Source organism: Pantoea sp. JGM49 (assembly GCF_018257655.1).
GTDB lineage: Bacteria > Pseudomonadota > Gammaproteobacteria > Enterobacterales > Enterobacteriaceae > Pantoea > Pantoea communis.
In genome coordinates this window covers 1-57,671 of record NZ_JAERJM010000009.1, presented here as the reverse complement: position 1 = coordinate 57,671, position 57,671 = coordinate 1, and the positions used below count along the sequence as shown (strand labels likewise).

Sequence of the window (57,671 nt, the reverse complement as noted above, 5' to 3'; positions counted from 1 at the left end):
GAGCCAGCCGTGGTTAGCGTGACCGCGTTCTTCTGCTTTGCGTAAGTAGATCATGTTCAATTCTCCTCAATGTTTTTTACAGTGTGTGCCTGAGAGAGATTGATTGATAGCTGAAAAACTTCACGCCTCTGTTCAAAAATGCTGAACGTTTTGGTGGTGATCGGACAATGAGGATGAAAGAGGCAAATAGCAGGCAAAAAAAAAGCCAGCACCCGAGCTGGCTAAGAAACACTGGAAGCAATGTGAGCAATGTCGTGCTTACCCGGTAGTCAGGAGACGTTCCCGGTCCGCATGACAATAATAATCATTATCATTCGCGTCTGTAAACCCCTTTTGAGAATTATTTTCGATTGACGACTTGCGAGAATTCCTTGATGTTAAAGGGGATTTTATTCACTTTGCACAAGGAGTCGCTTTATGAGTCAGATCGTCATTCGCCACGTAATCCCAGAAGATGCTGCTGCACTAACACGTCTCTACAGCCAACCGGAGACGCAGGCGAATACATTGCAACTGCCACACCAGTCACCCACGCTATGGCAGGAACGCCTTAGCAATCCACGTCCGGGTGTGCATATGCTAGTGGCAATGATTGACGATCAACTGGCTGGGCAAATCACGCTAGAAGTGCAATCTGTCGCACGACGTCGCCATGCCGCTACCTTTGGCATGGGCGTTGATCCCGCCTTTCACCGTCGCGGCGTAGGCTCGGCGCTGATGGCCGCGATGATTGACCTGTGTGACAACTGGCTACAAGTGACACGAATCGAGTTAACCGTGTTCGCTGATAACCATAAAGCGATGGGTCTTTATCAGAAGTTTGGCTTTGAGATCGAAGGGACGGCGAAGCGTTTTGCCATGCGCGACGGCGAGATGATTGATACGCATTACATGGCGCGATTGAAATAACTTGCGCAATGAATCGCGCCGCTACAACTCGTACTGAGGCGGTAGCGGCGCACTTTATTACGCTAAATTAATACCCGGCACTCAAATCATCCACCGAGCGCGGATCCGAAGCACCATAGCGCATGCCATCCGGCCCAATCATAATGCTCTGCGTGCTGCCCATTGCGGGCATCACTTTCACATGCTGACCTTTAGCTTCCAGCAAACGCAGCGTATCCGGGCTAAAGCCTTTCTCCACGCGTAGCTGATCCGGCAACCATTGATGGTGGAAACGCGGCGCATTGGTCGCTTCCGCTACGTTCATACCGAAATCGATACTGTTCACCACCATTTGCAACACAGTGGTGATAATACGGCTGCCGCCTGGGCTACCCGTTACCAGCCAGGTTTTGCCGTCTTTGGCGATGATGGTCGGTGACATCGACGACAATGGGCGCTTAGCCGGTTGCACCGCATTCGCTTCGCCACCCACCAAACCATACACGTTCGGCGTACCCGGTTTGGCGGAGAAGTCATCCATCTCGTTGTTCATCAGGATACCGCTCTGCCCGGCGACAATGCCGCTACCGAAATAGGTGTTCAGCGTGTAGGTCACGGCGACCGCATTACCGTCTTTATCCACCACCGAGAAGTGCGTAGTCTGGTTGCTTTCGTATGGCTCAAGCTTACCCGGTTTGATTTCGCTGGAAGGACGCGCTTTGTTGACGTCAATCTGCTGCGCCAGGGTTTTGGCGTAAGCTTTGCTGGTCAACGCCTGCTGCGGCACTTTGACGAAATCCGGATCGCCAAGGTATTCCGAACGATCGGCATAGGCGTATTTTTCCGCTTCCGCCATCACCTGCATAGCGTCCGCACTGCCAAAGCCCCACTTCGCCAGATCAAAGTTTTCGAGGATATTCAGGATCTGCACGATGTGAATCCCGCCCGATGATGGAGGCGGCATTGAGAACACCTCATAACCACGATAGGTGCCGCTGACCGGTTTACGCTCTACCGCACGATAGGCGGCCAGATCCGGTTTGCCAATCAATCCGCCATGCTGTGCCATTTCTCCAGCGATCTCATCGGCAATTTTGCCTTTGTAGAACGCATCCGGCCCTTGTTGAGCAATCAGTTGCAGGCTGTGCGCGAGGTTTTTCTGCACCAGACGCTCACCTTTTTGATACGGCTTGCCGTCTGCCTTGTAGAAAATCGCCCGGCTGTTGTCGTGATTGATCAACGTCTCTTTGCCGTAGGTCGCCAAATCGTCCGCCAGCGCATCGTTAACGATGATGCCCTCACGCGCTAGCTTAATCGCCGGAGCCAGCAGTTTACTCAGCGGCAGCGTACCGTATTTTTGTGCCGCCAGCGCAAAACCAGCAACAGTGCCCGGTGTGCCCGAGGCTAAATGGGACGTGAGCGACAGTTTAGGGTCAGCATTACCCTGCTTATTGAGGAACATATCGCGTGAAGCACGCGCCGGCGCCATTTCACGAAAATCGATCGCCGTGGTGCGTCCCGAGGCGGTACGCAGCATCATAAAGCCACCACCGCCGAGATTACCGGCTTGTGGATGAGTGACGGCTAATGCGAAGCCCACTGCAACGGCCGCATCCACGGCATTACCGCCCTGCTTCAGAATATCGACGCCCACCTGGGTGGCTATCGCATCCACCGACGCCACCATACCGTGCTGCGCCTTCACCGGATGGAAGGTGTCACTGTCCACGCCGTATGACACCGGTGGCGCGCTAGCGGGCGCGGAAAACGCCCCCTGTACCACGGTAAAACTCATCAATAATGCCCAGCCAACCAGACGCACGCTGCCCTTTAGTCTCATTTGCGATCTTCCTTTGCGATTATTTACATTTGTTATTTTTTGATGCAAGTGTTTGCAAACACGATAAAAAGCGTAGCAGTAAGCCAAATTCGGCGCACTCCTGGTTCAGGACTTTGTGACATCGCATAAACTTATGACAGCAGCCTTGGTTGCCATATTGATGGCGACAGCACACAGCAGGCTGCATTAATGGAGGAAGACCATGAAAAAATGGCTAATCGTTATCGCTGCGTTGCTGCCGTTAAGCAGCATGGCAAATATGCTGAACAGCACAAATGACCCGAACAAGCCTGGCTATAACCCGAGCCAGCAGCGCATGCAGTCGCAAATGCAGACTCAGCAGCAACAACAACAGTTGAAGCTGAAACAGGATCAGCAGCAGCAGAATCAGGAGTTACAGCGGAAAATGCAGGAGCGAAGGGATAGCGCCCAGCAGCGCGTGATTCAGCAACAGCCGGGCCAGCAGCAAAACCAGAATTAACGGAAGTCGGGACCGATAATGTCGATGCGGTCAGTACAGATGGCATCGACGCCCCAACTCAATAGCTCGCGCGCCCGCGCGGGCTGATTCACCGTGTACACCAGAATATGCAATCCGGCGGCTTTCAGCTGCGCGGTGCGTTCGGCATCCAGCAGTTTGTGATTGAGATGGATGGAGACGCAACCCAGTGCACTCGTCAGCGCCTGCCAGTCATCGTGCCACTCATCCAGCAATAATCCGCGTGGCAATTCAGGCGCCGCCTGCATCGCTGCTTCCAATGCTTCATAAGAGAAGGAAGAGAGTAGCGGCGCCGTTTGCCCCTGCCACAGTTCGCGCGCGGCCAACGCCACATCGCGTCCGGTTTCCACCTCTTTGCCGGTGGTCGGCTTGATCTCAACGTTCGCCATCATCTGATGCTGGCGGCAGCGATCGGCCACGTCACGCAGCAGTGCCAGCGGCTCGCCTTCATACTCACGGCTGTACCAACTGCCCGCATCCAGCTGCGATAGCTTACTCCATGAGAGATCGCCCGCCACACCCCAGCCGTTGCTGGTGCGATCCAGCGTATCGTCATGCAGCAGGAACACCTGTTTATCATCCGACAGCTTGGCATCAAACTCGATCATGGTATGACCGTACTGCGCACCGACATCTATCGCCGCCAGCGTATTTTCCGGTGCCAGTTTACCGCCGCCGCGATGGGCGACGATCTGTGGGTATGGCCAATTTTCTACACTCATTCCAGACGCTTTCCATGGGTTGAATCGAAGAAGTGTAACGCATCTGGCGGCAGTTGCAGCCATAAGGTGCTGCCCGATTGCGGACGTTCACTGTGCGGCAAACGCACCACCAGACGGGTATTACCGATGCGGCCGTGCGCGAGATTATCCGCACCCAACATCTCCAGCGTATCGACCACTAATGGAATGCCGCCCGCTGCTTGCGAGCTGAGCACCAGATGCTCAGGACGGATGCCCAACGTAAGGGGACGATTCGCCCACTTCGCTTTGCTCTCGCCCAATGGCAAGCTATTAAGCGCATCGAGCGTAAAGCGCGTGCCGTCGCTGTTGATCTGGCCTGGCAGCAGGTTCATTGCCGGCGCACCGATAAACGACGCCACAAACTGGCTCGCCGGACGCTCATACACTTCCACCGGCGTGCCGACTTGCTCGACTACACCTTTGTTCATCACCATCACGCGCTGGGCCAACGTCATGGCTTCTACCTGATCGTGCGTCACATACAGACTGGTGGTTTTAAGGCGACGGTGCAGTTGTTGCAGCTCAAGACGCATCTGCACACGCAGGCGCGCATCCAGGTTCGACAATGGCTCATCGAACAGGAACACCGCTGGTTCACGCACGATGGCGCGGCCCATTGCCACACGCTGGCGCTGTCCACCGGAAAGCTCACGCGGACGACGTGACAGCAGGTGATCCAGCTCCAGACTGCGCGCCGCTTCCATTACGCGTTGATCGATCTGCTCTTTACCCATGCCGCGAATTTTCAGGCCATAGGCCATATTCTCACCCACGGTCATGTGCGGATAAAGCGCATAGTTCTGGAACACCATGGCGATGCCACGATCTTTCGGTTCCATGTTAGTGACGCGTTTGTCGTCGATGTAGATATCGCCGGAAGTCACACGTTCAAGGCCAGCCACCATGCGCAGCAGCGTCGACTTGCCGCAGCCGGAAGGGCCCACCATCACCATAAATTCGCCATCGTTGATGGTGATATTCAGTGGCTGAATGATCTGATTTTTGCCGTCATACGATTTGGTGACGGTCTGAAGGGTTACGCCTGCCATTTATTTATCACTCTCCACCAGGCCACGCACAAAGGCACGTTGCATCACGAGTACCACCACCACCGGTGGGATCAGGGTTAATAACATTGCCGCCATCACTTCGTTCCACTGCGTCGGCCCACCGCTGGTGTTGATCATACTTTTCACCCCGGCGACCGCCGTGCTGAGACTGGGATCGTTGATGATCAACAGCGGCCACAGATACTGGTTCCAGCCGTAGATAAAGGTGATCACGAACAGCGCCGCGAGGTTGGTCTTTGACAGCGGTAAAACGATATCCCAGAAGAAGCGCATCGGGCTTGCACCATCAATACGCGCCGCTTCAATCAGCTCATCGGGCAGCGACATAAAGAACTGGCGGAACAGGAAAGTCGCCGTTGCTGAAGCCATGAGCGGCAGGGTTAAGCCACTGTAGCTGTCGAGCATGTGCAGGTTTGAAATCACTTCTACCGTCGGGAAGATACGCACTTCCACCGGCAGCATCAGGGTGATGAAGATCAGCCAGAAGAACAGCGAGCGCAACGGGAAACGGAACCACACCAGCGCAAACGCGGAGAGCATCGACACCGCGATTTTACCCACCGTGATGCCGAGCGCCATGATCAGGCTGTTGAGCATCATCATGCCAAAGGCCGGACCGCTGCCGTTGACGCCCTGGGTCCAGATGCGCGAAATGTTGTCCCACAAATGTGTGCCGGGCACTAAGGTCATTGGCACCTGATACACCGCTTCGTTATCCAGCGTGGCGGCGACTATCGCCACGTACAGTGGGAACAGAATGGTCAGGACACCGAGCACCAGCAGGGTATGGCTGAAGATGTCCAGCCCGCGTCGATTCTCAATCATTGGTATTGCACCTTACGCTCGACAAAGCGGAATTGCAGGATCGTCAGGCCAATCACCAGCAGCATCAGCACCACGGATTGCGCGGCAGAGGACGAGAGATCCAGACCGGTAAAGCCTTCGCGATAAATTTTGTAGATCAGCGTGGTGGTGGCCTGCACCGGCCCACCGCCAGTCGCGGCATCGATCACCGGGAAGGTGTCGAAGAAGGCATACACCAGGTTGACCACCAGCAGGAAGAAACTCACCGGGGTGATCAGCGGCAGTGACAGATTGAAGAAGCGACGCACCGGTCCAGCACCGTCTATCGCCGCCGCTTCCACCAGCGATTTGGGGATCGACTGCAGTGCGGCAAAGAAGAACAGGAAGTTGTAGCTCATCTGCTGCCAGATGGATGCCAGCACGATCAGGAACATCGCCTGACCGCTGTTTTGCGCGTAGTTCCAGTTATAGCCAATCTGGTTCAGCAGATGGCTGAACAGGCCGAGGCCAGGGTTGAACAGGAACATCCACAGCACGGCAGCGACCACCGGTGCAACGGCGTAAGGCAGCAGCAATAGCGTTTGGTACAGTTTTTTCAGACGCACCACGTAGTCGACCAGAGCCGCCAGCAGCAGCGAGAAGGTCATGCCGCACACCGTAACCAGTGCGCTGAATTCGATGGTGGTCCAGAAAGAGTCGAGGTAATAGCTGTCGCTGAACAGGCGTTTGAAGTTATCCAGCCCGACGAAGGTGCTGGAAATACCAAAGGGATCGATGCTTTGCAGCGAATACCACAGCGCTTCACCGGCCGGCCACAGGAAGAAAATAGCGGTAATCACCAGTTGTGGTGCCACCAGCAAATAGGGCAAAAAACGGGAGCGAAAAACAGGGCGTGATGAGGACATAGCAGACTCGCCAAAAGAGAAATCGGGGCTGACGCCATGCGCCAGCCCCGAGACAACGGAATTACTTCACTTGCTGTTCAAAACGACGCAGCAGTTCGTTTCCGCGCTTCACAGCGTTATCCAGTGCAGCTTGTGGCGCCTGTTCGCCCGTCCACACGCCTTCCAGCTCTTCGTCCACAATGGTACGAATCTGTGGCATGTTGCCCAGACGCATGCCTTTGGTGAACGGCAGTGGATCTTTGTTCAGCATCTGACGTGTGGCGATGTCTGCGCCTGGGTTCTTGTCATAGAAGCCCTGTTGCTTGGTCAGCTCATATGCAGCAGTGGTGATTGGCAGGTAACCGGTCTTCTGGTGCCATTCTGCGGCGATTTCTGGCTGAGCCAGGAACTTCATGAACTCGGCTACGCCCTTGTAGGTGTCGGCATCTTTGCCTTTCATCACCCACAGGCTCGCGCCGCCGATGATGGCGTTCTGCGGTGCGTTAGGCACAGTTGAGTCATAAGGCATCATGCCGACGCCGAAGTTGAATTTCGCGTAATGCTTGATATCCGCCAGAGAGCCGGAAGAAGCCGTGGTGATGCCGCAATCGCCGTTGTAGAACTTCGCGGTGGATTCATCTTTACGACCGAAGTAGGTGAAATCACCCTTCTTGTTCATGTCTTCCAGCATCTGGATGTGGCGCACCTGAACCGGCTTGTTAAATTCCAATACCGCATCGGTACCGTCAAAGCCGTTGTTTTTGGTGGCAACCGGCAGTGCATGCCAGGCGCTGAAGTTTTCGATTTGAATCCAACCCTGCCAGCCGCTGGCGTAACCACAAGTCATGCCCGCTTTACGCAGTGCGTCGGCGTCTTTTGCCAGTTCCTGCCAGGTTTTAGGCGGCTGGTCTGGGTTCAGACCGGCTTTCTTGAACGCATCTTTGTTGTAGTACAGCACTGGGGTTGAGCTGTTGAACGGCTGAGAGATCAGCTGGCCATTGCTGTCGCTGTAATAACCTGCAACCGCTGGCACGAACTGTTTTGGATCCATCTGCACGCCCGCGTCTTTAAACACGTCATGCACAGGCACGATAGCTTTTGAAGCCATCATGGTCGCCGTACCCACTTCGTAAACCTGCAGAATCGCCGGTGCTTTACCGGTACGCACAGCAGCGATACCCGCTGCCAGGCTCTGCTCGTAGTTACCTTTGTAAGTCGGTACGATTTTGTATTCTGGGTGAGCCTGGTTAAAACGTTGTGCCAGAGAATCGACTTCTTTGCCTAACTCGCCTTCCATTGAGTGCCAGAAAGGAATGTCAGTGGCAGCCAGCGCGTTACCACTGAGCGCCAGACCAAGCAAAACACTCATCAGGCGGGGACGAAGCGTAAAAGCGGACATAAGTTTTTTCCTGTGCTGTTAGGTACGCGCGATATCACGCATTTTTTTGTTCGCGAAGTAACATGACACGGGGAAATGACGGATTAATAACAGGTTTATGACGGGAATGTGACGGAGATTGCGCGTATTAGAAAGTTTAAAGTGGCACAAGTTATCTCAAACTTGAGCCACTGTTTAGACCGCCAGCGTTGCAGTCAGACCGCACCTTCTATCAGACCGTCGGCGGCGCAGCCAGATTGCGGGCGGACAGCGCGCAGCCACCGGAACGTACACGTAGTACGTGAGGATAGCGAGCACTGCCCAACCGCAAGCTGGCAAGCCAGCCAGGTCAGGCACCGAGGTAAGCGCTGCGTACCGCTTCGTTGGACAGCAACGCTTCACCACTGTCTTCCAGCACCACATGACCGTTCTCCAGCACGTAGCCGCGATCGGCGAGCTTCAGCGCCTGGTTGGCGTTTTGCTCCACCAGGAAAATGGTCATGCCCTCTTTACGCAACTGTTCAATCGTATCGAAAATCTGCTGAATAATAATCGGTGCTAAACCTAAAGAAGGTTCGTCGAGTAACAGCAAACGCGGCTGACTCATTAGCGCACGACCGATCGCCAGCATCTGCTGTTCACCACCGGACATGGTGCCCGCGCGCTGCACTTTACGTTCAGCCAGACGCGGGAACAGCTGATAAACCCGCTCAATGCGCTCCTGATACTGCTGGCGCGTGGCAAAGAAACCGCCCATCGCCAGGTTCTCTTCCACCGTCATCCGGGAAAACACGCGGCGGCCTTCCGGCACAATCGCAATCGCTTCACGCATGATTTTGGCGGTTTGCCAGTCAGTGATCTCTTTGCCGTCGAAGATAATAGTGCCACTGGTGGCACGCGGTTCACCGCACAGGGTGCCGAGCAACGTGGTTTTACCTGCGCCGTTAGCCCCAATCAGGGTGACAATTTCACCCTGACTGATGTGCAGGTTGATGTTGTGCAGTGCCTGAATCGGGCCGTAATGGGCACTCACCCCTTGCAACGTTAAAATTGGGTTTGCCATATTACGCCTCACCTAAATAAGCACGGATCACATCCGGATTGTTACGCACTTCTTCCGGCGTACCGTTAGCCAGCGGCGTCCCCTGGTTCACCACATAAATGCGGTCAGAAATGCCCATCACCAGCTTCATATCGTGTTCGATTAACAGTACCGAGACCTTATGCTCACCGCGCAGTTCGGCAATCAGTTCGTCCAGTTCGTGGGTTTCGCGTGGGTTAAGTCCTGCGGCAGGCTCATCCAGCATCAGGATTTCCGGACGCGTCACCATGCAGCGCGCAATCTCCAGACGACGCTGCTGGCCGTAAGCGAGGTTGCCCGCCTGGCGATTGGCCAGCTCCAGCAGGCCGATGCGATCCAGCCAGGTGGCAGCACGATCCAGCGCTTCACTCTCCCCGCGACGGAACGCCGGGGTTTTGAACAGGCCGGAGAACACGCCACTTTTCAGATGCTGATGCTGCGCGACCAGCAGGTTTTCAATCACCGTCATCTCACGGAACAGTCGCACGTGCTGGAAAGTACGCACGATGCCCATACGCGCAATCTTCTGGCCTGGCTGGCCCTGCAACTCCTGATCGCGCAGTTTGATGGTACCGCCGGTCGGCTTGTAAAAACCAGTCAGGCAGTTGAACACCGTGGTTTTACCGGCACCGTTCGGCCCGATCAGTGACACGATTTCCTGGGGATGCAGTTCCAGCGCCACATTGTTGACGGCCAACAGCCCGCCAAAGCGCATCATCAAGCCTTCAACGGCTAACAAAGGCTGACTCATGCCTGCTCTCCTTGTTTACTGCTTTTCAACTTCAGGTGTGGACGCTTCATCGGCAACAATCCTTGCGGACGCCAAATCATCATCAGCACCATCAAACCACCCAACACCAGCATGCTGTACTCGTTCAGATCACGCATCAATTCGCGCGACACCACCAGCAGCACGGCCGCGAGGATCACCGCAAACTGCGAACCCATGCCGCCCAGTACCACAATCGCCAGCACAAAGGCTGATTCGACGAAGGTGAAGGATTCCGGGCTAACAAAACCCTGACGTGCGGCAAACAGCGTGCCAGCAAAACCGGCGAACACGGCACTGATAGTGAAAGCGGTCAGCTTGATGCGTGTTGGGCTGAGCCCCAATGAACGACAGGCGATCTCATCTTCACGCAGCGCTTCCCACGCGCGACCCAATGGCATACGCAGCAAACGGTTAATCACGAACAAGGTCAGCACCACCAGCAGCAGCGCCACCAGATAGAGGAAGATGACACGATGATTCGGATCGTACTGCAGGCCCGTCAGCTCATGGAAAGTGGTCCAGCCGCCTTCACTGACGCGACGCCCAAACTCAATGCCAAACAGGCTTGGTTTAGGAATCTGCGCGATACCGTTTGGACCGCCGGTAATAGAAGTGCTGTTGAGCAGCAGAATACGCACGATTTCACCGAAGCCGAGCGTCACAATCGCCAGATAGTCACCGCGCAGGCGCAGTACCGGGAAGCCGAGCATCAGGCCAAACGCACCTGCGACAATCCCCGCCAGCGGCAGGCTTTCCCAGAAACCAAAACCGTAATAGTGATTGAGCAGCGCGAAGGTGTAAGCGCCGATGGCATAGAAACCACCGTAGCCCAGCACCAGCAGACCAGACAGGCCGACCACCACGTTGAGGCCGAGACCGAGCATCACGTAGATCAGCGTTAATGTGGCGATATCGACACTGCCGCGCGACACCAGAAACGGCCACAGCACCGCAGCAGCAATCAACAGCGCCATCACCAGCTTTTGCTTTGGCGTCGAACCATCGAAGCCCGGCAGCACAAAGCCTTTACCGCTGCGTTTTAACTTGCCATGGAACACCGGGCGCAGCAGCTGGAAGACAAAAACCACCGCACAGCCGATGAAAATCCAGTTCCAGCGCGCCGCGCCAGCGTTAGCCACCACCAGTTTGGTGCCATCAAGATCAAGACGGACGCCCATAAAGAAAGTGGCGAGAATCAGTAACATCACCGTTGAAATCACGGCGTTGACCAGACCGAGGCGTTTCATACTTTCTCTACCTCCGGACGGCCCAGAATGCCGGTCGGCATCACCAGCAGCACTACAATCAGCAGTGCGAATGACACCACATCTTTGTATTCGGTCGACAGATACGCCGAGGTCAGCGCTTCAGCGATACCGAGCACCAGACCACCAATCATCGCGCCCGGAATACTGCCGATGCCGCCCAGTACCGCAGCGGTAAACGCCTTCATCCCGGCCATAAAGCCGATGAACGGGTTGATCGAGCCATAAAACTGGCCCAGCAGCACGCCCGCCACCGCCGCCATCGCCGCACCAATAATGAAGGTCAGTGAAATCACGCGGTCAGTATTAATCCCCAGCAGACTGGCCATTTTCAGGTCTTCCGCACAGGCGCGGCAGGCGCGGCCCATACGTGAATAACGAATAAACAGCGTCAGGGCCAGCATCGACAGGAAGGTCACGACCCAAATCACCAGCTGCATGGTGGAGAGCGTGGCAGCAAAGCCGTTGCTCTCGCCCAGCGTCCACTGGCCGGTAATCAGGCTTGGCAACGCCAGATCGCGCGAACCTTGCGTCAGACTGACGTAGTTCTGCAGAAAGATCGACATCCCAATAGCCGAAATCAGCGCGATCAAGCGCTTAGAGGAGCGCACGGGTTTATACGCCACGCGCTCAATGCTCCAGCCGTAGGCGCTGGAGATGATCACCGCCATCACGAACCCGGCGGCAATCATCAGCCACGTGGTATCGATACCCATCATCATCAGGGCGGCAATCACAATAAAGGAGACATAACTGCCGATCATATACACCTCGCCATGGGCGAAGTTGATCATGCCGATGATGCCGTAAACCATGGTGTAACCAATGGCGATCAGCGCGTAAGTGCTCCCGAGGGTGACCCCGTTGAACATCTGCTGAATGAAATAGAGAAACTGCTCGGACATAGTGAGGACCTGCATGTGGACTAAAAATCCCCTCTCCCTTTTGGCAGAGGGTTAGGGTGAGGGAACAGGCGCGCGGGATCCCATCAAGACGGTACGCGCTGTCCCTCCCCCAGCCCTCTCCGGCAAAAGAGAGGGCCAATCTATTTAAGCTTGGGAATTACTTAACAGCGGTAGAGGAACCGTCTTTGTGCCATTTGAAGACACCAAATTCGAAGCCCTTCAGGTCGCCTTTCTGATCCCAGTTCAGGTTGCCCATCACCGTTGGAACCGCTGCGCCCTCTTTCAGGTTTTTAGCAATGGCATCTGGCTCAGCGCTCTTGCTACGTTCAATACCGGCCACCAGCGACTGAATGGCCGCATAGGTGGTCCAGACGAACGGACCGGTTGGATCTTTACGGTTAGACGCGGTATTAGCTTTGATGGCTTCAACAATCGCCTTGTTCTCTGGCAACTGGTCATAACGTTTCGGCAAGGTGACGTACAGGCCTTCAGATGCATCACCGGCGATGTTAGACAGTGAGGCGTTGCCTACACCTTCTGGACCCATGAAGCCAGCAGTCAGACCGGCTGCTTTTGCCTGACGCAGAATCTGGCCCAGCTCTGGGTAGTAGCCACCGTAGTAAACGAAATCGACGTTTTCTTTCTTCAGACGCGCAATCAGCGTAGAGAAATCTTTATCGCCCGCGGTGATACCTTCGAACAGCACCACATTGCCGCCTTTGGCTTTCAGGGTTTTCTGCACCGATTCGGCCAGTCCCTGACCGTACTGCTGCTTGTCATGCACCACAGCGATACGTTTTGGTTTGATCTCATTGAGAATGTAAGTTGCAGCGGTTGGACCCTGATCGGAATCCAGACCGGTAGTACGCAGCACATCCGCATAGCCACGCGCGGTCAGCTCTGGTGCGGTTGCCGCTGGGGTGATCATCAGAATGCCTTCATCGTTATAGATGTCGGAAGCAGGCTGAGTAGAAGAGGAGCACAGGTGGCCGATCACATACTTGATGCCGTCGTTAACCACTTTGTTGGCCACTGCAACCGCTTGTTTCGGGTCACAGGCGTCGTCATATTCCACGCCAACCAGTTTGTCACCGTTCACGCCACCTTTGGCGTTGATGTCCTTAATGGCTTGCGCTGCACCGGTGAACTGCATATCACCGTATTGTGCAACCGGACCAGTTGCTGCGCCAACGATGGCAATCTTGATATCTTTCGCCAGTGCCGCGTGGCTCAGCGCCAGCGCAACGCAACCCGCCAGTAATGCGCGTCCTTTACTCATTTTCATGCGAACTTCCCCATCTGTTGTGTCGTGTGTCGTTGTGTTTGGTTTATTTTCTGCCAGTCAAAGAGGAAAACTGATTCAAGAATAATGAGTTAGCGCTCTTTTCTGGCATTTATTGGTAATAAGGCTTTATTTTTCAGGTTATTAAACAGGAACTTTCTTCTGTAAATCAACTGACATGTTCAGTATTAGTCGCGTTGCACAGCAGAATCATCTGGTTTTTATGGCCGGTTTTTAGCCAAAATGCCAGCGCGTTATGCTGGCTTTTTCAGCTAACATTGATGGCTTCCTCCACAATCCTGGCAAAGTGGCTGGCATTTGACCTATTTTCATCGCAAAAAAGTGACAGCACGCTGACTGTCTAAATTCGCTACACTATGGCCTTTCTGGCAGTACAGGTAAGGGTAATGAAGCTCACTATTCAGCGAATCACCGCACTCACGCCGCAGGATCGGTTGGATTTAGCTAAAGTCTGGTCGCAGATCGATATTTCGCAACTTGAGGCTGCATTAAGCGAGACGCAGCGCTTGTATGCGGCAAGGTTTAACGATCGTCTGTTGGGCGGGTTGCAGCTGGAGATTTGTGGCACGCAGGGGAAGATTTCACACCTCACCGTGCGCGAAGTGACGCGCCGCCGTGGAGTCGGGCAATATTTGCTGGAAGAGACTATCGCGCAGAATCGCGCGCTGGCAGATTGGTGGGTAGCCGATGACGGCGACGACGATCAGAGTGTGCGCGCGGCCTTTATGCAGGCCTGTGGTTTTCGCGCGCAGGCCGATGGCTGGGTGCGCTAATTATTGCGGACATGTAACGGCGCGATTTATCGCGCTGTCCTGAAGCGCCAGGGTTGGTGACTGATGCGCAATACATTGCGCGGCTAAGGACTGCGGGCAAATAAAAAGGGCGACTATAAAGTCGCCCCGTTTTTCACCCGATGGTTATCAGGCTTCAATCGCCATACGCAGTTTCTTCATGGCGTTCTTTTCCAGCTGACGCACACGCTCTGCAGAGACGCCATATTTGTCGGCCAACTCCTGCAAAGTAGTTTTATTCTCATCATCCAGCCAACGGGCGCGGATGATGTGCTGGCTGCGCTCATCAAGGCTCAGCATGGCATCGCTCAGCTTATCAGCAGCGTGCGCATCCCAGTTATCCTCTTCAATGCCGTCGGCAAAGTCTGAGGTTTTATCCTGCAGATAGAGTACCGGTGCCATCGGCTTACCTTCGCCAGCTTCGTCATCCGAAGACATGTCGAAAGTCATATCCTGCGCGGCCATACGAGATTCCATCTCGAGGACATCTTTGCTGCTCACGCCCAACTCGCGCGCAACCATCTCCACTTCATCCTGATTAAACCAACCAAGACGCTGTTTGCTTTTACGCAGATTAAAGAACAGCTTGCGCTGGGCTTTCGTGGTCGCGACTTTCACAATACGCCAGTTACGCAGCACGTATTCGTGAATCTCTGCTTTGATCCAGTGCACGGCAAATGACACCAGACGCACGCCAACTTCAGGGTTGAAGCGACGCACCGCCTTCATCAGGCCGATGTTACCTTCCTGAATCAGGTCCGCCTGTGGCAGGCCGTAACCGGAGTAGTTACGAGCAATATGAACAACAAAGCGCAGGTGAGACAGGATCAGCGTCTTAGCTGCATCCAGATCGCCCTGGTAATGCAGTTTCTCCGCTAATGCCTTCTCCTCTTCTGCCGTTAATACCGGCCAGTTGTTGGCAGCCCGGACATAAGATTCCAGGTTACCCAGAGGCGCAATCGCTAAAGTTTGCATTTCTTTGGTCATTCAACCCTCACAAATTCAATGGACTTGCTGCGCGGTATTTTGCGCAGACGTTACATTATGTCAACGTCGCGAAAAAACCAAAAGCAATCTGTGCTACTTGGACGACAAAGTTATCCACAAGTTCAATATTAGCAGTGAATATTTTACACACAGATGACGGCGGGAAAAATAGGAAGATTCCTCTGCTCCCAGATCGTCGGCAGCAGAGGAAGAGTATATCAAAAAACGTTGCTGTTGGTTACTGCGGCGTAAATCGGCGTAAATGTTGTACAGTGGCTAACCATGCGGCAACCCAGCCAATAATGGCGGCGATGAGCAGCAGTAGCAGCCCTTCGTCCCAGGAAAAACCTTCAAGAACAAAGGTGGTGCCAAACACCGTCGCCACCTGCGCTACGACTGATTGCAGACGCAGTACCAGCACTTCGGACAGCAGCAGTGAAAGCACTGCACCACTGAAACCTAACAGCGCGCCGCCATACAGGAACGGACGCAAGATAAAGCCGTCGGTGGCACCAATCAGCTTTTGCACGTTAATGGTATCGCGACGGGCAAAGATGCTCAGGCGCACGCTGTTACCAATCACCAGGAACACCGCCACCACCATCAGCAGACCAATCATCGAAGCAATTTGCCCTACCAGCCCGGTTAACGCCGCTAAACGGGCAAACCAGCTGTCATCCATGCGCACTTCATCCACACCCTGCACTTTCGACACGCGGTCGCGCAGGTTAGCCATAGTGTCTGAATTCTGGAAATTCAGTTTCGGCGTGATGATGGCCACGGCAGGCAGCGGGTTTTGCTCCAGCATGTCCATTGAACCGCCGAAACCAGACCAGTTGCGGAACTCATTCAGCGCTTCTTCACGGGTCAGATAGTTAACGTTATCCACGCCATCTAACTTTTTCAGCTCAGCAGCGACATTCTCAGCCGCCGTATCATCCAGCGCTTTATCCAGATACACCGTCAACTGCGGTGCCGGATACCACTGCGTCGCCGCCTGGCTGACGTTTTTCCACACCATATAGCAGACGCTCGGCAGCGTCAGCGAGATAGCAATCACCATCACGGTCAGCAGCGTGGCCAGCGGCTGACGCCACATATCCGAGAGCGTACCGCGCAGCGCATAGCGCCACTGCTCCTGCCAGCCGCCTTTCAGCGCCTTACTTTTTGAAGGCGCCTTCGCCGCCTTCGGCGCCGCTGGGCGCTTATTGCGTTTATTGACCATCATGGCCTCCGTGCAGGCGTCCCTGATTCAGCGTCATCAAGCGGTAATTGCGGCGGGCAATCAGCCCGGTGTCGTGCGTCGCCATTAAGACGGTCACACCAACACGATTGAACTCTTCAAACAGGCGCAGAATGTCTTCTGACAGGGCATCATCCAGATTACCGGTGGGTTCGTCCGCCAGCAGCACCGCAGGTTTGTTCACCACCGCGCGGGCAATGCCGACACGTTGCTGTTCACCACCAGAAAGCTGGATCGGATAACTCTTCGCTTTGTCGAGCAAGCCGACTTTATCCAGCGCTGCCGATACACGGCGACGAATATCTTCACCACTGGCGCCGGAAATGATCAGTGGAATCGCCACGTTGTCATAGACCGAACGATCCATCAGCAAGTGGTGATCCTGGAAAATCATCCCGATCTGACGTCGCAGGAAAGGCACTTCGCTGCGACGCAGACGTGAAATATCGTGGCCGCTAAACCAGATTTGCCCGGCGCTCGGGCGCTCAATGCCACAAATCAGCTTCAGCAAGGTACTTTTCCCTGCACCGGAGTGGCCGGTCAGGAATGCCATTTCGCCGGGGCGAAGATGGAAATCCACTCCCTGCAGCGCCTGACGTCCTCCCAGGTATGCTTTACTGACCTCTTCAAAGCGAATCATCCCAATCATTCCTCTCGGGCAAACAGTGCCTCAATAAAGTCTGCGGCCTTAAACGGCCGTAAATCCTCGATGCCTTCCCCGACACCGATATAACGAATCGGAATACCAAACTGATCGGCAACCGAGAAGATCACACCACCTTTGGCGGTGCCGTCGAGCTTGGTCAGCGTGATGCCGGTCAGTCCCACCGCTTCATGGAACAGTTTGGCCTGGCTAACGGCGTTTTGCCCGGTGCTGGCATCGAGGGTTAACATCACTTCATGTGGTGCATCCTCATCCAGCTTTTTCATCACGCGGGTGATTTTTTTCAGCTCTTCCATCAGATGGGCTTTGTTCTGCAGGCGACCAGCGGTATCTGCAATGAGTACATCGACGTTGCGTGACTTCGCGGCCTGAATGGCGTCGAAGATAACGGAAGCCGAGTCAGCACCCGTATGCTGAGCCACCACAGGAATGTTGTTACGCTGACCCCAGACCTGAAGCTGTTCCACTGCTGCTGCACGGAAGGTATCACCCGCCGCCAACATCACTGATTTTCCCTGAGCCTGATATTGACGCGCCAGCTTACCGATAGTGGTGGTTTTACCCACGCCGTTGACGCCTACCATCAGGATAACAAACGGCGTTTTGCCGCCCACATCCAGTGGCTGATCAACTTTTTCCAGAATGCCGGCCATTTCACTTTTCAGCAGGCCGTAAAGTGCTTCAGCATCACGCAACTGCTTGCGGTTAGCCTGCTGCGTCAGATTGGTGATGATGCGGCGCGTGGTCTCTACACCCACATCAGCAATCAGCAACTGCTCTTCCAGCTCTTCAAACAGGTCATCATCGATTTTTTTGCCGCGGAACAGGCTAACAAAACCGGAACCGAGGTTTTCTCGGGTTTTGACCAGGCTGCGCTTGAGGCGAGCAAAGAAGCCCTCTTTGGTCGGACGATCCTGCTCCTGCGTGATCAGCGGCGCTGCGGCCAGCGGTAAATCGCTGACAGTATCCTGCGCTTCGGCTTCAGCGTCTTCCGCATAGGTTTCGGCCAACGCCAAGGCTTCAAGTTCTTCGTCGCTTAACGCGTCGTCTTCCGATTCAACGGCTGCTTCTTCGATTTCCGGCTCATGCTGCGCAACGAGTGGCTCAACAGCCGCTTCCTCGATCTCTGGCTCATGCTTCCCAACCAATGGCTCAACGACCGCTTCTTCGATCTCTGGCTCATGCTGCGCAATCACTGGCTCAACGACCGCTTCTTCGATTTCCGGCTCGTACTGCGCAACTACTGGCGCAACGGACGCTTCTTCGATCTCCGGCTCGTGCTGCGCAGCAGGCGCTTCAACAATCAGTTCTTCTGCCTGAGGCTCTTCTTCGACAGGTGCTACGTCCGGATGGATTTCCTCCTCCGGTAGCACTTCCTCTTCAATTGCCGTGATCGGCTTGGACACCACCGCTTCCGGCTGTGCCCGTTGTTCTTCGGCTACGTGCTCAGAGACGGCAACCGTCTCTTCCGCCTGCGCTTCGGCGCTTGCTAACGCGCTCTCTTCAGCGATCGGCTGTTGCGCCGCTTCGGCCGGTTGCTGCTCTTCCGCAGGCTGCTGCTTCTCTTCTTCTTTGCCAAAGCCTAGCCAGGAAAAAAAGCCACGTTTTTTCTCTTTTGCCATTGTGTAACCACACTCCTCGATGGCTTATTCCCGGTAGCACGCTGTTCCCAGGGGATAAAAAATTCAATTTTTTGTTCGTGAGCGGCGTAAAAATCAGGCAATTACGCGCCCCATATCAACTCAGTAGTCTAACACTTTCCAGCCAGCGCACCACAGCACCCTTTTTTACGTTTCTTCTGCCTGCCACGCCCGTTAAACTACGCAACAAATTATGACGAGTTGTGAGCAAAATGAGTAAATCCCCCCGCAGCAGCGGCGCTGCTGGCCAGATTCGTATCATTGGCGGACAGTGGCGCGGCCGCAAATTACCGGTGCCGGATAGCGCAGGCCTGCGCCCGACCACCGATCGCGTGCGTGAAACCCTGTTTAACTGGTTAGCGCCGGATATTCAGGAAGCGCGTTGTCTCGATTGCTTCGCCGGTAGCGGTGCGCTCGGGCTGGAAGCACTGTCACGCTATGCGGCGTCTGCTACGCTGCTTGAGATGGAACGTTCCGTTGCCCAGCAGCTGTCGCAGAATCTGCAAACCCTGCGTGCGACGCAAGGCAACGTCGTGCAGACCAATACGCTACAGTGGTTGAGCCAACCCGGAGAGCCGTTCGATGTGGTGTTTGTTGATCCACCATTCCGTAAAGGATTACTGCTGGAGACGCTGACGCTGCTGGAAAACAACGGCTGGCTGGCGGAGAACGCACTGATTTACGTCGAAAGCGAAGTGGAGCACGGCACGCCTGTGGCGCCCGCTAACTGGGACTTGTACCGCGAAAAAATTGCCGGTCAGGTGGCATATCGCCTTTATCAACGCCAACAGGAGACGCACGATGTGGCTTAATCTGGGACGATTACTGATGATTTGCGTCTGGGCATTTCTGCTGCTCAATCTGGTGCATCCTTTCCCGACACCGCTGCGCTACTTTGTGCATGTGGCGCTGTTCTTCATGGTGATCATGCACGGCTTGCAGCTGGTTCTGCTGCGCGCGACTCAGCCGAAAGAGGCGCCAAAACTCAGTGGCGTCACGCAAGCGAAGATTTTCTTTTTTGGTGTGTTTGAACTGCTGGCGTGGCAGAAAAAGCATTACCCGAAGATGTAACGATACGGGCCGCTGCAGCGGCCCGTTTTATTGCGCAGGCGTGAAACTGACAAAGCGACTGCCCTGCATTTTCAACTCTCCCTTCGCGCCCTTATCGATATGATGATAGTCATCGGCGCTCACCACCACCTTAATATCACTCGCCCCATTGAGTGGATGAAACCAGGCTTCGTACTTCATATCTTCAGCCACAATCTCTTCACGCTGGCGCGAACGGCGATTGGGGGAAGGAAATTCACGTTTGGTTTTCACTTCTACGCTCAGTGAGCGAATCGGTGAAGCATCATTTACCGCGGTTTCACGGCGTTGCTTAATAAACTGACGGGTCGCCAATACGGCAATAATCGCCAGAACGATGAAAAAGATTAGCGGTGGTTTGCTCATGATTTCTCTCGCGCTTTGCGTTAGTGTCGGAACAGTAAAAAGACGACAAAGCATACAACCAGAGTTGACCGATTGTCACATTCGTCGCCGGTAACTTACACTGAGATCGCGATTTTGGGAAAATTCATGACTCTGGACGTCGCGTTCAGAAAAGGGAGAAAACATGCTTTGGTCTTTCCTTGCCGTACTTTTTTCCGGTTGGCTGTACGTTGATGCGTCATACCGTGGCCCGCAGTGGCAACGCTGGCTGTTCAAACCTGTTACCTTGCTGTTGCTGGTCGCCTGGGCCTGGCAAGCGCCCACGCTCAATACCACCGATTACCTGATTCTGGCTGGCCTGGTTGCCACTCTGGTCGGCGATGCACTGACGTTACTGCCTCGCCAGCAAATGCTCTATGCGCTGGGTGCATTCTTCCTGTCACATCTGCTCTACACCATCAGCTTTGCTGCCCACATGACCATGAGTTTCTTCTGGCCGATTCCGGTCACGCTGCTGGTGATTGGGGTGGTGGTGATTGGCATTATCTGGTCGAAGCTGGAGGATTTGCGCTGGCCGATCTGTACCCTAATTGGGATGACGCTGGTGATGAACTGGATGGCGGCAGAGAATTACTTCTTCCGCCCGACGGATTACAGCTTCTCACTATTGGTTGGCGCCGGACTGCTGCTATTAGGCAACATTATCTGGTTTATCACCCATTATCGCCGCCGTTTCAGTGCCGATAGCGCCATTGTTGCCGCTTGCTATTTCGCCGGCCACTTTATGATTGTGCGTTCGCTGTGGCTGTATTGAAGAAAAGATGACCTTTTGCTTGACTCTGGAGTTGACTCCAGAGTGTAGCATTCGGGATGCGGGCAGTGGCCCGCATTGATACCGGAGGCTCTATGCACGCCCATTCTCATTCATGCCGTTGTGGAAAATCCCACAGCAAAACCCAGCCGCTGTGCGCCATTCGCAGTGTTTCACCTACGACGCTGAAAATCTCAGCCGCCCTCCCCGCCACACCAGAAAGTGGTTGCGGTCGCTGTGACAACGACAGCGGCAGTCCCGGCGGCGAAAGCGACGCCGAAAGCGACAGGCCCTCATCCACATCTCATCAATTCCGCTGGCAGATTGCCGGAATGGATTGCCCCAGCTGCGCGCGAAAAATTGAAAGTGCTGTACAACAGCTGGCGCAGGTGCGCACCGCTCGCGTGATTTTTGCCAGTGAAAAACTGGTGGTGGATGCCGACCAGGATATTCGCCCGGCCATCGAACAGGCCGTCAAAAATGTCGGTTTTACCCTGACCTCAAACGATCCGCAATCTCAGCCCGAACCGCAACGCCGCTGGCAGGAAAATGCCGGTTTGCTGTTACTGGCGCTGCTGATGCTTGCCAGTTGGCTGCTGAGCCAGGTTTCTCCGGTATGGGGCGATCGCCTGTTTGTGATGACCACGCTGATCGGCCTGGCTCCGATTGCATTCAGCGCGTGGAAACTGCTGCGAGGCGGTTCACCCTTCAGTATCGAAACCCTGATGACCCTTGCCGCCACCGGTGCGTTGGTGATTGGCGCACATGCTGAAGCCGCGATGGTGCTGTTGCTGTTCCAACTGGGTGAAAGGCTGGAGTCATTTGCAGCTTCTCGCGCACGACGCGGTGTGACGGCGTTAATGGCACTGCGCCCCGATACTGCTACGCGTTTGAAAGGCACGCAGCGCGAGCAGGTGGCGCTGGCTGACTTGCATCCTGGCGATACGATTGAAGTCGCGGCTGGCGGTCGTTTGCCGGCCGATGGCGAGCTGCTAAACCAGAGCGCCAGTTTTGATGAAAGTGCGCTGACGGGCGAGTCCGTGCCGGTTGCCCGTCAGCCGGGCGAAACGGTGATGGCGGGCGCCACTAGCGTGGATCGCCTGGTCACGCTGAAAGTCATCTCCGAACCTGGCCAGAGCGCGATTGATCGCATCCTACAGCTCATCGAAGAAGCTGAAAGCCACCGTGCACCGGTTGAGCGCTTTATCGATCGCTTCAGCCGCATTTATACGCCTGCCATTATGCTGCTGGCGCTGTTCGTGATGGTGCTGCCGCCACTGTTAGCGGGGGCAGCGTGGTTGCCGTGGATTTATAAAGGCCTGACGCTGCTGTTAATTGGTTGCCCTTGTGCGCTGGTGATTTCTACCCCCGCTGCAATCACCTCTGGCTTAGCGGCGGCCGCACGACAGGGCGCTCTGATCAAAGGTGGCGCCGCGTTGGAACGTCTCAGCCGTATCCAGACCATCGCATTCGATAAAACCGGCACCCTTACACTGGGTAAACCGCAGGTGACCGAGGTCGAATCTTTCAGTGCGATGGAAGCAAATGCACTGCTGAGCATTGCGGCGGCAGTGGAGCAAGGTTCCAGCCATCCATTGGCGATCGCCATCGTGCGTGAGGCCGAAAAGCGCCAGCTCAGGCTACCGCGCGCCCGGCAGCAGCAAACGCTGGCTGGCAGCGGCATCCGTGCGCAGATTGATGGCGTGACCTGTCAGCTGCTGGCACCACGCGATGCCACCACGCTCACGACCGATCAGCAGCAGGCGATCGCGCAACGGGAAGCTCAAGGTAAAACCGTGGTGGTGCTGTTACAGGATGAGACCGTCATCGGCACCCTGGCGTTGCAGGATCAGCTACGCGAGGAAGCCGTCACGGCGCTGGCACAGTTGCAAGCGCTGGGCATTAATAGCCTGATGTTGACCGGTGATAACCCGCGTGCAGCGGCGTCGATGGCGACGCAACTCAACATCGATTATCGCGCCGGCTTGTTGCCTGCCGATAAAGTGGAGATGGTGCGCAAACTGGAGGAGCAGCAGCCGCTGGCCATGGTAGGCGATGGCATTAACGACGCCCCGGCGATGAAAGCGGCCACGATTGGCATTGCCATGGGCAGCGGCACCGATGTCGCGCTGGAAGCCGCCGACGCCGCGCTGACACAAAACCGTCTGGCAATTATGCCACGCACTATCGCACTGGCCCGTCGCACGCGCGCCATCATCCGTCAAAACATCGCGATAGCGCTGGGGCTGAAAGGCATTTTCCTGGTCACCACACTGCTCGGTTTCACCGGTCTGTGGCTGGCAGTGCTGGCAGATTCAGGTGCGACAGCGCTGGTCACAGCCAACGCTTTGCGATTGCTGCGACAGCGTTAAGCCGTGCCCTTCTGAATCAGATACTGGTACGGCAGCGTTTCCGTCTGCTGTGCCAGCAACTGATGTTCCATAAAGCGGCAAAAACCGGGAATATCACGCGTGGTGGCCGGATCATCGGCAATGATCAGTAAGGTTTCGCCCGCCTGCATGGTGCGCACGGTTTTGCGCACCATCATTACCGGCTCAGGGCAGCGCAGGCCAAGGGCATCAAGCTTGTGGTCCGGCGCAGAAAAGGGATCGCTCATGATTCTCTGTCTTCATTCAAGATGGGCGCTCATTCTAGCGCGCTAAATGGAGAGCGCAAGGCGATAACGATTGCGTTAAAATTAACCATTGCATTATTTGCGCAACGCGCTAAGATGCCGCCGTTTTTTTACCAAATTGCTTAATCCTCGAAATAATTCGCGTTTTAGCAAGGCGGCAAGTGCGTGTATCCCCAGGAGCTTACATAAGTAAGTGGCTGGGGTACGCGAACTTAGCCAACGAAGCGACAACGCGAAGTATGAAGAGGATTGTTGGGTTCCCTCACCCCATTACTCAAAAAGGTCTCACATGATTGATTTCTCTGCACGTCAGCGCATGCATGCGCTGTTTTGGCTTTCCCTATTCCATCTGCTGGTGATCACGTCCAGTAACTATCTGGTCCAGCTGCCGGTTTCCATCTTCGGCTTCCACACCACCTGGGGTGCCTTTAGCTTTCCATTTATCTTCCTCGCTACCGATCTCACCGTGCGCATCTTTGGCGCGCCGTTAGCCCGTCGTATTATTTTGGCGGTGATGATCCCGGCGCTGTTTATCTCTTACGTGGTGTCCTGTGTGTTTTACCAGGGCGAATGGCAAGGATGGGCATCGCTGGAACAGGTGAATCTGTTTGTCGCACGTATCGCCAGTGCCAGCTTTATGGCCTATGCGCTCGGTCAGATTCTGGATGTCCACGTTTTTAACCGTTTGCGTCGTTTACCGCAGTGGTGGATCGCCCCTGCTGCAGCCATGTTCCTCGGCAATATCAGCGATACGCTGGCCTTCTTTTTCATCGCCTTCTACAAGAGCCCGGACCCGTTCATGGCCGCGCATTGGGTGGAGATCGCACTGGTGGATTACAGCTTCAAAGTGCTGATCTGCATGATTTTCTTCCTGCCTGCTTACGGTGTGTTGCTGAACAGCCTGCTAAAACGTCTGGCAGAGCGCTCGACACAGCGTCAGATCAATTTCGGCTAATTGCACATAGACGAAACGCCGCAGCGCGCTAAGATTTCCTGACAAACCGGCGGTTGCTTTTGACCGCCGATTCCGTTTTTATACCGGGTAGAAAGCACCTGACTGGAATCATCAAAGGGAAAAGAATGCGTAACTTAGTGAAATATGCGGGTATTGGTTTGTTGGTGTTAGGTCTTGCGGCCTGTGATCAGAAGAAAGAAGATGCGGCGGCAGGCAGCAACGGTGCCAGCGCCAGCCAGTCAGCCCAGACGGTGAACCTGATGGACGGCAAGCTGAGCTTCAGTCTGCCGGCGGGCATGTCTGATAAAAGCGGTAAACTCGGTTCTGAATCTACCAATATGCATGTGTACGCCGATGAAACCGGCCAGCGCGCAATTATTGTGATTGCGGGCGATCCGACCAACGAAGCGCTGGATGCCTTGTCACAGCGTCTGGAACAGCAGCAGCGCGGTCGCGATCCGCAGTTGCAGGTCGTTTCTAACAAAGCGGTGATGCTGAAAGATCAGCCAGCTCAGCAGTTGGATACCGTGATTTCGGCCAACAACCAAACCTCATGGTCTTCCGTGATTCTGGCAAAAGTGGATGGCAAACTGCTGACACTGCAGATCACTCTTCCAGCCGACAATCAGCAGCAGGCGCAGAGCGATGCTGATGCGATCGTGAAAAGCATCACTCTCAAGTAATGCTTTATAGGTGCGTATAAAAGCGCACCCTTCGAAAATCTCATCCATTGCGTTCAGGGTCGCCTTTAATGGCGACCCATTTCATACCTTACAATCTCACCGGCGAAATATGCCAAATCTCGTCCGCGTACTCCTGGATCGTCCTGTCTGCTGAGAAGTAGCCCATGTTGGCGATATTCAATGCCGCACGGCGCTGCCACTCATCCGGCTGACGATAAAGCTTGTCCACCTTATCCTGCGCATCCACATAGCTGCGATAATCGGCCAGCAGTTGATAGTGATCGCCGAAGTTCACCAGCGCATCAAACAGATTGCGATAGCGACCTGGCTCTCCCGGGCTGAATGCACCGCTAGCAATTTGCGTTAGCGCCTGGTGCAGCTCGGCATCTTCCTCATAATATTTACGCGGGTTGTAGCCATCCTTGCGCAGCTGCTCGACCTGCGGCGTGGTGTTGCCGAAGATAAAGATATTTTCCGCACCCACATGCTCGCGCATCTCGACGTTCGCACCATCCAGCGTACCGATGGTCAACGCGCCATTGAGGGCAAACTTCATGTTACTGGTGCCGGACGCCTCGGTGCCTGCCGTAGAGATCTGCTCGGACAGATCCGCCGCCGGAATAATGATCTGCGCCAGGCTCACGCTGTAGTTAGGAATAAACACCACCTTCAGCTTGTTCTTCACCTGCGGATCGTTGTTGATCACGTTGGCAACATCGTTGATCAGATGGATGATGTGCTTCGCCACGTAATAGGCCGACGCCGCTTTACCGGCGAAGATATTCACGCGCGGCACCCAATCCGCGGTGGGATCGGCTTTGATGCGGTTATAACGGGTGATGACGTGCAGCACGTTAAGCAGCTGACGCTTATATTCATGGATACGTTTGATCTGCACATCGAACAGCGCATGCGGATCCAGCACAATATCCATGTTCTTCGCCACCCAATCCGCCAGACGTTTTTTGTTGGCGAATTTGGCGTCGGAAATTTGCTCGATAAAGGCCGGATAATCGATGTGTGGCGTCAGATCGCTCAGCTGACTGAGGTCGGTTCGCCAGGTGCGACCAATCGTCTCATCCAGCACATCAGAAAGCGCCGGGTTGGCCAGCGCCAGCCAGCGACGCGGCGTCACGCCGTTGGTTTTATTACAGAAACGCCCCGGGAACAGGCGCGCGAAATCAGCAAACAGCGACTGCACCATCAGATTGGAGTGCAGCTCTGAAACGCCATTCACCTTGTGGCTGACCACCACCGCCAGCCACGCCATGCGCACCTTGCGGCCGTTGTTTTCGTCGATGATCGAGATGCGTGACATCAAATCCCAATCATCCGGATAGTATTCCTGGATGGTTTTCAGGAAGTAATCGTTGATTTCAAACACAATGCTGAGGTGGCGCGGCAGGATCTTGCCGAACATATCCACCGGCCAGGTTTCCAGCGCTTCACTCATCAATGTGTGGTTGGTGTACGAGAACACCTGGCAAGTGACCTCAAAAGCGTCATCCCAGCTGAACTTGTGATCGTCGATCAACAAGCGCATCAATTCAGGGATGGCTAAAACCGGGTGGGTGTCATTGAGATGGATAGCAATTTTATCCGCCAGGTTGTCCCAGGTTTCATGCATTTGCCAGTGGCGATTCAAAATATCCTGCACCGTGGCGGAGACGAGGAAATACTCCTGACGCAAACGCAGTTCACGGCCTGAATCGGTGGAGTCATCCGGATAGAGCACGCGCGATACGTTCTCTGAATGGTTTTTATCTTCCACCGCCGCAAAGTAATCCCCCTGGTTAAACTTGCCGAGGTTGATCTCATTGCTGGCCTGCGCGCTCCACAAGCGCAGCGTGTTGGTGGCATCGGTATCGAAACCCGGAATGATTTGATCGTAAGCCGCCGCGATAATCTCTTCGGTTTCCAGCCAACGAACGCGCGCACCTTCATGCTGCAGACGGCCACCGAAACGCACTTTGTAGCGCGTGTTAAAGCGCTGGAACTCCCACGGATTGCCGTATTCCAGCCAGTAATCCGGCGATTCACGCTGCTGACCGTCGACAATATTCTGCTTGAACATGCCGTAATCGTAGCGAATGCCGTAACCGCGTCCCGGCAAACCGAGGGTGGCGAGCGAGTCAAGGAAACACGCCGCTAAACGACCCAGGCCGCCATTGCCGAGCCCCGGGTCGTTCTCTTCGTCCATCAGTTCGCTAAGGTCTAGCCCCATCTCCTCCAGCGCCTGATTGAGATCGTCATAGATACCCATCGCCAGCAATGCATTGCCCAGCGTGCGTCCCATCAGGAACTCCATCGACAGGTAGTAAACCTGACGCACATCCTGCGACAGCTGCGCACGGCTGGAGCGCAACCAACGTTCTACCATGCGATCGCGCACCGCCAGCAAGGCGGCGTTAAGCCACTCATGGTGATTGGCGATCGACGGGTCTTTACCAATAGTAAACATCAGTTTATAGGCGATTGAGTGCTTCAGTGCGTCAACCGTAAGCGTGGGTGAGGCATAGGTGAAAGGTGCATTCATATCCAGTATCCCAATCTCTGATTACAGCAAACGTTGATAAAGATCGCGGTAGGCTTGTGCGGCCACCTGCCAACTAAAATCCATCCCCATCGCCTGCCGCTGAACGTAGCGCCAGAGAGAAGGACGGGACCAGAGGACAAAAGCACGTCGAATCGCCCGCAGCAGCGACCAGGCGTTACTGTCTTCAAAACTGAAACCGCTTGCGACCCCGTCAGCGAGGTTCTCCAGCGAACTGTCCTGCACGGTATCTGCCAGCCCGCCGGTGCGGCGCACTAACGGCAATGTGCCATATTTCAAACCGTACAACTGAGTTAAGCCGCACGGTTCAAAACGGCTCGGCACCATAATCACATCGGCGCCACCGACAATGCGGTGTGAGAAGGCTTCGTGATAACCGATCTGTACGCCGACGCTGCCTGGATGTTCCGCCGCCGCAGCGAGGAAACCTTGTTGTAACTCTGCATCGCCCTGGCCCAACAGCACCAGCTGCCCGCCTTGCGCCAATAGCCCCGGTAACGCTTCCAGCACCAGATCCAGCCCTTTCTGTTTGGTCAAACGGCTGATGACACAAAATACCGGCACTTTGTCATCCACCTTCAGGCCCATGGCGATCTGTAGTTGGCGCTTGTTCTCCGCTTTGCTCTCCAGCGTTTCCCGGTCGTAACGCGCCGTCAGCAGCAGGTCGTGCGCCGGGTCCCAAATGCCCGGGTCAACGCCATTCAGGATGCCACTCAGCCGGCCCTCTTTGAGCCGCTGCTCCAGCAAGGATTCCATGCCATAACCGAATTCTGGCCGGGTGATTTCCAGAGCATACGTCGGGCTGACTGCGGTTATATGATCGGCATAAAATAATCCCGCCTTGAGGTACGAAATTTGTCCGTAGAACTCCAGGCCATGCATGGCGAAGAAACTGCGCGGGATCTGGATTTCATCCAGATGACGCGCATTGAACAGCCCCTGATACGCGAGGTTGTGCACGGTAAACACCGTTTTTGCCGGGTGTCCACGGGCCGCGATGTAAGCACAGGTTAACCCTGCGTGCCAGTCATGCGCGTGCACCACATCGGGTTGCCAGTAGGTATCCAACCCGCTGGCCAGCTCGGCACCCATCCAGCCCAGCAGCGCAAAACGCAGATAGTTATCCACGTAGGCAAACTGCGATGTGTCGTGATAAGGGCTGCCGGGACGCTCATACAATCCCGGCGCATCAATTAAATAAATGCCAACGCCATTGAATTGTCCAAATAATAAACGGACCGGGCCAGCAAAAGTATGCAATTCCGCAACGATCTCGGTGTCAGGAATCCCTTTACGCAAATCCGGATACGCGGGAAGCAATACCCGCGCATCCGTACCACCCGCAATCTGAGCCTGAGGCAATGCGCCGACGACATCAGCCAACCCGCCGGTTTTCAGCAGCGGGAAAAGTTCTGAACAGACATGTAAAACCTGCATCCTGGACCCCTATTGTGTTATCGCGCGCGTTCCCCGCGGCGATTATGTGCTTGCTCGTTGCATTCGTGGTCAGCCAGCCAATTTGGCCAGCATGGCGCGCGTCACCAAAACGATGCCTTCTTCTGAACGGTAAAAACGGCGGCTGTCTTCATCAGGGTTTTCACCAATCACCATGCCTTCCGGAATCACGCAGGCGCGATCAATCACGCAACGGCGTAGACGACAGGAACGATTGATCACCACATCCGGTAACAGCACCGATGAATCGATATTGCAAAACGAGTTAATGCGCACGCGTGGGAACAACACCGAATTCACCACCACGGAACCGGAGATAATGCAGCCGCCGGAAACCAGTGAATTCATCGTCATGCCATGGCTGCCCGAGCGATCCTGCACAAATTTGGCGGGCGGCAAGGGTTCCATATGCGTACGGATTGGCCAGTCGTGGTCGTACATATCCAGTTCCGGCGTGACCGAGGCCAGATCGAGATTAGCGCGCCAGTAAGCTTCCAGCGTTCCGACGTCACGCCAGTAAGGCTCGGCGTTTTCATCGTTCTGTACGCACGACAACGTAAAGGAGTGCGCGTAGGCTTCACCGCTGGCGACAATTTTTGGCAGCAAATCCTTGCCGAAATCGTGGCTCGATTCAGGGATTAGCAAATCCTCTTCCAATAGCTGGTAGAGGTAATCAGCGTTGAACACGTAGATCCCCATACTGGCTAACGCTTTGGTGTCATCGCCCGGCATTGACGGTGGCTTCGGCGGTTTTTCCACAAAATCCACCACGTTGTTGTCCGCATCCACCGCCATCACACCAAACGCCGTGGCTTCGTCGAGCGGCACCGGTAAGCAGGCGATGGTGCACTTCGCGCCACGTTCAGCGTGATCGAGCAACATCCGCGAGTAATCCATTTTGTAGATATGATCCCCGGCGAGAATCACGATGTATTGCGCTCGATAGCGGCGAATGATGTCGAGGTTCTGCGAAACTGCATCGGCGGTACCGCGATACCAATGCTCGGTGGATGCACGCTGCTGCGCCGGCAGCAAATCGACAAATTCATTCATCTCTTCGTTGAATAACGACCAGCCACGCTGGATGTGCTGCGTTAACGTATGCGACTGATATTGGGTAATCACGCCGATGCGCCGAATACCCGAATTGATACAATTCGACAGCGCAAAGTCGATGATGCGGAACTTGCCGCCGAAATGAACGGCAGGTTTGGCACGTTTCGCGGTGAGATCTTTCAGACGCGTACCGCGCCCGCCAGCAAGGATCAACGCCACCGTTTGTGTAGGGAGCTGGCGCGCCAGCATCAGTGGATCTGTTCTATCTAACTTAACCATGTCTGACTCCTTATGATTGCTTTAGGAACACACACACGCCGTGTGCGGGCCCGTGCCAGACAGTTGTCAGGATGGGGTTATCTTCCCCGGCGAAAGGAGGAATGGCACGCCACTCTCCGTCTGGTAAGGCAAGGTCACTCACCGATTCCGTGGCGTTGATTGTTATTAACCAGCGGCTGGAGAGCAGGATCTGCATTCTGTGCGCCCCCTGTTCCCACTCCTCATTTCCCAGTGGTTTGCCGCTGGCATTGAACCACTGCACATTGCCATCGCCCTCCTGCCACCAGCGATCCGCTGTCAGTGCAGGAATGCGCTGACGCAGCCGGATTAACGCGGCAGTGAAGTCGACCAGTCCAAAATCATCCTGATGCCAGTGCAACCATGTGAGTGGGTTGTCCTGACAGTACGCGTTATTGTTACCGTGCTGGCTGTGACCGCGTTCGTCCCCGGCCAGCAGCATCGGTGTACCTTGCGCCAACAGCAGCGTGGTCAGCAGAGCATGCACGCTACGCCGACGACGTTCGACAATATCGAAATTGACCTGTAGCCCCTCTTTGCCATGGTTGTGGCTGAAGTTGCTGCTACTGCCGTCACGATTGTCTTCGCCGTTGGCCTGATTGTGTTTATTGTTGAAGCTCACCACGTCGCGCAGCGTAAAACCGTCATGCGCGGTGATCAGATTGATACTGGCGTGCGGCAAGCGTCCCTCTCGCTGAAACACATCGCTGGAGGCGGCAAACCGCCGGGCAAATTCGCCATTATTGAGCTGGCCGTGCAGCCAGTAACGGCGCGCGGCATCGCGGAAATGGTCATTCCATTCCGCGAATCCTTCGGGAAAATTGCCCACCTGATAGCCGCCGGGGCCGATATCCCACGGTTCAGCAATCAATTTGACCTGTGACAGCACCGGACAGGCTTTAATGGCGATGAACAGCGGCGCATCCTGCCGATAGTCCGGCGTACGACCCAGCACGCTGGCGAGGTCAAAACGTAAGCCATCGATATGGCAGTCCCGCACCCAATAGCGCAGCGCTTCTAATGCCCATTCCATCACCTGCGGATCGCTGAGATTGAGCGTATTGCCGCAGCCGGTCCAGTTTTGATATTCACCCTGCGCGTCGAGCCAGTAATAGCTGGCGTTATCCACGCCGCGCAGTGAAATGTTGGGGCCAATCTCTTCCAACTCGGCAGTGTGGTTGAACACCACATCAAGGATCACTTCGATACCCGCCGCATGCAGCGCTTTCACCGCCTGCTGAAACTCCTGCAAGGGCGTTAAACCCTGCTCGCCGGAGGCATAGCGCGGATCCACCGCCCACAGCGCGAACGGGTTGTAACCCCAGTAATTGCTCAGCCCGAGTCGTAGCAGACGCGGCTCGCTGGCGAAGTGCGCTATCGGCAGCAGTTCCAGCGCGGTGATGCCGAGATGGCGTAAGTACTTCACCATAGCAGGATGGCCCAGTGCCGCATAAGTCCCGCGCAGCCTTTCCGGAATTTCCGGATGTTGCCGGGTTAAGCCACGCACGTGCGCCTCATACACCACCGTCTTGCCCCACGGCGTACGCAGTGGTTTCTCATCATCCCAGTCAAAATCTTCAGCGATCACCAGTGATTTGGGCGCAATGGCGGCGTTATCCTGCTCATCCGGCTGCTGCTCACCACCGCTAAAACGCGGATCGTCGGGAATATCCCCCACCACCGCTTTCGCGCAGGGATCCACCAGCAGTTTGGCGGGGTTAAAACGATGACCTTGCTGTGGTGCCCACGGACCGTGGACGCGATAGCCGTAACGCTGGCCGGGCTTTAATGCCGAAAAATAGCCGTGCCAGATATCCCCACTGCGCGCGGGTAGCGTAAAGCGACGCTCAACGCCGTGCGCGTCAAACAGGCACAGCTCCACCTGCTCGGCATGGCGGGAAAACAGCGTGAAGTTAACGCCGCGCCCATCGTAATGGGCGCCCAACGGCGTTGGCTGCCCGGGCTCCAGCATCAGTCGCCCTCCCGCACCAGCCAAATCGTGGCCAGCGGCGGCAAGGTCAGGCTCAGGGATTGCGCCCGACCGTGGCTCTCAATGTTATCGGTATGCACGATGCCGTGATTGCGGATATTACTGCCGTGATAATCCTGCTGATCGGTGTTCAGCACCTCACGCCAGCCGCCTTGTTGATTGACGCCAAAGCGGTAGTCGTGGCGCGCCACCGGCGTGAAGTTACTGGCAACGATGATTTCATTGCCGTCACGATCGCGGCGCACAAACACAAACACCGAGTTTTCATGATCGTCGACCACCAGCCATTCAAAGCCCTGCGCATCGAAATCAAGTTGATGTAATGGCGTGAAGTGTTTGTAGCTGTGGTTGAGATCGCGCACCAGACGCTGTACGCCGTTGTGCCAGTTGTCTTCGCCCTCCAGCAGATGCCAGTCGAGGCTCGAATCGTGGTTCCACTCACGCCCTTGCGCAAACTCGTTGCCCATAAACTGCAGCTTTTTACCGGGGAAGCCCCACATCCAGCCGTAATAGGCACGCAGGTTGGCAAACTTTTGCCACGCATCGCCGGGCATGCGATCAAGAATCGAGCGTTTACCGTGCACCACTTCATCGTGCGACAGCGGCAGCACGAAGTTTTCGGTGTAGTTATAAAGCATGCCAAACGTCATCAGGTTGTGATGATAGCGACGGTGCACCGGATCGAGTTTCATGTAGTCGAGCGTGTCGTGCATCCAGCCGAGGTTCCATTTGAACCAGAAGCCGAGGCCGCCATCTTCAGAAGGGCGTGTCACACCCGGATAGTCGGTGGACTCTTCTGCCACGCTGATGGTGCCCGGTGCCGCACGGCCCAGTGTGCGGTTGGTGTGGCGCAGGAAGGAAATCGCTTCAAGATTTTCACGCCCGCCAAAGTGGTTAGGGATCCATTCGCCCTCTTTGCGGCTGTAATCGCGGTAGATCATCGATGCCACGGCATCCACACGCAGGCCATCAATGCCAAAGCGCTCCATCCAATACAGCGCGTTGCCGGAGAGATAGTTACTGACTTCGCGGCGTCCAAAGTTGTAGATCAGTGTGTTCCAGTCCTGATGGTAGCCTTCACGCGGATCGCTGTGCTCATACAGTTCGGTGCCATCAAATTTCGCCAATCCGAAATCGTCACTGGGAAAGTGACCCGGCACCCAATCAAGCAACACATTAAGGCCGGCATCGTGCGCTGCGGCGATAAAGTGGCGGAACTCATCGCGGGTACCAAAGCGGCGCGTGGGTGCATACATGCCAAGAGGCTGATAGCCCCAGCTGCCATCAAACGGATGTTCGTTGATCGGCAGCAGTTCAATGTGGGTGAAGCCCATCTCTTTGACGTAAGGCACCAGCTGTTCGGCCAGCTCTTTGTAGCTCAGCCAGAAGTTGTTGTCGGTGTGGCGGCGCCAGGATCCCAGATGCACTTCGTAAATCGAGATCGGCTGATCAAAAGCATTGGCGGCTTTGCGCTGCGGCTGCATCTCCACCTTCGGCGGTAAACCGCAGATCATTGAGGCGGTTTGCGGGCGCATCTGTGCTTCAAAGGCAAACGGGTCGGCTTTGATGCGCATCTGCCCTGACGCATCAATAATTTCATATTTGTACAGCTGGCCATTCACCGCGCCCGGCACAAACAGCTCCCAGATACCCAGCTCACGGCGGAAGCGCATCGGGTGACGACGACCGTCCCAGAAATTGAATTCGCCTACCACAGAGACGCGACGTGCGTTCGGTGCCCACACCGAGAAACGGGTGCCGCTGACGCCATCGATGGTGGCGTTATGTGCACCTAACGTTTCATACGGGCGCAGATGCGTGCCTTCGCCGAGCAGCCAGGCATCCATTTCGGCCAGTAGAGGACCGAAGCGATAGGCATCATCGATCAGGTTTTGCTGGCCGTGCCAGGTGACCGCCAGCTGATAGCGAAACAGGTTTTTACGGCGTGGGATCACACCGCAGAAGAAGCCGCGTGAATCGAGGCATTTAAGCTGCGCGCATTTGCGTCCGGTGTTGGTTTCAATCACCCAGACTTCGGAGGCATCGGGCAGCAGCGCGCGCACTTCAAGGCCTTCGACAGTTTGGTGCATCCCCAAAAAAGAGAAGGGATCGGCATAATTCCCGGCAAAAAGGGCATTGATCGCCTGGCGATCGGGAAGCTCTGACATGACTTTCTTCCTATGATTTTGCGCAGGCGACCGGAGTGGACAACAATGCCGCCTCTGGTGCGCTGCTTTTCATTGAGCCATACGTACATCAGCAAGAGAGGACACCGTCCATGGGAGAAGATCTTTGCCGTGTACAACAACCATTCAGTTCGGAAAGCAAAAACAGTAAACAACCGGCACATCACTGTTAAATCATAGCTTGGGGCTGGCAGAAGCCAGGGGGGAAAGCAAAAAAATCTTGTCGGGCAAGCAAAAAGGGGAAGCGGATCACTTGTCAGGCGCAATTTGGGTTAAGTTTTGCAACCTGGTTGGCATAAAAAAGGCCGGGAAATCACGGCCTGTCTGCTTTGTCGCTGCGCTTAGTCGATCAGCAAACGCAACATGCGGCGTAGCGGTTCAGCCGCGCCCCACAACAATTGGTCACCCACGGTAAAGGCGGAAAGGTATTCCGGCCCCATGTTCAGTTTGCGCAGACGGCCCACTGGCGTGGTCAGCGTACCGGTCACCGCTGCAGGGGTCAGTTCACGCATGGTGATTTCGCGGTCATTTGGCACCACTTTCACCCACTCGTTATGAGAAGCCAGCAGCTGTTCGATTTCGTTCAGCGGGATATCTTTTTTCAGCTTCAGGGTGAATGCCTGGCTGTGGCAGCGCAGTGCACCGACGCGCACACACAGACCATCCACTGGGATCACGCTGCTGGTGCGCAGAATCTTGTTGGTTTCTGCCTGGCCTTTCCACTCTTCGCGGCTCTGGCCATTATCCAGCTGCTTGTCGATCCATGGAATCAGGCTGCCCGCCAGCGGTACGCCGAAGTTGTCGGTCGGCAAAGTGCCTGAACGGGTGAAATCGGTGACGCTGCGTTCGATATCCAGAATCGCCGAAGCCGGATCCTGCAGGGATTTCGCCACGTGGTCGTGCAACATGCCCATCTGGGTCAGCAGTTCACGCATATGGCGCGCACCGCCGCCCGACGCCGCCTGATAAGTAGCGACAGAGGCCCACTCCACCAGATCGTTAGCGAACAGGCCGCCGAGTGACATCAGCATCAGGCTGACGGTACAGTTACCGCCGACGAAGGTTTTGATACCGTTGTCGAGGCCCTGACGAATCACATTGTGGTTAACCGGATCGAGAATGATGATGGCGTCATCTTTCATGCGCAGCGTCGAGGCCGCATCAATCCAGTAACCCTGCCAGCCGCTTTCACGCAGCTTAGGGTAAACTTCACTGGTGTAGTCACCGCCCTGGCAGGTGATAATAATATCCAGCGCCTTCAGCGCCTCGATATCAAAAGCATCCTGCAGCGCACCGGTCGACTTGCCGCCGAATGTCGGTGCTGCCTGACCAAGCTGAGACGTGGAGAAGAAGACCGGATTAATCACATCAAAATCGCGTTCTTCACTCATGCGTGACATCAGCACAGAGCCGACCATGCCACGCCAACCAATAAAGCCTACATTCTTCATTTTCTGTCCGTCCGGGGCGTTATCACTGTGCCCTTCGTGGTGCGAGGAAAAGACCAAGCGGAATATCCAGTTGATCTGCGTAATAATCAGGTTTACCTGCGACCTCCAACTCTACAAAATGCAGGCTTTCTGGCAAGTGAATTAATTCGATTGCGCCAACTTTTTCAGCAGTACAACTAATACTCCCCTCAATGAATCGAGGTACGGGCAGGCGGAAATTCGGAGTATCTCGATCGGCTACGCGAGTCAGCGCTCCGGAAGCCCATCGCCGCCAACGCACCTTAGTTGAAAAATGACGGGAACAAGGGATGGCTATTACCTATGACTGAAATGATATCTGCGACCATATTGCTGCTGTTGATTATGGATCCGCTAGGCAACCTGCCGATTTTTATGTCGGTGCTTAAGCATCTCGAACCCAAGCGCCGGCGCGCGGTGCTAATACGTGAAATGCTGATCGCACTGATCATCATGCTGCTTTTCCTGTTTACCGGCGAACGTATTCTGGCGTTCCTGAATTTGCGCACCGAAACCGTCTCGATCTCCGGCGGCATCATCCTGTTCCTGATTGCCATTCGCATGATTTTTCCCTCTGGCGAAACCAGCACCAGCGGATTACCTGCAGGTGAAGAACCGTTTCTGGTGCCGCTGGCGATTCCGCTGGTCGCAGGCCCTTCGCTGTTAGCCACGCTGATGCTGCTGTCACATCAATATCCTAATCAGATGTCACATTTGGTTGGTGCATTGCTGATTGCCTGGGGCGTTACCGTGGTCATTCTGCTGATGTCAGGACTGTTTTTACGCCTGTTGGGCGACAAAGGCGTTAACGCGCTGGAGCGGTTGATGGGCTTGATTTTGATTATGCTGGCAACGCAGATGTTCCTGGATGGGATCCGCGCTTATCTAAAACTTTAGTAAATAGACAGCGGGCGGCACTTTGGCCGCCCGCTCGCAGGATTACTTCTGCTTCTTCTCAATCGGTTTGCCCGACCAGTAACCGGCCAGCAGCGAACCTGACAGGTTGTGCCACACCGAGAACAGCGCACCCGGCAAAGCGGCCAGTGGCGAGAAGTAGAGTTTGCCCAGCGTTGCCGCCAGACCGGAGTTCTGCATACCCACTTCCAGTGCCAGCGTGCGGCAGGTGGATTCGTCAAAGCCAAACAGCTTGCCGCCCCAGTAACCGCCCAGCAGGCCGATGGCGTTATGCAGGATCACCGCCGCAATCACCACCAGGCCGACAGAACCGATAAAGCCCTGAGAACCCGCTACCACTGCGCTGATAATCAGCAGAATGCAGACCATGGAAAATGCCGGCAGATAGGGCTCAACACGGCGCACCACGCTGTTCATTGAGTGGTGGATGATCAGACCCAGACCAATCGGGATAACCACGATTTTAATAATGCTGAGCAGCATGCCGATCACATCGACCTGAATGTGAGTATCGACATAGAAGCGCGTCAGTAGCGGCGTGGCGAACACACCCACCAGCGCAGACACTGAAGAGATGGTCACGGACAGGGCCACATCGCCCTTCGCCAGATAGATCATCACGTTGGACGCGGTACCGCTGGCCACGCTGCCCACCAGGATCATCCCGGCTGAAAGGTCCGGCGGCATGTGGAATAGCTTAGCCAGGCCCCAGGCGGCGAGTGGCATCACCAGATAGTGCAAAAAGGTGCCGGCAATAACCGGTGCCGGACGCGTCAGCACACGTTTGAAATCATCAATATTCAGAGTGACGCCCATGCCGAACATGATCAGCATTAGCAGGTAAGTGACCCACGGCCCAATACCGAGAAACGTCGAGGGTGAGTAATACGCCGCGACCGAGAGCAGCACGGCCCAGAGCGGGAACAGGCGGGTTAATTTGGCGAGCATGGAGAGACTTCCTTAGATATTTTTTAATTTATTTCATATGCCACAGATGAAGTGCCGCGCGGGGAACGACCACAGCGACGGACGCGGGATCATAACATTTCATTATCGTGACGTAAGGCGGGAAGTCGCTGGCAGGATAAAATGCGGATCGTCTGCGGCAAAGCAGGGAAAACGGCAATGATATCCGCTGCTTTTAAGGCGGTGGACGAGATATCGCACGCCTGTAGCCTGTTAAAGAAATAAAAAAGCCGGACGATGTCCGGCTCGTTTTCAGCATGTCTGGATTAACTGCCAAACAAGTTCTTATGCAGCGCGCGCACCACTTCTTCTGCGTCTGGCGTTGGTACCAGGAAGCACAGGTTATAGCTGCTGGCACCGTAGCAAATCATGCGCAGATTAAACGGCTCAAGGGCACCAAACACCTCTTTGCCAACGCCGCAGGCTTTCGACAGGTTGTTGCCGATAATCGCCACCAGCGCCAGGTTCTCTTCCACTTCCACGCGGCACAGTGAAGAGAGCTCAGTCAGCAGTGCTTGCGTCAACAAGCTTTCACCGGTGGTCGAAGAACCGGTGGTATCCAGCGTCAGCGCCACGCTCACTTCTGACGTGGTGACCAGATCGACGGAGATGTTATGGCGAGCCAGAATCGCGAACACTTCAGCCAGGAAGCCGTGCGCGTGCAGCATGTTCAGGCTGTGCAGCGTCATCAGCGTTTGCTTACGACGCAGTGCCAGCGCGCGGAACAGCGGTGGATTCTGGGTTTCATTGCACACGCGCGTGCCACCTGCAGCCGGATCTTTGCTCGAACCGACGAACACCGGAATGTCACTGCGCACAGCTGGCAGCAAGGTCGCTGGATGCAGCACTTTCGCGCCGAAGATCGCCATTTCCGCCGCTTCCTCGAAGGTGATCTCTTCGATGCGTTTCGCGGTGGGCACCACGCGTGGATCGGTGGTGTAGATACCGGCCACGTCGGTCCAGATATCCACACGCGATGCCTGCAGAGCTTCTCCCAATAGTGCTGCGGTATAGTCGCTGCCGCCACGTCCCAGCGTGGTGGTGCGCCCTTTACCTTCGCTACCAATAAAGCCCTGAGTAACGACCAGTGCTTCTGCAACACGTGGAGCCAGTTGCGCGGTGGACAGCTCTTTCAGCGTGGCAACATCAGGCTCAGCACGACCAAAACGGTCGCTGGTGCGCATCACTTTACGCACATCAAACCATTCGGCATTGACCTGACGCTCACGCAGCACTTCCACGAACAGCAGGGTCGACATCAGCTCACCGTGGCTTACCAACTCATCGGTCAGCGCATGTGAGGTCGCCAGCGCAGTCGCTTCCGCCAGCATCAGGATGTTTTCCAGCATGCGATCAATCTCCTGGCGAATCACTTCAGGGGATTGCAGGCGATCAATGATGGCGTATTGAATGTTGCGAATTTCGTCCAGCAGGTGCGCGCGCTGCTCCAGTTCCCGGCCTTCAGCCAGAGAAACCAGCAGATTAGTCACGCCAGCAGACGCAGAGAGCACCACTAAACGGGTATTGGCATCAGAGAGCACAACATCCGCACTGCGGTTCATGGCATCAAAATCGGCAACGCTGGTGCCGCCAAATTTTGCCACGATCAGGTTTTGAGACATGTTACGAACCTCGTGTCAGATTAGCTTTCTCCCGTGGTTAAACGGAAGAGGTGATTTCAGCCTTGGCACAAGAGAAGAGCAGAATTGGACAGACAAGATCAGGAGATGAGTCACCAAAAGCACTTCACCTTGCGAAACGTCCGACTGCGGACGCTTCTGGTGACAACCCAGAGGATTCAGCCCCTGCAGCCGACAGGACAACACTCCGCGTGTTGTTCCATCTCGGCGTCGCACCCCATGATGTGTTGTCGTTGGATACGGATCCTCAAACACACTGCCTGGGCGACGCGCCTCTTCTGGCTTGCACCCAAAGGTGCAAGTCGCGGGCACAAAATACTGATTAATTTTGCTGCTGTCCAGCCTTGCAACACGTTGAAAATTCTTTTTTAGAATTACGCCAGCGCATCGCAGAACAAACGCTGGCAGCCACACCCGCCTAAAGTAGTCAACGGCGCGCAAAAACGCGGCTTTTTGCTGATGCGGCACAGGGAATTTTTTTGCCAGAACATCGACAATCACCGCCGGATTAACCTGAAACCTTGCGGCCACGGTCACAAATTTTTTCCCTTCGTTTGCAACTGTGGTCATACTGAAACCCGTTCGCGGTAGCGTATCAGCCACAAGAAATGCTTAGCACGCTGGGCCAGCAGGACGCGCCCGGCTGGAATGACGGTTCTTATTTCAACAAGAGTGTTGCCATGAAAAATATCAATCCGAAACAAACCGCAGCCTGGAAAGCGCTGCAGCAGCATTTTGACCAGATGAAATCGGTGCAGATCGCCGACCTGTTTAAAGATGATGCCGATCGTTTTGCGAAATTCTCTGCCACTTTCGACGATCAGATGCTGGTGGATTTCTCAAAAAACCGCATCACCCAGGAAACCCTCGATAAGTTACAGGCGCTGGCAAAAGAGACCGATCTGGCGGGCGCCATCAAATCCATGTTCTCTGGTGAGAAGATCAACCGCACCGAAGAGCGTGCCGTGCTGCACGTTGCTTTGCGTAATCGCAGCAACACGCCAATCATTGTTGATGGCAAAGATGTGATGCCAGAAGTGAATGCGGTGCTGGCGAAGATGAAAGGCTTCTCTGAGCGCATCATCAGCGGTGAGTGGAAAGGTTATACCGGCAAAGCGATCACCGACGTGGTGAACATCGGTATCGGCGGTTCGGATCTCGGTCCATTCATGGTGACTGAGGCGCTGCGCCCGTATAAAAATCACCTGAACATGCACTTTGTTTCTAACGTTGATGGCACACACATTGCCGAAACGCTGAAAGATCTCAGCCCGGAAACCACCCTGTTCCTCGTGGCGTCTAAAACCTTCACCACGCAGGAGACCATGACCAACGCCCACAGCGCGCGCGACTGGTTCCTGAAAACCGCGGGCGACCAGCAGCATGTCGCCAAACACTTTGCTGCGCTGTCGACCAACGGTAAAGCGGTGGGCGAGTTCGGTATCGATACCGACAATATGTTTGAGTTCTGGGACTGGGTCGGCGGTCGCTATTCACTGTGGTCAGCGATTGGCTTGTCGATCATCCTGTCAGTGGGCTTCGAGAACTTCGAACAGCTGCTGAGCGGCGCACATGCGATGGACAACCACTTCGCCAACACGCCAGCCGAGCAAAACCTGCCGGTGCTGCTGGCACTGATCGGTATCTGGTACAACAACTTCTTTGGTGCCGAAACCGAAGCCATCCTGCCTTACGACCAGTACATGCACCGTTTCGCAGCGTACTTCCAGCAGGGCAACATGGAGTCCAACGGTAAGTACGTGGATCGCGAAGGTAACCCGGTGGATTACCAGACCGGCCCAATTATCTGGGGCGAGCCTGGCACCAACGGTCAGCATGCGTTTTATCAGCTGATTCATCAGGGCACCAAACTGATCCCTTGCGACTTTATCGCCCCGGCGCAGACCCACAACGCACTGACCGATCACCATCCGAAACTGCTGTCGAACTTCTTCGCGCAGACCGAAGCGCTGGCGTTTGGCAAATCACGTGAGGTGGTCGAGAAAGAGTTTACCGATGCCGGTAAATCCGTTGAGTCTGTTGCCCACATCGTGCCGTTCAAGGTGTTCGAGGGTAACCGCCCAACCAACTCCATCCTGCTACGTGAAATCACCCCGTTCAGCCTGGGTGCACTGATTGCGCTGTACGAGCACAAGATCTTCACTCAGGGCGCGATTCTCAACATCTTCACCTTTGACCAATGGGGTGTTGAATTGGGTAAACAGCTGGCAAACCGTATTCTGCCAGAGCTGGAAAATGAATCGCAGATCAGCAGCCACGACAGTTCCACTAATGGCTTAATTAACCGCTATAAATCCTGGCGATAATTTTCCTGCCAATCTGAATAAGGCGGCTTAATTGCCGCCTTATTTCTATCAAACATGCAATAAACCTCGCAATTTTGTTATTCAGCGATCCCGTTACGGTTAGATAATTCTTAAAATGCGCTAAGGAAAATCGGAGTTTGTTTAAAATGAACAGCATGGCACTCATCAAAAAATGGATCTAATTCGCCCACCTAAAATAAGCATCTATTTGATTAATCTATCATTAAAATTAAAGCACACTCAGGAAAATCTGATTAATCCTATTCCGTACCATTTTTTAATGCAAAAGTGAAAAATGCTGCCGTGTCAGCCCCAACCACTCAAATATCCCGCCACCTGAAAAATATTCATTTAAAAAAAGCAGCTATCGCCAATTCGCCGTATTTATCACCAGAATAACCCCTGTTTTTCACCCTCTTTTACTGGCGATGAACTCTGGTAATTTGTTGCCCTATACTGAACGCGCCCGAAATTAGGGTACATCCTTCATTCATTTGTTTCTAAAAATGCAGGAAACGTTGTTATGAAAAAACTGATGGTTGCCGGTGCAGCCTTACTTTACGTTGCCGTTTCTTCCGCTGCGATTGCCGCACCGGAAGAAGCTGGTGCTGCAGCGGGCGCGCAGGCGGGAGCAATCTCGACCGGTGCCACGACCGCTGTGGGTATCGGCGCACTGGGCGCGTTAGTAGGACTCGGCATCGCTGCTGCTGGCGGCGGTGACGGCGCAAATACCGGCACAACAACGACCACCACAACGAGCACCACGCGTTGATGTAGCACCTTTAAACATAACCACACAGCCGTGTGGTTATTTTTTGCCTGGTTTTATTTTTGACAGGGATATACACAGTGCACCGACTCTCCTTGCTACTTTTCTGCCTGCTGCTGCAGGCCTGCACACAAACACAAAAAGGCCTGGAACAAACCGTGATGCTGGCCGTGAAAGGTCCGGATGATGTCACCGTCACCGATGAGCAGGTTGCCAGTCTCCCTTACGCCAGCCTGTATGCGCGCATCAATGAAGGACCGCGTATCTTCGTGGTACTTGGGTATGACGAAAACGGCCAGCTGAAATGGATCACCCAGGATAAAGCGATGCTGGTGATGCAGCATGGCAGGCTCGTCAAAACACTGGGGCTGGCCAGCAACCTTGATGAGGTCAGCAATCTGGCGCAGGATCCGCTCGCCGATGCGCTGCATCTGCAAAACAATGTCAGCTGGACCCGCGTGGTGCAGTGGCGCGAGAAAGAGAAAGTACGCGCTGCCACCGCCACTTCCACCTTTCAGCGCGGCGATGACACCGTGCTGATTATCGCCGGTGAGCGCGTGCCCTGCCGTATCTGGATCGAAACCGTGCGAATGGATGATGTCGGCGCAGAATGGCAAAACACCTTCTGGATCGATAACCGTGATGGCAGCGTTTTGCAGGCAAATCAAATGCTCGCCGCAGATGCCTTCCCAGTTGAAACCACTATTCTGAAGCCGGCAAAATCATGAAAATAATCTCCCCTCTGTTAACGGCCATCGCGCTGCTGACGGCCGGTTATGCGCAGGCAGATAGCCAGGTAACGGTGCATGACCAGCACAGCCAACACAGCCTGCAGATCGATCATGCACAGAATCTGGCGCAGCTGGTCACCAACCCGGCACTGCACACCTGGTGGCCCGGTACGGTGATCGCTGAACGTGGCGCAACGGCGGTGGCACAGCAACAACAGCAACAGCTGCTGGCTGATTTACGCACCTGGCAGGCCGAAAGCGGCGATGCGCTGGCAGCGACCATTGGCGCAGTGATCCACCAGCTCAGCACGATACAGGTCACCGGACGCCAGTTCACTGAACTCGATCCTGATTGGGTGCGCCTGCGTCCAGAAGCCAATCGCACGCTACAGGGCAGCTACGACCTCTACACGCTGCCTCAGCCTGACCAGGTGCTGATTCTCGGCGCGCTGGAACATCCCGGCAAAGCAAGCTGGCAACCTGGTCGCACCGTGCGTGATTACCTTGATACCCACGATCGCCTGTCAGGAGCCGAGCGCAGTTTCGCCACGGTGATCTCGCCTTCGGGCCAGATGCAGCAGGTGCCGGTCGCCTACTGGAATCAACGTCACGTGGAAGTGGCACCCGGCAGCATCATCTGGCTGGGCTTTACCTCATGGAGCCTGCCGTGGGGAAAAGCTGATTTGAATGCGCGCATGCTTTCTGTTCTGACACACCGGATTCCAGACTGATGAAAAAACAATTACTTCTCAGCCTGTTGGCTGCTTCTGTCTCTGCGGCATGCCAGGTGCACGCGGAAACCTGGCCGGAACCCATCGGGCCATCACAATCGGATTTCGGCGGCGTGGGTTTGATGCAGACCCCCACGGCACGCATGGCGAAAGAGGGCGAATTCAGCCTGAACTTCCGCGATAACGATCAATATCGCTACTACTCTGCTTCGCTGCAGCTGTTCCCATGGCTGGAAACCACCGTGCGTTACACTGACGTGCGTACGCGCCGCTATAGCGCAGTTGAAGGCTTCAGTGGCGACCAAAGTTATAAAGACAAAGCCTTCGATGTGAAGCTGCGTCTGTGGCAGGAGAGCTACTGGCTGCCTGAAGTGGCAGTCGGATCGCGTGATTTGGGCGGTACCGGCCTGTTTGACAGTGAATATCTGGTGGCAACCAAAGCCTGGGGACCGTTTGATTTCACCATGGGCATCGGCTGGGGCTACCTCGGTAACAGCGGCAGTATCAAAAACCCGTTCTGCTCCTACAGCGATAGCTTCTGTAGCCGTACCGGCGGTGGCTCGGCGGGTTCTATCAATGGTTCCCAGATGTTCCACGGCCCGGCAGCACTGTTTGGCGGCGTGGAGTATCAAACCCCCTGGCAGCCGCTACGTCTGAAGCTGGAATATGAAGGCAATGACTATCAGGATGACTTTGCCGGACGTCTGGAACAGCGCAGCAAGGTCAACGTGGGAGCGATTTATCGCCTGACCGATTGGGCCGATGTCAACGCCAGCTATGAGCGTGGCAACACCTTTATGTTTGGCGTGACCGTGCGCACTAACTTCAACGATTTGCGCCAGTCGCACATTGATAGTGCCAAACCGGCTTATAACCCGCAGCCGCAGGGTGATCTGTTGCAACCGACGGTGGTAGCCAACCAGCTGACCGATCTGAAGTACAACGCCGGATTAAGCGGTCCGCGCATCCAGACCAAAGGCAGTACGCTGTATGTCTCTGGCGAACAGACGAAATACCGCGATACGCGCGAAGGCGTCGATCGTGCCAATCGCATCATCATGAACAACCTGCCGGCCGGCATTGATACCATAGATGTCACCGAGTCGCGTCTCAATATGCCGCAGGTGACCACCCGCACTGATGTCGCCAGTCTGCACAATGCGCTGAGCGGTTACCCGCTGGGTCATGAGCAGCCGCTGCAGCAGACGCGTGAGAATCCGGTCGATCCTGGCGAGACTGAACAAGGCTTCTTTATCCGCAAAGATCGCCTTCACTACAATCTGGCACCGGTGCTCAATCAGTCGGTTGGTGGGCCTGAGAGCTTCTACATGTACCAACTGGGCGTGATGGGCAGCGTTGATTACGCACTGACCGATCACCTGCTGGTTAGCGGCAGCCTGTTTGGTAACCTCGCCAATAATTACGACAAATTTAACTACAACGGCGCACCGGCTGACTCCACCCTGCCGCGCGTGCGTACCCATATTCGCGACTACGTCGAGAACAATGTCTACGTTAATGACCTGCAAGCCAACTACATGGGGTATCTCGGCAATGGCTTCTATGGCCAGGTGTACGGCGGTTATCTCGAAACCATGTACGGCGGCGTGGGTGGTGAAGTGTTGTATCGTCCGATAGACAGCAACTGGGCTTTTGGTGTTGATGCCAACTACGTGAAACAACGTGACTGGGACAACATGATGCAGTTCACCGACTACAAAGCGCCAACCGGACACTTCACCGCGTACTGGCGCCCATGGTTCATGCAGGACGTGCTGGTGAAAGCCAGCGTCGGTGAATATCTGGCGAAAGATAAAGGTGTGACGGTCGATGTGTCGAAGCGCTTCGACAGCGGTGTGATGGTCGGCTTCTACGCCACCAAAACCAACGTGTCCGCCGAAGCCTATGGCGAAGGCGACTTCACCAAAGGCTTCTATATCTCGATTCCAATGGATCTGTTTACCGTGACGCCAACCCGTGGCCGTGCGCAGGTGAATTGGGTGCCGCTAACGCGTGATGGCGGACAGATGCTGGGGCGTAAATATCAGCTGTATGACATGACCTCAGATCGTGATGCGCGGTTTAATTAACGACAAGTGTGGAAGGTTGAAACGGCGTTGACCTCCAGGCGCATTCCTGGAGGTTTCGGGGCCTTGCCTGGTTGGGCCCCGACTGAATGCTCTGCGTATCCTTTTACGCCATCAGCCCATCAATCCGCGTCATAACCCAGATTCGGTGCCAGCCAGCGCTCAACCTCGCTGACACTCATCCCTTTACGCGCCGCGTAATCTTCCACCTGATCACGCTGAATCTGCGCCACAGCGAAGTATTTGCTGTCCGGATGGCTGAAATACCAGCCGGATACTGCCGCACCCGGCCACATAGCAAAGGACTCCGTGAGCTTCATGCCAGTGTGCGTCTCCACATCCAGCAACTGCCAGATTTGCGCTTTCTCCGTGTGTTCCGGACAGGCCGGATAGCCCGGAGCAGGACGAATGCCCTGATAATTTTCGCGAATCAACTCTTCGTTACTCAGGTTCTCATGAGCGGCAAAGCCCCAAATCACCTTACGTACCCGCTCATGCAGATATTCGGCAAAAGCTTCTGCCAGACGATCTGCCAGCGCCTTGATCATGATTTTGTTGTAGTCATCATGCTGCTGTTCATAGGCTTCGGCCAGCGCATCCTCTTCCAGTCCACCGGTGACAGCAAACGCGCCGAGATAATCGGCTTTAGCGCTGGATTTCGGTGCGACAAAGTCAGCTAAGCAGTAGTTGGCGAAGTCGGTTTTCTCGGTCTGCTGACGTAAGTGATGGCTCACACCTATCACCTGATCGCGGTTTTCATCACGGTAGACTTCAATATCGTCTCCGACGCGGTTTGCCGGGAAAATCCCAACTACGCCACGCGGATTGAGGGTGCCGGTTTCACTGAGCCTGTCCAACATGGCGTTGGCATCGGCAAACAGGCGTTTAGCCTCTTCACCCACCACTTCATCTTCGAGAATGCGCGGGTATTTCCCCGCCAGCGACCAGGTCATAAAGAACGGCGTCCAGTCGATGTAGTTACGGAGGGTGTCGATACTGGCTTCAACCGCGCTGACCCCAAGGCGATGCGCGACCGGCGGCGTATAGCTTTCCCAGTCGATGGCGTAATCGTTGTCGCGTGCGGTTTGCAGGCTGACCGGCGGCGTGCGTGGCTTCTTACGTGCGTGCTGAATGCGCACCGTGTCGTACTCTTTGCGCGTGCGGGCCATAAACTCCTCTTTAAGGCTTTCTGAGAGCAGTGAAGAGACAACACCCACGGTGCGTGAGGCGTTTTGCACATACACCGTTGGACCACTGTAGTTCTGCTCGATCTTCACTGCCGTATGCGCTTTCGACGTGGTCGCACCGCCAATCAGTAACGGGATGGTGAAGCCCTGGCGCTCCATCTCTTTCGCCACGTTGACCATCTCATCCAGCGAAGGCGTAATCAGCCCGGAAAGCCCAATGATATCGGCATTTTCAGCAATGGCGGTTTTCAGGATTTTGTCACTTGGCACCATCACGCCAAGATCGATAATTTCGTAGTTATTACACTGCAGCACCACGCCGACAATGTTTTTACCGATGTCATGCACATCGCCCTTCACCGTCGCCAGCACGATTTTACCGTTGCTGCGCCCGACTTCTTTGCTGGCTTCAATGTAAGGTTCGAGATAGGCCACCGCTTGCTTCATCACGCGCGCCGATTTCACTACCTGCGGCAGGAACATTTTGCCCTCGCCGAACAAATCGCCGACCACGTTCATGCCGGACATCAGCGGCCCTTCAATCACTTCAATGGGCCGTGCGGCAGCCTGACGCGCCTCCTCGGTGTCCAGCTCAATAAATTCAGTGATGCCTTTTACCAGCGAGTATTCCAGACGCTTGACCACGTCCCAACTGCGCCATTCGGCCTGCTGCTTCTCCTGCTCACCGTCGCTCTTGCTACCGCGATATTTCTCCGCCAGCTCCAGCAAACGCTCAGTGCCATCGTCACGACGGTTCAGCACCACATCTTCCACCGCATCGCGCAGTTCTGCGGGCAAGTCGTCATAGATCGCCAGCTGACCGGCGTTGACGATGCCCATATCCATCCCATTGCGAATCGCGTAATAGAGGAACACCGCGTGAATCGCCTCGCGCACTGGATCGTTACCACGGAACGAGAACGACACGTTAGACACGCCGCCGGAGATCATCGCATGCGGCAGCTCGCGCTTGATGTCTTCACAGGCGCCGATAAAGTCCATCGCATAGTTGTTATGCTCTTCAATACCGGTGGCGACTGCGAAGATGTTTGGGTCGAAAATGATGTCTTCTGGCGGGAAACCGACCTCTTCCGTCAGAATCTTGTAGGCGCGACGACAGATTTCGATTTTACGTGCGCGGGTATCCGCCTGGCCGACTTCATCAAACGCCATCACCACCATGGCGGCACCGTAGCGTCGCACTTTACGCGCGTGTTCGATAAACGGCTCAACGCCCTCTTTCATCGAAATTGAGTTAACGATGCCTTTGCCCTGAATGCACTGCAGCCCTTTCTCGATCACCTCCCACTTGGAGGAGTCGATCATGATCGGTACGCGCGCGATATCGGGTTCACCGGCAATCAGGTTGAGGAAGCGCACCATCGCAGCTTCCGCATCCAGCATGCCTTCGTCCATGTTGATATCGATAATTTGCGCGCCGCTTTCCACCTGCTGACGGGCCACATCCAACGCTTCGTTGTACTTCTCTTCTTTAATCAGACGCTTAAATTTGGCCGAACCCGTGACGTTGGTGCGTTCACCGACGTTCACATACAGCGAATCAGCGTGAATATTCAGGGGTTCCAGACCGGACAGACGGCAGGCAACAGGGATTTCAGGCAGCTGGCGGGGGGCAACGCCCTCAACCGCCGCCGCCATCGCCGCGATATGTTCCGGCGTGGTACCGCAGCAGCCGCCGATGATATTCAGGAAACCGGCTCGCGCCCATTCGCCGATCTGTTCAGCCATGGTTGCCGCATCTAAATCGTATTCACCAAACGCATTCGGCAAACCGGCGTTAGGGTGAGCAGTGACATAGCCTTCCGCAATGCGGGATAGCTCCTGCACGTACTGGCGTAGCTCGTCTGGACCGAGCGCACAGTTCAGGCCAAACGACAGCGGCTCGGCGTGACGCAGTGAGTTGTAGAAACCTTCTGTGGTCTGGCCGGAGAGTGTGCGACCCGAGGCATCGGTAATGGTACCGGAGATCATCACCGGCAGCTTCACGCCCATCGCTTCCATCTCGACCTGCACCGCGTAAATCGCCGCCTTGGCATTCAGGGTATCGAACACCGTCTCAATCATGATCAGATCTGAACCACCCTCAATCAGCGCATGCGTTGATTCGCGGTAGGCTTCCACCAGCTGATTGAAGGTGACGTTTCGGAAGGCAGGATCATTCACATCCGGCGAGATGGAGCAGGTGCGGTTGGTGGGGCCGAGCACGCCCGCAACATAGCGCGGTCGGTCAGGTGTTTTTACCGTCCATGCATCCGCACTGGCGCGCGCCAGTTTTGCCGCTTCAAAGTTAATCTCCGCTGACAAAGCTTCCATCGCGTAATCTGCCATCGCAATGGTGGTGGAGTTGAAGGTGTTGGTTTCCAGAATATCTGCGCCAGCGGCAAGATAAGCATCATGAATTTCGCGAATAACGTCCGGTTTGGTGAGCACTAGCAGGTCGTTATTGCCTTTCAAATCGGAGGGCCAGTCGGCAAAACGGCTGCCACGAAAATCGGCTTCGCTGAGTTTATAACTCTGAATCATGGTGCCCATGCCACCGTCCAAAATCATAATCCGCTGTGCCAGTTGCTGATGCAGCATTTCTGTTTTATTGCTCACTCTCGCCCCGTCCACGTCATTGCGTTGGCTAATATGCCAGCCAAACATACTGGCATAACTTTCCGGTGAGCAAAAGTCACGACAGATGAGACATTTTCAGCCTGAAAGCATTACAGATCCGACCAGTAAAGCAGCGTTTGCATTCATACGCCCAAAAACGAAAATGGTTTCCAGCATTGATGCGATTGTGGAGACGTTATGGCAACCCCAGTACCGGCGAAACGTGGAAAAAAACCACGTGCCGCAGCAGCCACCAGCGCCCCGGCAGGTGGACAAGTTCAATCCCTGACGCGCGGTTTGCGTTTACTTGAACTGATCGCCGAATCTCACGGCAGCGTTGCCCTGACCGAGCTGGCACAACAGGCCGGATTACCTAACTCCACCACGCACCGCTTGCTGACCACCATGCAGCAGCAGGGATTTGTGCATCAGGTTGGTGATCTGGGCTTCTGGACCATCGGCTCACATGCCTTTGTGGTCGGCAGCAGTTTTCTTCAGAGCCGCAATCTGCTGGCGATTGTGCATCCCATCCTGCGTAAACTGATGGAAGATGCCGGAGAGACAGTGAATCTGGCGGTGCTGGATCTCAGCGACTATCAGGCAGTGATTATCGACCAGGTGCAGTGTACGCAGCTGATGCGTATGTCGGCACCGATTGGCGGTAAGCTACCGATGCACGCGTCTGGCGCAGGCAAAGCATTTCTCGCCCATCTCAGCGATGAGCAGGTGACCGCGCTGTTGCATCAGAAAGGATTGCACCACTACACGCCGAAAACTTTGATGTCTCCGCACAGCCTGAAAGAGAATCTGGCGCTGATCCGTAAGATGGGCTTTTCGCACGATGATGAAGAGCACGCGCTGGGCCTGCGCTGCGTGGCGGCACCCATCTATGATGAGCACGGCGAGCCTTTTGCCGCCATCTCGATTTCCGGCCCGATAGCACGCATGACCGACGACCGTGTGACCGAACTGGGCGCGCTGGTGATCCGTGCCGCCAGGCTGGTCACGCAGACCTATTCTGGCCGCTAAGCGGCCACTGATGCATAGCGCGCGCTGAAACGCTGTCCGGCGCGCCAGGCGATCACTTCTTCGATATGCCCTTCCCGGATGCGCGTTTGCAGCGCGCGCCACCAGCCCGGATCAAACAGCTGCGGGTGCAGCGCGAGCAATAACTTACCGGTGCCCGGCTCGCTGCACAGCGCATAGCGGAAGGTTTCGGGGAACACATCATCCGGCCCCACGCTGTACCACGGCTCGGCTTGCAGCTCATCCTCTTCGTAACGTGCTGGCGGCACATCGCGGAACTTCAGTTCGGTCATAGGCCGAATTTCATCGTAGTCGTAAAACACCACGCGACCGTGACGCGTCATGCCGAAGTTTTTGAATAGCATGTCGCCGGGGAAAATGTTCGCTGCCGCCAACTGGCGAATCGCATCGCCATATTCGCCAATCGCGTGCTGACGCTGTTCTGGTGTGGCCTGCGCCAGCCACAAATTGAGTGGCTCCATACGGCGTTCCAGCCACAGATGGCGGATGATCAGCACATCGTCACGCAGTTCCATCTTCTCCGGAATATCGCGTTCAAACTCCACCATCAGCGCTGCCGGGATACGTGCGCGCGGTATCGCGAAGTACTCAAACTCTTGTGTATCGGCCATGCGTCCCACACGGTCGTGCTCTTTAACCATGCGATAGCAGTCACGCACCTGCGCATCAGTGACCTCTTTCTGCGGCGCGAAGCAATCTTTAATCACCTTAAATACGCGATCAAATCCGGGCAGCGTAAACACCAGCATCACCATGCCGCGGATGCCGGGCGCGACGGTGAACTCTTCGTCGCTGTGTGACAGATAATGCAGGTATTCGCGGTAGCATTCGGTTTTGCCGTGTTTCTGGCAGCCGATGGACATGTAGCGTTCGGCGAGGGTTTTACCCGGCAGAATCGGTTGCAGCCAGGCAACCAACGCTGCGGGCACCGGTGCATACACCATAAAATAGGCGCGTGCGAAGCCAAAGACGATGCTGGCGTCGTCGCTGTCGGTTAAGCAGGTATCGATCCACAAGCGTCCCGCCTCATCGCGCTGGATGGGCAGCAAGCAAGGCACCATGCCATCACTCAACTGCAATCGCGCCACGATCCAGGCGGTTTTATTGCGGTAGAACAGTTCACCGGCGACATCCAGCGTGGCGGTGGCCAGTTGAGCGGGGCTGAACTGTTCATGCAAGTGGCGGACGATCCAGCCGATATCGCGGGTGATATCCTGCCAGGGCAAGCGCAAAGGAATATCGTTCAGAACCTGCCTTAATACTTCATGCCAGCTGCCTTGTGGACGGTACAGCCGCGACAATGGACGTTGTGCCATCGGCGCGGCGACATAGGGCTGCGACGGGAAGATAAACAGCCGATTGGGATCGAGATGGCTGTGCCCCTGCAAGCGACAATAGACGGAATTAAAGAAGCTTTCGGCAATTTCATGGCGCGGATAACCGGGTAGCAGCGTCTCATAGTGGCTTTTTACCCGCAGCCAGAACGCTTCATCCCAGTTTGACACATCATTGAGGATGCGCAGTTGGTTGGTCACCAATCCAACATGGTGATCGTAAAGATGGATACGCGCTTTCATTGCCTGCTGCACGGCATGCCAGTCGGCCTGCTCGAAGCGCTGCTGGGCGCCTGCGGTGATATCCAGAAAGCGGCCATACTGCGCGTCGAAACCTTGCAGAATGGTGTGGGCGATCAGAGATTCTCTCGGTGTCATCGGCAACGCTCCGGCAAAGGGAGCCCATCCATGGGCCAGGCGTGATGAAAGTCCGCGATGCGGTTTTAGTCGCCATCAATGGCGACCCTACGAATGTGTCGTGCAATTTTCGTAGGGTACGCATGCAGACTGATCAGAACTGCGCAGCTTCTGTCGAACCGGTCAGTGCGGTCACGGAAGACTGGCCGCCCTGAATCACGTTGGTGATGCGATCAAAATAGCCGGTGCCCACTTCCTGCTGATGCGAGGAGAAGGTGTAGCCTTTTTCGCGCGCGGCAAATTCCGGCTGCTGCACTTTCTCAACGTAATGGCGCATCCCTTCACCCTGCGCATACGCGTGTGCAAGATCGAACATGTTGAACCACATGCTATGAATGCCGGCCAGCGTAATGAACTGGAAGCGATAGCCCATGTCGCTTAATGCCTGCTGGAAACGGGCGATGGTGCGATCGTCGAGATTCTTCTTCCAGTTGAATGACGGCGAGCAGTTGTAGGCCAGCAACTTGCCCGGATACTGCGCGTGAATCGCGTCGGCAAAACGTTGCGCCAGTTCGAGATCCGGCGTCGAGGTTTCGCACCACAATACATCTGCGTACGGCGCATACGACAAGCCACGGCTGATCGCCTGCTCAATACCGGCGCGAGTACGGAAGAACCCTTCAGCGGTACGTTGCCCGGTGATAAACGGCGCATCGCGCTCGTCACAGTCGGAGGTAATCAAGTCAGCGGCATCCGCATCGGTGCGTGCCAGCAATATCGTCGGCACGCCCATGACATCAGCTGCCAGCCGCGCAGCCACCAGTTTCTGAATCGCTTCCTGAGTGGGCACTAACACTTTGCCACCCATATGGCCACACTTCTTCACCGAGGCCAGCTGATCTTCAAAGTGCACCGCACCGGCACCTGCCTGAATCATCGATTTCATCAGCTCGAAAGCATTGAGCACGCCACCAAACCCCGCTTCTGCATCCGCCACAATCGGCAGGAAGTAGTCAATAAAGCCTTCATCTTCTGGCGACAGACCATTCGCCCACTGAATCTGGTCGGCGCGCTGGAAGCTCTGATTGATACGCTCGACCACATTCGGCACCGAGTTCGCCGGATAGAGCGACTGATCGGGATACATCTGCCCGGCCATATTCGCATCCGCAGCCACCTGCCAGCCGGAGAGATAGATCGCCTCTATTCCGGCTTTGGCTTGCTGTATTGCCTGCCCGCCGGTTAAGGCGCCGAGGCTGTTGATATACCCTTTGGTGGACTCACCATTGAGCAACGACCACAGTTTATTCGCCCCGCGCTCTGCCAGCGTGCAGGCCGGATTCACTGAGCCACGCAGGTTGATAACATCTTCCGCGCTATAGGGGCGGGTAATGCCCTGCCAGCGCGCGTCGTTCCAGCTCGATTCCAGTTGTTTGATCTGTTGGTGACGATTCATAGCGTTATCTCCAGGTTCATGGCAGCAGGCGGTAGCCCGGCAGAGTAAGGAAAGAAACCAGTTCGTTATCCGTGGTGATTTGCGCCATCAGCGCGGCGGCATCGGCAAAGCGTCCGCTACGGAAGCGCTCCTCGCCCAGCGTTTGTTGCAGGGCCAGCATCTCTTCATCGAGTAGCCGCTCAAACAGTTCGGCGGTCACCAGTTGGCCATCGCTGAGGATCTGCTTGTGATGAATCCACTGCCAGATGGAGGTGCGGGCAATTTCTGCCGTGGCGGCATCCTCCATCAACCCATCAATCGGCACGCAGCCGTTACCCCCAATCCACGCCTCAAGGTACTGCAACGCCACGCGAATGTTGGCGCGCATACCCACTTCAGTGCGCAGACCCCGACATGGCCGCAGCAGACGTTCGGCGGTGATGGGTGCATCCTGATCGCGACTGACCTGCAGCTGATTAGGCTGATTGCCGAGCTGACGGTCGAATTCAGCCATGGCGATATCGGCCAGCCCCGGATGCGCGACCCAGGTGCCGTCATGGCCGTTACCGGCTTCACGCGCTTTGTCTTCCTGTACTTTCTGCATCACCCACGCATTACGCTCGGCATCTTTGCTCGGAATCAGCGCGGACATGCCGCCCATCGCCAGTGCGCCGCGGCGGTGGCAGGTTTTGATCAGCAACCGTGAATAGGCATCGAGGAAGGGCTGATCCATACTGATTTGCTGGCGGTCCGGCAGAATGCAATCGCCGTGCTGTGCCAGGGTTTTGATGTAGCTGAAGATGTAATCCCAGCGACCACAGTTCAGGCCCACCACGTGATCGCGCAGCTCCCACAAGATCTCATCCATCTGGAATACCGCTGGCAGCGTTTCGATCAATACCGTGGCTTTGATGGTGCCGCGCGGCAGATCAAAGCGATCCTCGCTAAAGCGGAAGATCTCACGCCACCACGCCACTTCAGATGCATGCTCGGTTTTTGGCAGATAAAACCAGGGGCCATGCCCCTTTTCCAGCAGTGCCTCAACGTTGTGGAACAGGTAGAGCGCAAAATCAAACAGCCCGCCGGGAATGGCCCGATCGCGCCATTCAACGTGTTTTTCATTCAGATGCAGCCCACGTACACGACACATCAGCAGAGCAGGATCGGATTTCAGCTGGTAGATCTTGCCCGCTTCACTGGTGAAGTTCAGCGTGCCGTTGACCGCATCCCGCAGTGTCAGCTGGCCATCCATCAATTTCTGCCAGGTGGGCGCCAGCGAATCCTCGAAATCGGCCATGAAGACGTTGACGTTCGCATTCAGCGCGTTGATCACCATTTTGCGATCCGGCGGGCCGGTGATCTCGACGCGACGATCGCGCAGCAATTGGGGAATCGGGCGAACCTGCCAGTCACGTTCACGAATGGAAGTGGTTTCCGAATCAAAGTCAGGTAAGGCACCCTGATCGTAACGATGCTGGCGCTGCTGACGTGCTTTTAACAGGCGCTCACGTTCCGGTGCAAAACGCGCGACCAGTGTGTGCAGGAAGTCGATGGCTTGCGGGGTGAGCAGCTGCTTTTCCGCGTAGGTAAAGGGCTGAGTGAAGGTCAGCGTATTGTGGATAACCGAATCTGTCATGCGGGCTGCTCCTGTTATGATCCGTCCCCATTTACGGGGATCCGGGTGTAGGGTGATTTTTAACCGGCAAGATCAGAGCATAATGATTTTTATATTATTTTCAAAAACTATTTCCATTTTTATATTTAAACTGCCTTATTGTACTGATAAATATGTAATTTAAACTCTCAAATTAAAGGCAATGGATTCCACAAGCTTGCGCAAGGCAAAAAAAATGCCGCGACAGCACGAGGCTGTCACGGCACATTTAACGAGAAAAGCGAGCTTTGCTTTAGTCGAGTGTGGGGTTCATATGACGCAGATCGAACGGTGTAATCTGGTAAACGTAATAGTTTAGCCAGTTTGAGAACAACAGATTACCGTGGCTGCGCCAGGTGGCACGCGGTGGCAGTTCAGGATTGTCTTGTGGGAAGTAGTTAAATGGTACTTCCGGATGCAGCCCGGCATCATAATCACGATGGTATTCACCGGATAACGTCAGCGCATCGTATTCAGGATGGCCAGTTACAAACGCCAGGCGCTTGTCTTTGCTCGCCATCAGGTAAGCCCCGGTGGCGTCAGATTCGGCAAACAACTCGAGATCGGTATAGTCGCGAATTAACTGGCTCGGGAAATCAGCATAACGCGAATGCGGCGCGAGGAAATTGTCGTCAAATCCACGGGTTAACAAAGCATGCGGATGCAGGATTTGATGTTCATACACGCCTGAAAGTTTGTTCTGACGCGTTTGCTTTGGAATGCCGTACAGAATGTTCAGCGCGGCTTGTACCGCCCAACAGACAAACAGCGTGGATGTGACGTGTTCTTTCGCCCAGTGCAGCACACGCTGAATCTGCGGCCAGTATGCCACGTCATTGAAATCCACCAATCCCAGCGGGGCACCCGTAACGATCAGACCATCGAAATTATCGTGCTCAATATCTTCGAAGTTGCAGTAAAAGTTATTGAGATGCTCGCTCGGCGTATTGCGTGACTCACGGCTGTCGATGCGCAGTAGCTGTATGTCGATCTGCAGTGGCGAGTTGGAGAGTAAGCGTAAGAACTGATTTTCCGTTTCGATCTTTTTTGGCATCAGGTTGAGGATCAGTACTTTTAGCGGGCGAATCTCCTGAACACTGGCGCGCGATGAGGCCATGACAAACACGTTCTCATTACGCAAAAAATTCACTGCCGGTAATTCGTCGGGGATTCTGATTGGCATAGCTAACTGACCTCTTACTGATAACCGTATAAACGTTTAGACATCCAGATGCCCGAGGTTAGCCTGGCATCCGCTGAATGTCGAGTCTTCATGCGGATTATGAAAATGTTTCAGTTTAAAGCGGGATTTGGAGGTCTGATCCGCCTATTTATGCTACATCTTTGCGCGACCAACGCGGTGTTCTATGCTTTTTTTGCATATAGATGAGGTGTAATGACAGTGTTTGAGAGGAAAAATGGGGGATTTTACGGAGCACTTCAATCTTTTTTCGCAGCGCATTTAGCGGTATTTTGGCGATCTTCGTGGCTGTTAGCATTGATTTCGCCGATCTGCAGACGTAAAAAAACCCTGAACTTTCGTTCAGGGTTTCTTCACTTATTTGATGCCTGGCAGTTCCCTACTCTCGC

At 55.1% G+C, this 57,671-nt stretch carries 48 protein-coding genes and 1 riboswitch (1 of these 49 running past the window's edge); of the genes, 17 read left to right on the top strand and 31 right to left on the bottom strand.

The features are described from left to right. Positions 1-54 carry the start of a pirin family protein gene (locus JK231_RS16245; RefSeq protein ID WP_097118928.1) on the bottom strand. Its footprint begins 642 nt before the window's first position, so 54 of the gene's 696 nt are visible here — the first part of the coding sequence; it begins with the start codon at positions 52-54; its stop codon lies beyond the left edge, outside the window. A 363-nt stretch (positions 55-417) separates the two neighbouring features. Between JK231_RS16245 and JK231_RS16240 the strand changes: the two genes are divergently transcribed. Continuing rightward, positions 418-909 carry a GNAT family N-acetyltransferase gene (locus tag JK231_RS16240; RefSeq protein WP_058960055.1) on the top strand — a complete coding sequence of 164 codons (492 nt, stop codon included), beginning with the start codon at positions 418-420 and terminating at the stop codon, positions 907-909. A gap of 67 nt (positions 910-976) precedes the next feature. Here JK231_RS16240 and ggt read toward each other — a convergent pair whose 3' ends face one another. Continuing rightward, on the bottom strand, positions 977-2,728 hold the full coding sequence (ggt, locus tag JK231_RS16235; RefSeq protein ID WP_211729068.1) for a gamma-glutamyltransferase: 1,752 nt from the start codon (positions 2,726-2,728) through the stop codon (positions 977-979). 202 nt (positions 2,729-2,930) lie between these two features. Between ggt and JK231_RS16230 the strand changes: the two genes are divergently transcribed. Further along, positions 2,931-3,209, top strand: a complete 279-nt coding sequence (locus JK231_RS16230) for a DUF2756 domain-containing protein (protein ID WP_211729067.1) — start codon at positions 2,931-2,933, stop codon at positions 3,207-3,209. Here JK231_RS16230 and ugpQ read toward each other — a convergent pair. The 10 genes from ugpQ to JK231_RS16180 form a co-directional block, all read right to left on the bottom strand. Then, positions 3,206-3,949 (bottom strand): glycerophosphodiester phosphodiesterase, encoded by a 744-nt coding sequence (gene ugpQ / locus JK231_RS16225; RefSeq protein WP_097118925.1) that lies wholly within the window; start codon positions 3,947-3,949, stop codon positions 3,206-3,208. The two genes, JK231_RS16230 and ugpQ, sit on opposite strands and share 4 nt — an antisense overlap. Continuing rightward, positions 3,946-5,019: a sn-glycerol-3-phosphate import ATP-binding protein UgpC gene (locus JK231_RS16220; RefSeq protein WP_058960051.1), complete on the bottom strand. Its 1,074-nt coding sequence runs from the start codon at positions 5,017-5,019 to the stop codon at positions 3,946-3,948. The genes ugpQ and JK231_RS16220 overlap by 4 nt, the downstream gene beginning before the upstream one ends. Then, positions 5,020-5,865: a sn-glycerol-3-phosphate ABC transporter permease UgpE gene (ugpE, locus tag JK231_RS16215; protein WP_034827014.1), complete on the bottom strand. Its 846-nt coding sequence runs from the start codon at positions 5,863-5,865 to the stop codon at positions 5,020-5,022. Next, the gene (gene ugpA, locus JK231_RS16210; RefSeq protein WP_034827026.1) at positions 5,862-6,749 is read right to left on the bottom strand and encodes a sn-glycerol-3-phosphate ABC transporter permease UgpA; all 888 of its coding nucleotides are present in this window, start codon (positions 6,747-6,749) and stop codon (positions 5,862-5,864) included. Before ugpA ends, ugpE begins: the two co-directional genes overlap by 4 nt. Before the next feature lie 61 nt (positions 6,750-6,810). Continuing rightward, a complete protein-coding gene (gene ugpB / locus JK231_RS16205) occupies positions 6,811-8,127 on the bottom strand; it encodes a sn-glycerol-3-phosphate ABC transporter substrate-binding protein UgpB (protein ID WP_211729066.1) in 1,317 nt (438 codons plus the stop codon). A gap of 328 nt (positions 8,128-8,455) precedes the next feature. Continuing rightward, complete coding sequence (livF, locus tag JK231_RS16200; protein ID WP_034827030.1) at positions 8,456-9,169, bottom strand: high-affinity branched-chain amino acid ABC transporter ATP-binding protein LivF; 714 nt, start codon at positions 9,167-9,169, stop codon at positions 8,456-8,458. 1 nt (position 9,170) lies between these two features. Further along, positions 9,171-9,938: a high-affinity branched-chain amino acid ABC transporter ATP-binding protein LivG gene (gene livG, locus JK231_RS16195; protein WP_034827032.1), complete on the bottom strand. Its 768-nt coding sequence runs from the start codon at positions 9,936-9,938 to the stop codon at positions 9,171-9,173. Next, positions 9,935-11,206, bottom strand: a complete 1,272-nt coding sequence (locus tag JK231_RS16190) for a high-affinity branched-chain amino acid ABC transporter permease LivM (protein WP_097118924.1) — start codon at positions 11,204-11,206, stop codon at positions 9,935-9,937. The genes livG and JK231_RS16190 overlap by 4 nt, the downstream gene beginning before the upstream one ends. Beyond that, complete coding sequence (gene livH, locus JK231_RS16185) at positions 11,203-12,129, bottom strand: high-affinity branched-chain amino acid ABC transporter permease LivH (protein ID WP_034827036.1); 927 nt, start codon at positions 12,127-12,129, stop codon at positions 11,203-11,205. The genes JK231_RS16190 and livH overlap by 4 nt, the downstream gene beginning before the upstream one ends. 157 nt (positions 12,130-12,286) lie before the next feature. Beyond that, a complete protein-coding gene (locus JK231_RS16180; RefSeq protein ID WP_045815772.1) occupies positions 12,287-13,414 on the bottom strand; it encodes a branched-chain amino acid ABC transporter substrate-binding protein in 1,128 nt (375 codons plus the stop codon). 404 nt (positions 13,415-13,818) lie between these two features. On the opposite strand from JK231_RS16180, the gene panM reads away from it, so the two are divergent. Then, on the top strand, positions 13,819-14,205 hold the full coding sequence (gene panM / locus JK231_RS16175; RefSeq protein WP_058960046.1) for an aspartate 1-decarboxylase autocleavage activator PanM: 387 nt from the start codon (positions 13,819-13,821) through the stop codon (positions 14,203-14,205). Positions 14,206-14,352: 147 nt separating this feature from the next. On the opposite strand, the gene rpoH is transcribed toward panM, so the two are convergent. From rpoH to ftsY, 4 genes are all read right to left on the bottom strand, one after another. Next, a complete protein-coding gene (rpoH, locus tag JK231_RS16170; RefSeq protein WP_034827057.1) occupies positions 14,353-15,210 on the bottom strand; it encodes an RNA polymerase sigma factor RpoH in 858 nt (285 codons plus the stop codon). 238 nt (positions 15,211-15,448) lie between these two features. Then, positions 15,449-16,435, bottom strand: coding sequence for a permease-like cell division protein FtsX (gene ftsX, locus JK231_RS16165; RefSeq protein ID WP_058960044.1), 987 nt, complete (start codon positions 16,433-16,435; stop codon positions 15,449-15,451). Next, entirely contained in the window at positions 16,425-17,093 is a 669-nt protein-coding gene (gene ftsE, locus JK231_RS16160) for a cell division ATP-binding protein FtsE (RefSeq protein WP_034827061.1), read from the bottom strand. Before ftsE ends, ftsX begins: the two co-directional genes overlap by 11 nt. A 5-nt stretch (positions 17,094-17,098) precedes the next feature. Continuing rightward, a complete protein-coding gene (gene ftsY, locus JK231_RS16155) occupies positions 17,099-18,739 on the bottom strand; it encodes a signal recognition particle-docking protein FtsY (protein ID WP_211729065.1) in 1,641 nt (546 codons plus the stop codon). Positions 18,740-18,969: 230 nt separating this feature from the next. On the opposite strand from ftsY, the gene rsmD reads away from it, so the two are divergent. Together rsmD and JK231_RS16145 are read left to right on the top strand one after the other, a co-directional pair. Then, positions 18,970-19,569 carry a 16S rRNA (guanine(966)-N(2))-methyltransferase gene (gene rsmD, locus JK231_RS16150; RefSeq protein ID WP_058960042.1) on the top strand — a complete coding sequence of 200 codons (600 nt, stop codon included), beginning with the start codon at positions 18,970-18,972 and terminating at the stop codon, positions 19,567-19,569. After that, positions 19,559-19,828: a DUF1145 family protein gene (locus tag JK231_RS16145; protein ID WP_034827067.1), complete on the top strand. Its 270-nt coding sequence runs from the start codon at positions 19,559-19,561 to the stop codon at positions 19,826-19,828. Before rsmD ends, JK231_RS16145 begins: the two co-directional genes overlap by 11 nt. A 27-nt stretch (positions 19,829-19,855) precedes the next feature. Here the strand turns inward: JK231_RS16145 and JK231_RS16140 are convergent, their stop codons facing one another. After that, on the bottom strand, positions 19,856-20,212 hold the full coding sequence (locus tag JK231_RS16140) for a DUF2500 domain-containing protein (protein ID WP_160834062.1): 357 nt from the start codon (positions 20,210-20,212) through the stop codon (positions 19,856-19,858). A gap of 163 nt (positions 20,213-20,375) precedes the next feature. On the opposite strand from JK231_RS16140, the gene JK231_RS16135 reads away from it, so the two are divergent. Together JK231_RS16135 and JK231_RS16130 are read left to right on the top strand one after the other, a co-directional pair. After that, positions 20,376-21,005, top strand: coding sequence for a lysoplasmalogenase (locus JK231_RS16135; RefSeq protein ID WP_034827077.1), 630 nt, complete (start codon positions 20,376-20,378; stop codon positions 21,003-21,005). Positions 21,006-21,097: 92 nt separating this feature from the next. Beyond that, a complete protein-coding gene (locus tag JK231_RS16130; RefSeq protein WP_211729064.1) occupies positions 21,098-23,374 on the top strand; it encodes a zinc/cadmium/mercury/lead-transporting ATPase in 2,277 nt (758 codons plus the stop codon). Here JK231_RS16130 and tusA read toward each other — a convergent pair. Beyond that, positions 23,371-23,619, bottom strand: a complete 249-nt coding sequence (gene tusA / locus JK231_RS16125) for a sulfurtransferase TusA (protein ID WP_034827082.1) — start codon at positions 23,617-23,619, stop codon at positions 23,371-23,373. The genes JK231_RS16130 and tusA overlap by 4 nt on opposite strands. A gap of 307 nt (positions 23,620-23,926) precedes the next feature. Here tusA and JK231_RS16120 point away from each other — a divergent pair, with 307 nt between their 5' ends. Together JK231_RS16120 and JK231_RS16115 are read left to right on the top strand one after the other, a co-directional pair. Next, positions 23,927-24,592, top strand: a complete 666-nt coding sequence (locus JK231_RS16120; protein ID WP_034827083.1) for a 7-cyano-7-deazaguanine/7-aminomethyl-7-deazaguanine transporter — start codon at positions 23,927-23,929, stop codon at positions 24,590-24,592. 125 nt (positions 24,593-24,717) lie between these two features. After that, complete coding sequence (locus tag JK231_RS16115; protein WP_211729063.1) at positions 24,718-25,275, top strand: DcrB family lipoprotein; 558 nt, start codon at positions 24,718-24,720, stop codon at positions 25,273-25,275. Positions 25,276-25,363: 88 nt separating this feature from the next. Here JK231_RS16115 and glgP read toward each other — a convergent pair whose 3' ends face one another. The 6 genes from glgP to asd form a co-directional block, all read right to left on the bottom strand. Beyond that, on the bottom strand, positions 25,364-27,811 hold the full coding sequence (gene glgP / locus JK231_RS16110) for a glycogen phosphorylase (protein ID WP_160834059.1): 2,448 nt from the start codon (positions 27,809-27,811) through the stop codon (positions 25,364-25,366). Between the two features lie 21 nt (positions 27,812-27,832). Further along, entirely contained in the window at positions 27,833-29,266 is a 1,434-nt protein-coding gene (gene glgA, locus JK231_RS16105) for a glycogen synthase GlgA (protein WP_160834058.1), read from the bottom strand. Positions 29,267-29,335: 69 nt separating this feature from the next. Next, the gene (gene glgC / locus JK231_RS16100; RefSeq protein ID WP_097118916.1) at positions 29,336-30,619 is read right to left on the bottom strand and encodes a glucose-1-phosphate adenylyltransferase; all 1,284 of its coding nucleotides are present in this window, start codon (positions 30,617-30,619) and stop codon (positions 29,336-29,338) included. 10 nt (positions 30,620-30,629) lie between these two features. Next, on the bottom strand, positions 30,630-32,609 hold the full coding sequence (gene glgX, locus JK231_RS16095) for a glycogen debranching protein GlgX (protein WP_211729062.1): 1,980 nt from the start codon (positions 32,607-32,609) through the stop codon (positions 30,630-30,632). Next, positions 32,609-34,795, bottom strand: coding sequence for a 1,4-alpha-glucan branching enzyme (glgB, locus tag JK231_RS16090; protein WP_160834056.1), 2,187 nt, complete (start codon positions 34,793-34,795; stop codon positions 32,609-32,611). Before glgB ends, glgX begins: the two co-directional genes overlap by 1 nt. Before the next feature lie 359 nt (positions 34,796-35,154). Beyond that, positions 35,155-36,264: an aspartate-semialdehyde dehydrogenase gene (asd, locus tag JK231_RS16085; RefSeq protein WP_097118913.1), complete on the bottom strand. Its 1,110-nt coding sequence runs from the start codon at positions 36,262-36,264 to the stop codon at positions 35,155-35,157. A gap of 321 nt (positions 36,265-36,585) precedes the next feature. Between asd and JK231_RS16080 the strand changes: the two genes are divergently transcribed. Further along, positions 36,586-37,179 (top strand): YhgN family NAAT transporter, encoded by a 594-nt coding sequence (locus JK231_RS16080; protein ID WP_034827091.1) that lies wholly within the window; start codon positions 36,586-36,588, stop codon positions 37,177-37,179. Positions 37,180-37,221: 42 nt separating this feature from the next. On the opposite strand, the gene panS is transcribed toward JK231_RS16080, so the two are convergent. Beyond that, positions 37,222-38,145: a ketopantoate/pantoate/pantothenate transporter PanS gene (panS, locus tag JK231_RS16075; RefSeq protein WP_034827093.1), complete on the bottom strand. Its 924-nt coding sequence runs from the start codon at positions 38,143-38,145 to the stop codon at positions 37,222-37,224. Between the two features lie 284 nt (positions 38,146-38,429). Then, entirely contained in the window at positions 38,430-39,785 is a 1,356-nt protein-coding gene (lysC, locus tag JK231_RS16070; protein ID WP_034827106.1) for a lysine-sensitive aspartokinase 3, read from the bottom strand. 109 nt (positions 39,786-39,894) lie between these two features. Then, positions 39,895-40,089: riboswitch (Lysine riboswitch) on the bottom strand. 394 nt (positions 40,090-40,483) lie between these two features. On the opposite strand from lysC, the gene pgi reads away from it, so the two are divergent. The 5 genes from pgi to JK231_RS16040 all read left to right on the top strand — a co-directional run bounded on the left by pgi (position 40,484) and on the right by JK231_RS16040 (position 46,451). Further along, on the top strand, positions 40,484-42,130 hold the full coding sequence (gene pgi, locus JK231_RS16060) for a glucose-6-phosphate isomerase (protein ID WP_160834053.1): 1,647 nt from the start codon (positions 40,484-40,486) through the stop codon (positions 42,128-42,130). Positions 42,131-42,653: 523 nt separating this feature from the next. Continuing rightward, positions 42,654-42,902: an exopolysaccharide production protein YjbE gene (gene yjbE / locus JK231_RS16055; RefSeq protein ID WP_034827112.1), complete on the top strand. Its 249-nt coding sequence runs from the start codon at positions 42,654-42,656 to the stop codon at positions 42,900-42,902. Between the two features lie 77 nt (positions 42,903-42,979). After that, the gene (locus JK231_RS16050) at positions 42,980-43,627 is read left to right on the top strand and encodes a YjbF family lipoprotein (RefSeq protein WP_211729061.1); all 648 of its coding nucleotides are present in this window, start codon (positions 42,980-42,982) and stop codon (positions 43,625-43,627) included. After that, positions 43,624-44,361 carry a capsule biosynthesis GfcC family protein gene (locus JK231_RS16045; RefSeq protein ID WP_097118909.1) on the top strand — a complete coding sequence of 246 codons (738 nt, stop codon included), beginning with the start codon at positions 43,624-43,626 and terminating at the stop codon, positions 44,359-44,361. Before JK231_RS16050 ends, JK231_RS16045 begins: the two co-directional genes overlap by 4 nt. Further along, positions 44,361-46,451, top strand: a complete 2,091-nt coding sequence (locus JK231_RS16040) for a YjbH domain-containing protein (protein ID WP_097118908.1) — start codon at positions 44,361-44,363, stop codon at positions 46,449-46,451. Before JK231_RS16045 ends, JK231_RS16040 begins: the two co-directional genes overlap by 1 nt. A gap of 119 nt (positions 46,452-46,570) precedes the next feature. Here the strand turns inward: JK231_RS16040 and metH are convergent, their stop codons facing one another. Further along, positions 46,571-50,254, bottom strand: a complete 3,684-nt coding sequence (metH, locus tag JK231_RS16035) for a methionine synthase (protein ID WP_211729060.1) — start codon at positions 50,252-50,254, stop codon at positions 46,571-46,573. Positions 50,255-50,452: 198 nt separating this feature from the next. On the opposite strand from metH, the gene iclR reads away from it, so the two are divergent. Further along, entirely contained in the window at positions 50,453-51,283 is an 831-nt protein-coding gene (gene iclR / locus JK231_RS16030; RefSeq protein WP_211729059.1) for a glyoxylate bypass operon transcriptional repressor IclR, read from the top strand. On the opposite strand, the gene aceK is transcribed toward iclR, so the two are convergent. The 4 genes from aceK to metA form a co-directional block, all read right to left on the bottom strand. Then, positions 51,280-53,013 carry a bifunctional isocitrate dehydrogenase kinase/phosphatase gene (gene aceK, locus JK231_RS16025; protein ID WP_211729058.1) on the bottom strand — a complete coding sequence of 578 codons (1,734 nt, stop codon included), beginning with the start codon at positions 53,011-53,013 and terminating at the stop codon, positions 51,280-51,282. The genes iclR and aceK overlap by 4 nt on opposite strands. Before the next feature lie 133 nt (positions 53,014-53,146). After that, positions 53,147-54,448, bottom strand: a complete 1,302-nt coding sequence (aceA, locus tag JK231_RS16020; RefSeq protein WP_058960030.1) for an isocitrate lyase — start codon at positions 54,446-54,448, stop codon at positions 53,147-53,149. Positions 54,449-54,464: 16 nt separating this feature from the next. Next, on the bottom strand, positions 54,465-56,063 hold the full coding sequence (gene aceB, locus JK231_RS16015; RefSeq protein ID WP_211729057.1) for a malate synthase A: 1,599 nt from the start codon (positions 56,061-56,063) through the stop codon (positions 54,465-54,467). A 271-nt stretch (positions 56,064-56,334) separates the two neighbouring features. Then, complete coding sequence (metA, locus tag JK231_RS16010) at positions 56,335-57,264, bottom strand: homoserine O-succinyltransferase (protein ID WP_034827128.1); 930 nt, start codon at positions 57,262-57,264, stop codon at positions 56,335-56,337. Between the two features lie 213 nt (positions 57,265-57,477). Here metA and JK231_RS16005 point away from each other — a divergent pair. Next, the coding region (locus JK231_RS16005; protein ID WP_211729056.1) for a hypothetical protein at positions 57,478-57,671 on the top strand (194 nt) is incomplete at its 3' end.

Bases quoted from the DNA above. Each gene is read 5' to 3' on its own strand.
- JK231_RS16240 (WP_058960055.1), top strand. From the start codon at position 418: ATGAGTCAGATCGTCATTCGCCACGTAATCCCAGAAGATGCTGCTGCA.
- ggt (WP_211729068.1), bottom strand. From the start codon at position 2,728: ATGAGACTAAAGGGCAGCGTGCGTCTGGTTGGCTGGGCATTATTGATG.
- JK231_RS16230 (WP_211729067.1), top strand. From the start codon at position 2,931: ATGAAAAAATGGCTAATCGTTATCGCTGCGTTGCTGCCGTTAAGCAGC.
- ugpQ (WP_097118925.1), bottom strand. From the start codon at position 3,949: ATGAGTGTAGAAAATTGGCCATACCCACAGATCGTCGCCCATCGCGGC.
- JK231_RS16220 (WP_058960051.1), bottom strand. From the start codon at position 5,019: ATGGCAGGCGTAACCCTTCAGACCGTCACCAAATCGTATGACGGCAAA.
- ugpE (WP_034827014.1), bottom strand. From the start codon at position 5,865: ATGATTGAGAATCGACGCGGGCTGGACATCTTCAGCCATACCCTGCTG.
- ugpA (WP_034827026.1), bottom strand. From the start codon at position 6,749: ATGTCCTCATCACGCCCTGTTTTTCGCTCCCGTTTTTTGCCCTATTTG.
- ugpB (WP_211729066.1), bottom strand. From the start codon at position 8,127: ATGTCCGCTTTTACGCTTCGTCCCCGCCTGATGAGTGTTTTGCTTGGT.
- livF (WP_034827030.1), bottom strand. From the start codon at position 9,169: ATGGCAAACCCAATTTTAACGTTGCAAGGGGTGAGTGCCCATTACGGC.
- livG (WP_034827032.1), bottom strand. From the start codon at position 9,938: ATGAGTCAGCCTTTGTTAGCCGTTGAAGGCTTGATGATGCGCTTTGGC.
- JK231_RS16190 (WP_097118924.1), bottom strand. From the start codon at position 11,206: ATGAAACGCCTCGGTCTGGTCAACGCCGTGATTTCAACGGTGATGTTA.
- livH (WP_034827036.1), bottom strand. From the start codon at position 12,129: ATGTCCGAGCAGTTTCTCTATTTCATTCAGCAGATGTTCAACGGGGTC.
- JK231_RS16180 (WP_045815772.1), bottom strand. From the start codon at position 13,414: ATGAAAATGAGTAAAGGACGCGCATTACTGGCGGGTTGCGTTGCGCTG.
- panM (WP_058960046.1), top strand. From the start codon at position 13,819: ATGAAGCTCACTATTCAGCGAATCACCGCACTCACGCCGCAGGATCGG.
- rpoH (WP_034827057.1), bottom strand. From the start codon at position 15,210: ATGACCAAAGAAATGCAAACTTTAGCGATTGCGCCTCTGGGTAACCTG.
- ftsX (WP_058960044.1), bottom strand. From the start codon at position 16,435: ATGGTCAATAAACGCAATAAGCGCCCAGCGGCGCCGAAGGCGGCGAAG.
- ftsE (WP_034827061.1), bottom strand. From the start codon at position 17,093: ATGATTCGCTTTGAAGAGGTCAGTAAAGCATACCTGGGAGGACGTCAG.
- ftsY (WP_211729065.1), bottom strand. From the start codon at position 18,739: ATGGCAAAAGAGAAAAAACGTGGCTTTTTTTCCTGGCTAGGCTTTGGC.
- rsmD (WP_058960042.1), top strand. From the start codon at position 18,970: ATGAGTAAATCCCCCCGCAGCAGCGGCGCTGCTGGCCAGATTCGTATC.
- JK231_RS16145 (WP_034827067.1), top strand. From the start codon at position 19,559: ATGTGGCTTAATCTGGGACGATTACTGATGATTTGCGTCTGGGCATTT.
- JK231_RS16140 (WP_160834062.1), bottom strand. From the start codon at position 20,212: ATGAGCAAACCACCGCTAATCTTTTTCATCGTTCTGGCGATTATTGCC.
- JK231_RS16135 (WP_034827077.1), top strand. From the start codon at position 20,376: ATGCTTTGGTCTTTCCTTGCCGTACTTTTTTCCGGTTGGCTGTACGTT.
- JK231_RS16130 (WP_211729064.1), top strand. From the start codon at position 21,098: ATGCACGCCCATTCTCATTCATGCCGTTGTGGAAAATCCCACAGCAAA.
- tusA (WP_034827082.1), bottom strand. From the start codon at position 23,619: ATGAGCGATCCCTTTTCTGCGCCGGACCACAAGCTTGATGCCCTTGGC.
- JK231_RS16120 (WP_034827083.1), top strand. From the start codon at position 23,927: ATGATTGATTTCTCTGCACGTCAGCGCATGCATGCGCTGTTTTGGCTT.
- JK231_RS16115 (WP_211729063.1), top strand. From the start codon at position 24,718: ATGCGTAACTTAGTGAAATATGCGGGTATTGGTTTGTTGGTGTTAGGT.
- glgP (WP_160834059.1), bottom strand. From the start codon at position 27,811: ATGAATGCACCTTTCACCTATGCCTCACCCACGCTTACGGTTGACGCA.
- glgA (WP_160834058.1), bottom strand. From the start codon at position 29,266: ATGCAGGTTTTACATGTCTGTTCAGAACTTTTCCCGCTGCTGAAAACC.
- glgC (WP_097118916.1), bottom strand. From the start codon at position 30,619: ATGGTTAAGTTAGATAGAACAGATCCACTGATGCTGGCGCGCCAGCTC.
- glgX (WP_211729062.1), bottom strand. From the start codon at position 32,609: ATGCTGGAGCCCGGGCAGCCAACGCCGTTGGGCGCCCATTACGATGGG.
- glgB (WP_160834056.1), bottom strand. From the start codon at position 34,795: ATGTCAGAGCTTCCCGATCGCCAGGCGATCAATGCCCTTTTTGCCGGG.
- asd (WP_097118913.1), bottom strand. From the start codon at position 36,264: ATGAAGAATGTAGGCTTTATTGGTTGGCGTGGCATGGTCGGCTCTGTG.
- JK231_RS16080 (WP_034827091.1), top strand. From the start codon at position 36,586: ATGACTGAAATGATATCTGCGACCATATTGCTGCTGTTGATTATGGAT.
- panS (WP_034827093.1), bottom strand. From the start codon at position 38,145: ATGCTCGCCAAATTAACCCGCCTGTTCCCGCTCTGGGCCGTGCTGCTC.
- lysC (WP_034827106.1), bottom strand. From the start codon at position 39,785: ATGTCTCAAAACCTGATCGTGGCAAAATTTGGCGGCACCAGCGTTGCC.
- pgi (WP_160834053.1), top strand. From the start codon at position 40,484: ATGAAAAATATCAATCCGAAACAAACCGCAGCCTGGAAAGCGCTGCAG.
- yjbE (WP_034827112.1), top strand. From the start codon at position 42,654: ATGAAAAAACTGATGGTTGCCGGTGCAGCCTTACTTTACGTTGCCGTT.
- JK231_RS16045 (WP_097118909.1), top strand. From the start codon at position 43,624: ATGAAAATAATCTCCCCTCTGTTAACGGCCATCGCGCTGCTGACGGCC.
- JK231_RS16040 (WP_097118908.1), top strand. From the start codon at position 44,361: ATGAAAAAACAATTACTTCTCAGCCTGTTGGCTGCTTCTGTCTCTGCG.
- iclR (WP_211729059.1), top strand. From the start codon at position 50,453: ATGGCAACCCCAGTACCGGCGAAACGTGGAAAAAAACCACGTGCCGCA.
- aceK (WP_211729058.1), bottom strand. From the start codon at position 53,013: ATGACACCGAGAGAATCTCTGATCGCCCACACCATTCTGCAAGGTTTC.
- aceA (WP_058960030.1), bottom strand. From the start codon at position 54,448: ATGAATCGTCACCAACAGATCAAACAACTGGAATCGAGCTGGAACGAC.
- aceB (WP_211729057.1), bottom strand. From the start codon at position 56,063: ATGACAGATTCGGTTATCCACAATACGCTGACCTTCACTCAGCCCTTT.
- metA (WP_034827128.1), bottom strand. From the start codon at position 57,264: ATGCCAATCAGAATCCCCGACGAATTACCGGCAGTGAATTTTTTGCGT.